General features: G+C 44.8%; 52 protein-coding genes and 1 pseudogene (1 of these 53 running past the window's edge). 39 read left to right on the forward strand and 14 right to left on the reverse strand.

Annotation, left to right across the window (positions count from 1 at the left end; all coding sequences use genetic code 11):
* Positions 1 to 157: 157 nt before the first annotated feature.
* The 11 genes and pseudogenes from QZW47_RS21580 to QZW47_RS21630 all read left to right on the forward strand — a co-directional run bounded on the left by QZW47_RS21580 (position 158) and on the right by QZW47_RS21630 (position 14,643).
* Positions 158 to 970, forward strand: coding sequence for an acyl-CoA desaturase (locus QZW47_RS21580; protein ID WP_293131142.1), 813 nt, complete (start codon positions 158 to 160; stop codon positions 968 to 970).
* A 492-nt stretch (positions 971 to 1,462) separates the two neighbouring features.
* Positions 1,463 to 2,290: a fatty acid desaturase gene (locus QZW47_RS21585; RefSeq protein WP_293131145.1), complete on the forward strand. Its 828-nt coding sequence runs from the start codon at positions 1,463 to 1,465 to the stop codon at positions 2,288 to 2,290.
* Positions 2,291 to 3,347: 1,057 nt separating this feature from the next.
* A pseudogene (locus QZW47_RS21590) lies at positions 3,348 to 4,337 on the forward strand (ABC transporter ATP-binding protein); the annotation flags it as partial.
* Positions 4,338 to 5,994: 1,657 nt separating this feature from the next.
* Positions 5,995 to 6,795 carry an ABC transporter permease gene (locus tag QZW47_RS21595; RefSeq protein ID WP_293131148.1) on the forward strand — a complete coding sequence of 267 codons (801 nt, stop codon included), beginning with the start codon at positions 5,995 to 5,997 and terminating at the stop codon, positions 6,793 to 6,795.
* 117 nt (positions 6,796 to 6,912) lie between these two features.
* Positions 6,913 to 7,815 (forward strand): Rpn family recombination-promoting nuclease/putative transposase, encoded by a 903-nt coding sequence (locus tag QZW47_RS21600; RefSeq protein WP_293131150.1) that lies wholly within the window; start codon positions 6,913 to 6,915, stop codon positions 7,813 to 7,815.
* A 44-nt stretch (positions 7,816 to 7,859) separates the two neighbouring features.
* The gene (locus QZW47_RS21605; protein WP_293131152.1) at positions 7,860 to 10,046 is read left to right on the forward strand and encodes a Gldg family protein; all 2,187 of its coding nucleotides are present in this window, start codon (positions 7,860 to 7,862) and stop codon (positions 10,044 to 10,046) included.
* Between the two features lie 294 nt (positions 10,047 to 10,340).
* Positions 10,341 to 10,982 (forward strand): DUF4340 domain-containing protein, encoded by a 642-nt coding sequence (locus QZW47_RS21610; protein ID WP_293131155.1) that lies wholly within the window; start codon positions 10,341 to 10,343, stop codon positions 10,980 to 10,982.
* A 189-nt stretch (positions 10,983 to 11,171) separates the two neighbouring features.
* Positions 11,172 to 12,302 (forward strand): ABC transporter ATP-binding protein, encoded by a 1,131-nt coding sequence (locus QZW47_RS21615; RefSeq protein WP_293131158.1) that lies wholly within the window; start codon positions 11,172 to 11,174, stop codon positions 12,300 to 12,302.
* Positions 12,253 to 12,435: a hypothetical protein gene (locus QZW47_RS21620; protein WP_293131161.1), complete on the forward strand. Its 183-nt coding sequence runs from the start codon at positions 12,253 to 12,255 to the stop codon at positions 12,433 to 12,435. Before QZW47_RS21615 ends, QZW47_RS21620 begins: the two co-directional genes overlap by 50 nt.
* 16 nt (positions 12,436 to 12,451) lie before the next feature.
* Positions 12,452 to 13,582 carry a spermidine/putrescine ABC transporter substrate-binding protein gene (locus tag QZW47_RS21625; protein ID WP_293131164.1) on the forward strand — a complete coding sequence of 377 codons (1,131 nt, stop codon included), beginning with the start codon at positions 12,452 to 12,454 and terminating at the stop codon, positions 13,580 to 13,582.
* Positions 13,583 to 13,731: 149 nt separating this feature from the next.
* On the forward strand, positions 13,732 to 14,643 hold the full coding sequence (locus QZW47_RS21630) for an ABC transporter permease (protein ID WP_293131167.1): 912 nt from the start codon (positions 13,732 to 13,734) through the stop codon (positions 14,641 to 14,643).
* Between the two features lie 127 nt (positions 14,644 to 14,770).
* Here QZW47_RS21630 and QZW47_RS21635 read toward each other — a convergent pair whose 3' ends face one another.
* Positions 14,771 to 14,926 (reverse strand): hypothetical protein, encoded by a 156-nt coding sequence (locus QZW47_RS21635; RefSeq protein ID WP_293131170.1) that lies wholly within the window; start codon positions 14,924 to 14,926, stop codon positions 14,771 to 14,773.
* Between the two features lie 24 nt (positions 14,927 to 14,950).
* Between QZW47_RS21635 and QZW47_RS21640 the strand changes: the two genes are divergently transcribed.
* Entirely contained in the window at positions 14,951 to 15,796 is an 846-nt protein-coding gene (locus QZW47_RS21640; protein ID WP_293131173.1) for an ABC transporter permease, read from the forward strand.
* Between the two features lie 116 nt (positions 15,797 to 15,912).
* Here the strand turns inward: QZW47_RS21640 and QZW47_RS21645 are convergent, their stop codons facing one another.
* Positions 15,913 to 17,556 (reverse strand): trypsin-like peptidase domain-containing protein, encoded by a 1,644-nt coding sequence (locus QZW47_RS21645; RefSeq protein ID WP_293131176.1) that lies wholly within the window; start codon positions 17,554 to 17,556, stop codon positions 15,913 to 15,915.
* A 309-nt stretch (positions 17,557 to 17,865) separates the two neighbouring features.
* Between QZW47_RS21645 and QZW47_RS21650 the strand changes: the two genes are divergently transcribed.
* Entirely contained in the window at positions 17,866 to 18,318 is a 453-nt protein-coding gene (locus QZW47_RS21650; protein WP_293131179.1) for a DUF2442 domain-containing protein, read from the forward strand.
* Positions 18,319 to 18,813: 495 nt separating this feature from the next.
* On the opposite strand, the gene QZW47_RS21655 is transcribed toward QZW47_RS21650, so the two are convergent.
* Complete coding sequence (locus tag QZW47_RS21655) at positions 18,814 to 19,512, reverse strand: pirin family protein (protein WP_293131182.1); 699 nt, start codon at positions 19,510 to 19,512, stop codon at positions 18,814 to 18,816.
* A 116-nt stretch (positions 19,513 to 19,628) separates the two neighbouring features.
* Between QZW47_RS21655 and QZW47_RS21660 the strand changes: the two genes are divergently transcribed.
* Together QZW47_RS21660 and QZW47_RS21665 are read left to right on the forward strand one after the other, a co-directional pair.
* A complete protein-coding gene (locus QZW47_RS21660; protein WP_293131185.1) occupies positions 19,629 to 19,961 on the forward strand; it encodes a helix-turn-helix domain-containing protein in 333 nt (110 codons plus the stop codon).
* 321 nt (positions 19,962 to 20,282) lie between these two features.
* Positions 20,283 to 20,681 carry a DUF4112 domain-containing protein gene (locus QZW47_RS21665; protein WP_293131188.1) on the forward strand — a complete coding sequence of 133 codons (399 nt, stop codon included), beginning with the start codon at positions 20,283 to 20,285 and terminating at the stop codon, positions 20,679 to 20,681.
* A 363-nt stretch (positions 20,682 to 21,044) separates the two neighbouring features.
* Here QZW47_RS21665 and QZW47_RS21670 read toward each other — a convergent pair whose 3' ends face one another.
* Complete coding sequence (locus QZW47_RS21670) at positions 21,045 to 22,079, reverse strand: low specificity L-threonine aldolase (RefSeq protein ID WP_293131191.1); 1,035 nt, start codon at positions 22,077 to 22,079, stop codon at positions 21,045 to 21,047.
* 79 nt (positions 22,080 to 22,158) lie between these two features.
* Here QZW47_RS21670 and QZW47_RS21675 point away from each other — a divergent pair, with 79 nt between their 5' ends.
* The 8 genes from QZW47_RS21675 (at position 22,159) to ilvA (ending at position 31,002) form a co-directional block, all read left to right on the forward strand.
* Positions 22,159 to 22,371, forward strand: coding sequence for a DUF2997 domain-containing protein (locus QZW47_RS21675; protein WP_293131193.1), 213 nt, complete (start codon positions 22,159 to 22,161; stop codon positions 22,369 to 22,371).
* A gap of 11 nt (positions 22,372 to 22,382) precedes the next feature.
* Entirely contained in the window at positions 22,383 to 23,165 is a 783-nt protein-coding gene (locus QZW47_RS21680; RefSeq protein ID WP_293131196.1) for an XRE family transcriptional regulator, read from the forward strand.
* Between the two features lie 180 nt (positions 23,166 to 23,345).
* Entirely contained in the window at positions 23,346 to 24,944 is a 1,599-nt protein-coding gene (locus QZW47_RS21685) for an Hsp70 family protein (protein ID WP_293131200.1), read from the forward strand.
* A gap of 109 nt (positions 24,945 to 25,053) precedes the next feature.
* On the forward strand, positions 25,054 to 25,980 hold the full coding sequence (locus QZW47_RS21690) for a bifunctional class I SAM-dependent methyltransferase/HIT family protein (protein WP_366930914.1): 927 nt from the start codon (positions 25,054 to 25,056) through the stop codon (positions 25,978 to 25,980).
* A gap of 439 nt (positions 25,981 to 26,419) precedes the next feature.
* Positions 26,420 to 26,989 carry a hypothetical protein gene (locus QZW47_RS21695; protein WP_293131203.1) on the forward strand — a complete coding sequence of 190 codons (570 nt, stop codon included), beginning with the start codon at positions 26,420 to 26,422 and terminating at the stop codon, positions 26,987 to 26,989.
* Between the two features lie 11 nt (positions 26,990 to 27,000).
* Positions 27,001 to 28,320, forward strand: a complete 1,320-nt coding sequence (locus QZW47_RS21700) for a DUF262 domain-containing protein (protein ID WP_293131206.1) — start codon at positions 27,001 to 27,003, stop codon at positions 28,318 to 28,320.
* Between the two features lie 6 nt (positions 28,321 to 28,326).
* Positions 28,327 to 29,388 (forward strand): MAE_28990/MAE_18760 family HEPN-like nuclease, encoded by a 1,062-nt coding sequence (locus QZW47_RS21705; RefSeq protein WP_293131209.1) that lies wholly within the window; start codon positions 28,327 to 28,329, stop codon positions 29,386 to 29,388.
* A gap of 102 nt (positions 29,389 to 29,490) precedes the next feature.
* Positions 29,491 to 31,002, forward strand: a complete 1,512-nt coding sequence (gene ilvA / locus QZW47_RS21710; RefSeq protein WP_293131212.1) for a threonine ammonia-lyase, biosynthetic — start codon at positions 29,491 to 29,493, stop codon at positions 31,000 to 31,002.
* Positions 31,003 to 31,060: 58 nt separating this feature from the next.
* Here ilvA and QZW47_RS21715 read toward each other — a convergent pair whose 3' ends face one another.
* The gene (locus tag QZW47_RS21715; protein WP_293131215.1) at positions 31,061 to 31,912 is read right to left on the reverse strand and encodes an Rpn family recombination-promoting nuclease/putative transposase; all 852 of its coding nucleotides are present in this window, start codon (positions 31,910 to 31,912) and stop codon (positions 31,061 to 31,063) included.
* Positions 31,913 to 32,096: 184 nt separating this feature from the next.
* On the opposite strand from QZW47_RS21715, the gene QZW47_RS21720 reads away from it, so the two are divergent.
* Together QZW47_RS21720 and QZW47_RS21725 are read left to right on the forward strand one after the other, a co-directional pair.
* Entirely contained in the window at positions 32,097 to 32,513 is a 417-nt protein-coding gene (locus tag QZW47_RS21720) for a XisH family protein (protein WP_293131218.1), read from the forward strand.
* Positions 32,501 to 32,836: a XisI protein gene (locus QZW47_RS21725; RefSeq protein WP_293131221.1), complete on the forward strand. Its 336-nt coding sequence runs from the start codon at positions 32,501 to 32,503 to the stop codon at positions 32,834 to 32,836. The genes QZW47_RS21720 and QZW47_RS21725 overlap by 13 nt, the downstream gene beginning before the upstream one ends.
* Positions 32,837 to 32,930: 94 nt before the next feature.
* Here the strand turns inward: QZW47_RS21725 and QZW47_RS21730 are convergent, their stop codons facing one another.
* The 3 genes from QZW47_RS21730 to QZW47_RS21740 all read right to left on the reverse strand — a co-directional run bounded on the left by QZW47_RS21730 (position 32,931) and on the right by QZW47_RS21740 (position 35,041).
* Entirely contained in the window at positions 32,931 to 33,785 is an 855-nt protein-coding gene (locus QZW47_RS21730) for a hypothetical protein (protein ID WP_293131224.1), read from the reverse strand.
* Between the two features lie 293 nt (positions 33,786 to 34,078).
* On the reverse strand, positions 34,079 to 34,435 hold the full coding sequence (locus tag QZW47_RS21735; protein WP_293131227.1) for a hypothetical protein: 357 nt from the start codon (positions 34,433 to 34,435) through the stop codon (positions 34,079 to 34,081).
* A gap of 117 nt (positions 34,436 to 34,552) precedes the next feature.
* On the reverse strand, positions 34,553 to 35,041 hold the full coding sequence (locus QZW47_RS21740; RefSeq protein ID WP_293131230.1) for a DUF6232 family protein: 489 nt from the start codon (positions 35,039 to 35,041) through the stop codon (positions 34,553 to 34,555).
* 217 nt (positions 35,042 to 35,258) lie between these two features.
* Here QZW47_RS21740 and QZW47_RS21745 point away from each other — a divergent pair, with 217 nt between their 5' ends.
* The 4 genes from QZW47_RS21745 to QZW47_RS21760 all read left to right on the forward strand — a co-directional run bounded on the left by QZW47_RS21745 (position 35,259) and on the right by QZW47_RS21760 (position 36,441).
* A complete protein-coding gene (locus QZW47_RS21745; RefSeq protein WP_366930915.1) occupies positions 35,259 to 35,819 on the forward strand; it encodes a hypothetical protein in 561 nt (186 codons plus the stop codon).
* A 108-nt stretch (positions 35,820 to 35,927) separates the two neighbouring features.
* Positions 35,928 to 36,137 carry a hypothetical protein gene (locus QZW47_RS21750; RefSeq protein ID WP_293131233.1) on the forward strand — a complete coding sequence of 70 codons (210 nt, stop codon included), beginning with the start codon at positions 35,928 to 35,930 and terminating at the stop codon, positions 36,135 to 36,137.
* Positions 36,134 to 36,289, forward strand: coding sequence for a hypothetical protein (locus tag QZW47_RS21755; RefSeq protein ID WP_293131236.1), 156 nt, complete (start codon positions 36,134 to 36,136; stop codon positions 36,287 to 36,289). The genes QZW47_RS21750 and QZW47_RS21755 overlap by 4 nt, the downstream gene beginning before the upstream one ends.
* A complete protein-coding gene (locus tag QZW47_RS21760; RefSeq protein WP_293131239.1) occupies positions 36,286 to 36,441 on the forward strand; it encodes a type II toxin-antitoxin system HicB family antitoxin in 156 nt (51 codons plus the stop codon). The genes QZW47_RS21755 and QZW47_RS21760 overlap by 4 nt, the downstream gene beginning before the upstream one ends.
* Before the next feature lie 43 nt (positions 36,442 to 36,484).
* Here QZW47_RS21760 and QZW47_RS21765 read toward each other — a convergent pair whose 3' ends face one another.
* From QZW47_RS21765 to QZW47_RS21775, 3 genes are all read right to left on the reverse strand, one after another.
* Entirely contained in the window at positions 36,485 to 37,003 is a 519-nt protein-coding gene (locus tag QZW47_RS21765; RefSeq protein WP_293131242.1) for a hypothetical protein, read from the reverse strand.
* Positions 37,004 to 37,265: 262 nt separating this feature from the next.
* Positions 37,266 to 37,943 (reverse strand): class I SAM-dependent methyltransferase, encoded by a 678-nt coding sequence (locus QZW47_RS21770; RefSeq protein WP_293131244.1) that lies wholly within the window; start codon positions 37,941 to 37,943, stop codon positions 37,266 to 37,268.
* Positions 37,944 to 38,369: 426 nt separating this feature from the next.
* Positions 38,370 to 38,744 carry a DUF1257 domain-containing protein gene (locus QZW47_RS21775; RefSeq protein WP_293131246.1) on the reverse strand — a complete coding sequence of 125 codons (375 nt, stop codon included), beginning with the start codon at positions 38,742 to 38,744 and terminating at the stop codon, positions 38,370 to 38,372.
* Between the two features lie 333 nt (positions 38,745 to 39,077).
* Between QZW47_RS21775 and QZW47_RS21780 the strand changes: the two genes are divergently transcribed.
* The 3 genes from QZW47_RS21780 (at position 39,078) to QZW47_RS21790 (ending at position 44,871) form a co-directional block, all read left to right on the forward strand.
* Complete coding sequence (locus QZW47_RS21780) at positions 39,078 to 40,268, forward strand: WD40 repeat domain-containing protein (protein ID WP_293131249.1); 1,191 nt, start codon at positions 39,078 to 39,080, stop codon at positions 40,266 to 40,268.
* 573 nt (positions 40,269 to 40,841) lie between these two features.
* The gene (locus QZW47_RS21785; RefSeq protein ID WP_293131252.1) at positions 40,842 to 43,217 is read left to right on the forward strand and encodes a PAS domain S-box protein; all 2,376 of its coding nucleotides are present in this window, start codon (positions 40,842 to 40,844) and stop codon (positions 43,215 to 43,217) included.
* Entirely contained in the window at positions 43,207 to 44,871 is a 1,665-nt protein-coding gene (locus QZW47_RS21790; RefSeq protein ID WP_293131255.1) for an EAL domain-containing protein, read from the forward strand. The genes QZW47_RS21785 and QZW47_RS21790 overlap by 11 nt, the downstream gene beginning before the upstream one ends.
* A gap of 140 nt (positions 44,872 to 45,011) precedes the next feature.
* On the opposite strand, the gene QZW47_RS21795 is transcribed toward QZW47_RS21790, so the two are convergent.
* Positions 45,012 to 46,403, reverse strand: a complete 1,392-nt coding sequence (locus QZW47_RS21795) for a J domain-containing protein (RefSeq protein WP_293131258.1) — start codon at positions 46,401 to 46,403, stop codon at positions 45,012 to 45,014.
* A gap of 177 nt (positions 46,404 to 46,580) precedes the next feature.
* On the opposite strand from QZW47_RS21795, the gene polA reads away from it, so the two are divergent.
* The 6 genes from polA to QZW47_RS21825 all read left to right on the forward strand — a co-directional run bounded on the left by polA (position 46,581) and on the right by QZW47_RS21825 (position 54,780).
* A complete protein-coding gene (gene polA / locus QZW47_RS21800) occupies positions 46,581 to 49,640 on the forward strand; it encodes a DNA polymerase I (RefSeq protein ID WP_293131261.1) in 3,060 nt (1,019 codons plus the stop codon).
* Positions 49,641 to 49,680: 40 nt separating this feature from the next.
* Positions 49,681 to 49,821 (forward strand): hypothetical protein, encoded by a 141-nt coding sequence (locus QZW47_RS21805; RefSeq protein WP_293131264.1) that lies wholly within the window; start codon positions 49,681 to 49,683, stop codon positions 49,819 to 49,821.
* A 30-nt stretch (positions 49,822 to 49,851) separates the two neighbouring features.
* On the forward strand, positions 49,852 to 50,601 hold the full coding sequence (locus tag QZW47_RS21810) for a DUF1698 domain-containing protein (protein WP_293131267.1): 750 nt from the start codon (positions 49,852 to 49,854) through the stop codon (positions 50,599 to 50,601).
* Between the two features lie 66 nt (positions 50,602 to 50,667).
* A complete protein-coding gene (locus QZW47_RS21815; RefSeq protein ID WP_293131270.1) occupies positions 50,668 to 51,240 on the forward strand; it encodes a thermonuclease family protein in 573 nt (190 codons plus the stop codon).
* Positions 51,241 to 52,128: 888 nt separating this feature from the next.
* The gene (locus tag QZW47_RS21820; RefSeq protein ID WP_293131273.1) at positions 52,129 to 52,650 is read left to right on the forward strand and encodes a hypothetical protein; all 522 of its coding nucleotides are present in this window, start codon (positions 52,129 to 52,131) and stop codon (positions 52,648 to 52,650) included.
* A gap of 414 nt (positions 52,651 to 53,064) precedes the next feature.
* Complete coding sequence (locus tag QZW47_RS21825; RefSeq protein ID WP_293131276.1) at positions 53,065 to 54,780, forward strand: HAMP domain-containing sensor histidine kinase; 1,716 nt, start codon at positions 53,065 to 53,067, stop codon at positions 54,778 to 54,780.
* 585 nt (positions 54,781 to 55,365) lie between these two features.
* On the opposite strand, the gene QZW47_RS21830 is transcribed toward QZW47_RS21825, so the two are convergent.
* Together QZW47_RS21830 and QZW47_RS21835 are read right to left on the reverse strand one after the other, a co-directional pair.
* Positions 55,366 to 55,572: a type II toxin-antitoxin system prevent-host-death family antitoxin gene (locus QZW47_RS21830; protein ID WP_293131279.1), complete on the reverse strand. Its 207-nt coding sequence runs from the start codon at positions 55,570 to 55,572 to the stop codon at positions 55,366 to 55,368.
* A 19-nt stretch (positions 55,573 to 55,591) separates the two neighbouring features.
* Positions 55,592 to 55,840, reverse strand: coding sequence for a type II toxin-antitoxin system RelE/ParE family toxin (locus QZW47_RS21835; RefSeq protein ID WP_293131282.1), 249 nt, complete (start codon positions 55,838 to 55,840; stop codon positions 55,592 to 55,594).
* A 196-nt stretch (positions 55,841 to 56,036) separates the two neighbouring features.
* Between QZW47_RS21835 and clpB the strand changes: the two genes are divergently transcribed.
* Positions 56,037 to 57,671, forward strand: partial view of an ATP-dependent chaperone ClpB gene (clpB, locus tag QZW47_RS21840; protein ID WP_293131285.1) — the 5' portion only. It continues 981 nt past the right edge of the window; 1,635 of the gene's 2,616 nt are visible here — the first part of the coding sequence; it begins with the start codon at positions 56,037 to 56,039; its stop codon lies beyond the right edge, outside the window.

Raw genomic sequence — 57,671 nt, forward strand, 5'->3', positions numbered from 1 at the left:
TTGACTGTCGCGTCAATACCAGAAAAAATCTGAAAGAGTGCCTGTTCTGCTTCCTGTAGCCGTGAAACGCTATTCATCTATACCTCGCTCACCACTTGCGTGCGCGCTGTTCATTATGGCGTAGATACGGCCCCTAGTTTGTAAACATAAGATATTCATGACGATTGCAACTTCCAAAAAAACTTCTCCTGATTGGCCTGTCATAGGCTTTATGGCTTTTCTGCACACCGGCGCTTTATTTGCTTTGCTGCCGGGTAATTTTAGCTGGTCTGCGGTAGGTCTAGCAGTATTCCTGCATTGGGTAACAGGTGGTTTAGGAATTACTCTGGGATTTCACCGTCTCGTTACCCACCGCAGTTTTCAAACACCGAAATGGCTAGAGTATTTTCTAGTTATTTGTGGCACTCTGTCCTGTGAAGGTGGGCCCATTGACTGGGTAGGAATGCACCGGTTACACCACATACATTCCGACACCGAAGAAGATCCCCACGATTCTAATCAAGGCTTCTGGTGGAGCCACATGGGTTGGATGATCTCAGATCTGCCGATGAGAGTTCAAATCCCCCGCTTTACAAAAGACATTGGCGACGACCCAGTATACAAGTTTCTCCAAGCATATTTTATACCCATCCAAATTGTCTTCGGTGTGTTGCTTTATTTATTAGGCGGCTGGTCTTTCGTGGTTTGGGGAGTGTTTATGCGGATTGTAGTGGTGTTCCACTGCACTTGGCTGGTTAACAGCGCTACCCACAAATTCGGCTACCGCACCTACGAGTCGGGCGATGGATCGACTAACTGCTGGTGGGTTGCTGTACTCACCTACGGCGAAGGTTGGCACAACAACCACCACGCCTTCCAATACTCCGCTCGCCACGGTTTGCAATGGTGGGAAATCGACATCACCTGGATGACAATTCAACTTCTGCAATCGCTGGGTTTGGCTACCAAAGTGAAATTAGCAGAAAAATAGGACGATCGACAATTAGTCATTGGTTATCGGTCATCTGTTTCGGACTAATGGCTCGTCACCCGCCCCAAAACGGGTACATAGCCACGCCAAGAGTGAAGATCCGAAGATATTAGAGGCTAGTTCAATCTCCCAGATTCCAAGCTGCGAGTAAATCTAAAATCTAAAATCTAAAATCTAAAATCGATTGACCAATGGCTAATCCTGTTTTTGCGCTCGGGAAAAGGTTGGGTTGAAATAAGCTCGAATCATCTTGTGCGATCGACCCAACCAAAACCACAATCAGTTATAATAGATTTGAAAACAAAAAATTTTGTAGGGCAGCCAAAATTTTTATTTTCATTAAACCCTAAATGTTTTTCAATCCTAATCCAAAATCTATAATTCATTCATTTTTGATTGGTTTGAGCAAGCGTGCAGCCAAAAACTTCACGACTCAATCTCAACTTTTATGCGTGAATCCAGGTTAGCATCTCATCAAAAATCAAAAATAGAATGACAATCGCAACGCAAGAAAAACTCCAATACAATTGGAAACACGTTATTAGTTTAGCAGGACTGCACATCGGAGCTTTGTTCGCATTGCTACCGAGTAACTTTAACTGGACAGCAGTTGGTTTAACAGTATTCATGCACTGGATTACCGGCGGCTTGGGAATAACTCTGGGATGGCATCGAATGCTCACCCACCGCAGTTTTCAGACACCAAAATTCGTAGAATACTTTCTAGCATTTTGCGGAGCCCTTGCCTGCCAAGGAGGAATAATTGATTGGGTTGGGTTGCACCGCTTACACCACACCCACTCTGACCAAAATGCGATCGACCCTCACAACGCCCAAAACGGTTTTTGGTGGAGTCACCTCGGCTGGATGCTGTATAAAGGCCCCGCCCATGCTGAAATTGCCCGCTGCACCAAAGACATTGCTAGCGATCCATTTTACCGATTTTTGCAAAACTACTTTCTCCCGATGCAAATCGTCTTTGGCGTGTTGCTTTACTTCGTAGCAGGCTGGTCATTTGTAGTGTGGGTAATTTTTGCCCGCTTAATTTTGGTATATCACTGTACCTGGTTCGTGAACAGCGCCACTCACAAATTTGGCTACCGCACTTACGAAACCGAAGATAGTTCTACTAACTGTTGGTGGGTTGCAGTTTTGACCTACGGCGAAGGCTGGCACAACAACCACCACGCTTATCAATACTCTGCCCGTCACGGCATGAAATGGTGGGAATTTGACTTCACTTGGGTGACAATTCAAGTTTTGCAAGCACTAGGTTTGGCTAGTAAGGTGAAATTACCGCCTTCCCGAGCAGAAATTTAGTCGTTTATTGTAGGGTGCGCTGACAGTCTGAATGTGACGATCGCAGATTAAGCATTTTCCTCATGACGCACCTTACTTACTGACTTATTTTAACGAGACCGGCGCCAAAAACCGAGCTATTAAAACTGAGAACAGTCTTCAATCAGCCCAGAAATTACCAAAATAACCTTAAAAAGCTTGGCTCGTTTGGCATCTGGTGTCCTGGCAATTATTGATTACCTTTTTGCCATTACCATCAGCCTGCCTCATCTATTTTAAACTCAGGTCTAGTTAATTTTTAGTTATATAAATTATTTTTTTCCCGCCTACCTACTTGCTAGAAGAAGCCTCGCACCCAAAGCCCACTCCAGACCAAGCAGCAGTAGGAAGTTCCCTATTAACCAAATTTCAGTAACCATCAACCATACTTTTTTCCTCCTCTCTTGCTTCCCGCCCTTTGCGCCTTCGCGGTTCGCCAAAAAACCTCATCCACAAAATGGTTATTTTGTCAACCCCCGCTTAACAATCCCTTAACGATCCGAAACAAAAATATATTTAGACAAAGCGGTATAAAAAAAATCGGCCTTGCAACAGCCAGCCAAAAAACCTAAAATATAGGGTTGCAAGCTGCATTTTACAAAATTACATACGTCGCCAAGAGTATGAAAATCCATAATATCACGCAAACGACCTAAATTCATCAAATAAATGAGAATGAAATCAACAAGCGAGCGAATGTAACAACCAAATTTACAATGATTGTTTTAAACTTTAAAACGAAACCACTAGCAGAGATTAAATAAAATTATCAAAAGTCCCAAGCAATCTCAAAGTAAGTCGCAGCGAGACAACAGAAGCCCAAAACAGGGTGCCAGTTTCTCTCTTACGATCGACACTTATGATAGATTTGTTTCTTGCCAGACTACACTAGAAGACAAAATCAAATAAAAATTTGCGCCATACATTTCGATCGCCCCCCGTACTGACGGCACTCTGCACATGGTGGAACAGGCGCCCAGCCTGTGTTTGGCGGATCAAATCTCAAAGCTAAAATCTCACATTGCGTGACTTCTGACAAATGATTGAAGTAGAACACTTAAGCAAAACTTACGGTTCGACCGCAGCGATCGCGGACGTGTCTTTTTCGGTCGAATCAGGAGAAATTCTCGGGTTTTTGGGGCCCAACGGCGCCGGCAAAACCACAACCATGCGGATTTTGTCGGGATATTTGCCCGCATCCAGCGGTACCGCCCGCATCGCCGGCTTCGACGTTCACGAAAATTCGATGGCTGTGAGACAGCGCATCGGCTATCTACCGGAAAACCCGCCCCTGTATCCAGAAATGAGCGTAGAAGGGTTTCTGTTTTTTGTGGCGCGGATCAAGCAAGTACCAGCGGGCGATCGCGCGCGACGAGTCACATCCGCGATCGAACGCTGCGGGCTGGCAGACAAACGCAAAGTTTTAATCCGCAAACTTTCCAAAGGATTTAAACAACGAGTCGGTATTGCACAGGCGATCGTCCACGACCCACCAGTAATTATCCTCGACGAACCAACCGTCGGCCTCGACCCGCGACAAATCATCGAAGTCCGCAACCTGATCAAAAGCCTCGGCGGCCAACACACAATCATCCTTTCGACCCACATTCTCCCGGAAGTCAGCATGACTTGCAACCGCGTCACCATCATCAATCGCGGTAACATCGTCGCAGCCGGTACTCCCGAAAATTTGATGGGAGAGTTGGCATCCGGTTCGGGTTACGAAGTCGAAGTCGAAGGCGAGGCGGATTTGCTCAACACTCTGTTGTTGCCTTCTCTGGAAAATGTGCCGGGAGTTCGATCGGTCGAATTAATTCCAAGCCAACAATTTTTAGCCAGCCGCTACCGCCTGCGCGCCTTGTGCGACTCGGAATCAGAACCGGGACGAGAAATTTCCAGCACTATTATCGCTTCTGGGTTCGGACTCTGCGAAATGCGTCGCAATCGAGCTACTTTGGAAGATGTGTTTTTGAAGCTGACGACCACAGCCGAAAAGAAACCGGGAGATGTTTTAATTGAGACCGAGCCTGAGGTGGCTCAAAATCTACTGGCTGCAAATTCCGTAGATGCGATCGCCGATTCTCATCAATCCGAATCGCCAACTCTTGCGGACAACCTGCAAGTTTCAGATAGGCAAGAATCTCCCTATGATTCTCACTCAGCATCGCCGCCAGTTGTAGAAACTGTAGAGTCGATCGAACATTTTGAGCCGCAATCCGAGCCAGTTGCAGAAACTTTAGAGTCGATTTCGCATCATGAGCCGGAATCCGAGCCAGTTGCAGAAATTGTAGAGTCGATTTCGCATCATGAGCCGGAATCCGAGCCCGTTGCAGAAATTGTAGAGTCGATTTCGCATGGCGCGCAGCCGGAATTTGAGCCCGTTGCAGAAACTGTAGAGTCGAGCGAACATCGCGAGCCGGAATTTGAGCCAGTTGCAGAAACTTTAGAGTCGATCGAACATCGCGAGCCGGAATTTGAGCCAGTTGTAGAAATTGTAGAGTCGATCGAACATCGCGAGCCGGAATTTGAGCCAGTTGCAGAAACTGTAGAGTCGATCGAACATCGCGAGCCGGAATCCGAGCCAGTTGCAGAAACTTTAGAGTCGATCGAACATTCTGAGCCGGAATCCGAGCCAGTTGTAGAAACTGTAGAGTCGATTTCGCATGGCGCGCAGCCGGAATTTGAGCCAGTTGTAGAAATTGTAGAGTTGATCGAACATGGCGCGCAGCCGGAATCCGAGCCAGTTGTAGAAACTGTAGAGTCGATTTCGCATGGCGCGCAGCCGGAATTTGAGCCAGTTGTAGAAATTGTAGAGTCGATTTCGCATGGCGCGCAGCCGGAATTTGAGCCAGTTGTAGAAACTGTAGAGTCGATTTCGCATGGCGCGCAGCCGGAATTTGAGCCAGTTGTAGAAACTGTAGAGTCGATTTCGCATGGCGCGCAGCCAGAATCAGAAGCAGCGGAAACGCCAGAGGTAATCAGCGATTTAGAACCTGAACTACAATCAGTTGCAGATTTTCTGGAAGAAGTTGTTGAAAGACAAGAGTCGAGCGAACATTCTCCACCTGAACTGATTGTAGATGCGCCAGAGGCGATCGCACATAGCGACTCAGAACCTGTTACCGTCGAAAATCTGCCAGTTGCTCAAACCGTACCTGAACCGATTTTAGATGCGCCTAGCGACTCAGAACCTGTTACCCTCGAAAATCTACCAGTTGCTAAAACCGTACCGGAACCGATTTTAGATGCGCCTAGGGACTCAGAACCTGTTACCGTCGAAAATCTACAAGTTACTAAAACTGTACCGGAACCGATTTTAGATGCACATAGCGACTCAGAACCTGTTACCCTCGAAAATCTGCAAGTTGATCAGACTGTCCCTGAAACCATTGTAGGTGCGCCTTCGGCGATCGAAGATTCTCAACCAAAATCGCAACCACAAGTAAAAACCGTAGAGTCAAGCGAAGATTCTCCACCCAAATCACAACGTACAGTCAAAAATCGGCAACTCAAGAAAAAGCCAGAACCCAGCAGCGATTCTCAACCAGAACAACCACCTGTTAACAGAAAACGACAAATACCAAGAGAAATACAGCAACAGGAAAACGACGACAGGCCAACAACACAACCAGGCGACTCAGAATCAACCAATTAGCAATGACCAATCACCCATTCCCCATTTCTAAATGTTAGTCATGATTAGTAATATTGTCGCCATTTACCGCAAGGAACTGCAAAGCTATTTTGCATCGCCGTTAGCCTATGCCATCGCCACCGTCTTTTGGCTGATTACCGGATTTTTTTTAATAGCAATTCTGCTCGGCGACGGTGGGTTAATTGCCCAAATAGGTCAGCGAGACCAAGCCGGAATTACCGAGCCTCCCATTGATGTAGCCTACGAATTTCTGCAAATGTTTCTGCGGCTCATGGGTTCTCTTTCACTGTTCGTATTGCCGGCACTCTCAATGGGACTTTATGCAGAAGAACGCAAGCGGGGAACCTTAGAGCTTTTAGCCACATCCCCCTTAACAAACTGGGCAGTTGCTACCGGCAAACTCCTCGGCGTTTTAACATTTTATACCACAATGTTAATGCCCTTGCTATTGTGCGAGGCGATCGCCCTCAGCGCCTCAACCCCACCCGTACCCCCCGCCGTCCTCCTGCTAGGACACGGCGGCCTCATCCTCCTAGCAGCAGCAGTATTGTCCCTGGGAATGTTTATTTCCTCGCTCACAGAAAGCACAATTTTATCAGCCATCCTCACCTTTGCTCTAGTATTATTTCTGTGGGCGATCGATGTCGTCGCCCTCACTATCGGCGGCCCCTTCGGCTCGGCATTAGGACAGCTTTCGCTCTTAACACATTACACCAATCTTGTCAAGGGAGTCTTCGATAGCAGCAGCTTGGTTATGTTTTTCAGTTACATAGTTTTAGGAGTATTTCTCACGGCCCAATCCATCGACGCCTTGCGATATCAGCGTTCTTAAACAGCCAAGGGCTCCGACTCGGGAGACAGAGAGGGGGAGAATTACTAACGCCATATTAGCAATTACTCACTACCCATTACCAATTCATGCGAATCATTCTCTAAAGCACCTCAAACAATGAGATTTATAAATCCTAAAAACGACTTGGCTTTCAAAAAAATCTTCTGTTGTAGCGACAGCAAAGACATCCTGATTAATTTTTTAAACGCCATTCTTTATGAAGCACAGCCAGTCATTCAAGACTTAGAAATAATCGACTCGCAACCGACAAATCAAACTTTGGGAGTCCCAGAAACACGCCTAGATGTCAAAGCCACAATCAACGGCGACAGAATCGCTCTCATTGAAATCCAACTGCTCAACGTGCCTTCTTTCGAGAAAAGAGTTTTGTACAACGCTGCCAAAACCTACAGCCTTCAGTTAACTAGGGAAGAACGCTATGAGAGATTAAAAACAGTAATCTCCTTGAAGATTGCCGATTTTGAAATGTTTGAAAATCAGCGGGAATGCACAACTAGGTTTGTTTTCAAAGAAAAAGATCCAAAAATTGATTGTCCCGATACAGAAATAGAGTTAGTTTTTGTCGAACTCCCTAAATTTCAAAAAGACTTAGCAGCATTAGAAACAACCGCAGACCGATGGATTTACTTCCTCAAAAATACCAGCAATATCGACACAATACCAGAAACACTGAGGGTATTTCCAGAAATTGAAAAAGCTTTTCAAATGGCTAGCCAGGAAAATTTTACTCAGCAACAATTAAACGAATTGCAAAATCAAGAAGACTGGATGCAAGACCAGCAGATTGCCATAGATTTAGCAAGAGAACAGGAAACAAAAACTGCTCACCTGTCGTTAATATTGCGTCAAATAGTGCGACGTTTAGGCACAATAGAACCGGAAACTGAAAACTGCATCCGTCAATTAGGGTTACAGAAATTAGAAGACCTGGAAGAGGCCATCCTGGATTTTAACGAGCAGTCAGATTTAACAGCATGGTTGGAGTCTCAGGCAATATAAAATAACATTTTCGCAGCGAAATTAGGTGACACAATATTTAGATTATGAAAATTAGCAAAACAAATTGGAAGTATATTTTTTGGCTGGGCCCGGTGCTAACAGCAGCGGGGATAACAGCAGCGCAGGTATCTGGAGCATGGGAACCCCTGACAGTGGGTCTAGTTATTGCCGGAATAGTGACGATCGCACTTTGGCTGCTATCTTTGACTTACGAACAAGGCTTTTGGGGGCGGCGTTCCACCCAAGCGAGTACCAACGCCCTGATTGCTACCATCGCCGTCTTAGTCATACTCGGGGTAATTAACTTCATAGCCTTTCGCTATCCCGTCCGCATCGACTTAACCGAAAGCCAACAATTTAGCCTCGCCCCCCAGACTCAACAAATACTGCGGAACCTGCAACAAACAGTCAAAGTTTGGGTGTTTGACCCCATCCAAAATCCCCAAACTAAAGAATTGCTGCAAACTTACAAACGCGAGGGAGGGGAAAAATTTCAATACGAGTTTGTAGACCCGCAATCCCAACCGGGAAAAGCCCGGGAATTTAGCATTACCACCATCGGAGAAGTCTACCTGCAATCCGGTGACAAAAAACAAGTCCTGCAAAAAGGCGGCACTGCTTTTGGTAGCGACCCGAATCAAGGTCTTTCAGAGATCAAACTTACCAATGGCTTAGAAGAAATTCTCAGCACTCGCAATCCTACAGTTTACTTTTTGCAAGGGAAAGGTGCGCGCCCGCTAAAAGAAGGTCAAGGCGGCATCCAGCAAGCTGAAAAAGCTCTGAAAGATAAATACTACAACGCCCAAACGCTGAATTTCACCGAACGGAAAGAAGTTCCGGAAGATGCAGATGCTTTAATCATCCCTGGCCTAGAAAAACCGTTTACCGATACAGAAATTAAAGCACTAAAAGCTTATCTCGATCGCGGCGGCAGTTTATTCTTAATGGTAGACCCGGCAATAAATACCGGATTGGACAAATTTCTGCAAGAATGGGGCGTCAAATTAGACAGCCGTTTGGCTATCGATGCTTCCGGTGCGGGTCAAAGATTCGGCCTGGGCCCGACGGTTCCCACAGTCAGGCGTTACGGCGAACATCCGATTAGTCAAAGTTTCGGTAACGGCATTTCTTTCTACCCGTTTGCGCGTGCTTTGGAAACCTCGCCAATAGTCGGGATAGAGGAAAAACCGCTGCTGTGGACGAGTCAGGAAAGTTGGGCGGAAAGCGATTTGACGACGAAGAAATTGGAGTTCGATCCGAAGACCGATCGACAAGGCCCGTTATTATTAGGTGTGGCTCTGGTGCGATCGGCTTCTGACAGCACTCCCTTAAACCCCTCACCCTTACCATCACCAACAACTTCGCCATCACCAACAACTTCGCCATCACCGACAACTTCTCCATCACCGACAACTTCGCCATCACCAACACCAGTCACGCCATCACCGACAACTTCGCCATCGCCGACAACTTCGCCATCGCCGACAACTTCGCCGAAACCTTCGCCATTACCAACAACCTCGCCGACAACTTCGCCATCGCCGACAACTTCGCCATCACCAACAACTTCGCCGACAACTTCGCCATCGCCGAAACCTTCGCCATCACCAACAACCTCGCCGAAACCAACAACCTCGCCGACAACTTCGCCATCGCCGACAACTTCGCCATCACCAACAACCTCGCCAATAACTTCGCCATCACCAACAACCTCGCCCGTAGCTTCCCCAATTAGCTATTCGGTAATTGTCTCCCAAGAAGCGACGCCTCCTGTATCTCCCGAAAGTTCTCCAACACCAACACCAACAACATCTCCCACAGCATCTCCCGAAAGCTCGCCCACACCAACACCAACCCCAACATCCACAGCATCTCCCGAAAGTTCCCCAACACCAACGCCAACCCCAACATCCACAGCATCTCCCAGTCCAACCACAACTCCTTCTGTTCCTTCAACTCCTAGAAAAACATCGCGCATGGTAGTAATTGGTACATCTCAATTTGTGACTAACGGTTGGTTTGACCAACAACTCAATAGCGATGTGTTTCTCAACTCGGTCAGTTGGTTGAGCAAACCAGACCAACAAAGCTTTTCTATCAGCCCGAAAAAAGCTACTAACCGCCGTATTAACATGACTGTTAACCAAGGATTGTTACTGGTTTTAGGTTGGATAATTTGGCCTTTACTCGGAGTGGGAATTGGCGGTGCTCTTTGGTGGAAGAGACGATAGTTGACTGTTGTCAGTTGTCAGTTGACAGTTGGCTGTTGACAGTTGGCTGTTGACTGTTGGCTGTTGACTGTTGGCTGTTGACTGTTGACTGTTGGCTGTTGACAGTTGGCGGACTAATGACTAATGACTAATGACCAATGACCAATGACTAATGACCAATGACTAATGACCAATGACCAATGACCAATGACTTTTGACCAATGACCAATGACCAATGACCAATGACTTTTGACCAATGACCAATGACTTTTGACCAATGACTAATGACCAATGATTAATGACCAATGACCAGTTATGATGAAATTGCAGAAAAATACATTCATATTGATAGGCGTCGCCCTGAGCATGATTGGGTTAGTTTCTTTGTACGAGATGCAAGTGTCCCCGAAACAGGAAGCGGCTAAGGATGAAAAACATAAAATTTTTACTTTTAAGTCCGATCGCGTACAATTCTTTACAGTGAAAACTCCCGAAATAATCTTGACTTTTGAGCGAGTTTATGCCATAAAAGGAGGTAAGTCTAGCTGGGAAATGAAATTACCGGTGCAAGCACACGCAAATCAGGCATCGGTGGATTTTTTGCTAGATAGGCTGGCAACAGGAAAGAGCGATCGCACGATTAATATTACCGCGGCTAAACTCCCAGAATTTGGTCTAGACCAACCGCAAGCCACAGTCACAGTCAAGCTGGACAACCAGGAAACTCATCGTTTAGTTTTAGGCAAAACAGACATTACCGGTCGCTTCTTGTACGCTAGAGCCAATCCGCCGGAAGCGCCACCTCAAAATTCAGCGGAAACTTTGCCGGTGCTGCTAGTGCCTTTTGACTTTAAAAATGCCGTCCAGCGGCCTTTGTCTGAGTGGAAAAAAGCAGAAGCGCCCAAACCAGAAAAACCGCCAACACCTTCTCCCACGCCAAGTCCTGAGAATGAATAGATGCTGGGTCGATCGAATTTGGTGCAGGACGCAAGACATTCGGTAGGGCTCCGGAGCAACCTGAGATAGAATTTAAAGAACAAATCCTAAAACCGGTTACTTCCTAACATTCCTCGCCTAAAATACAGAAAAGTCTAAAGTTAAACTGTATTCAAGCAGCGTGCATTAACACCCCAGGAAAGGGCGAATATGTTTCAGACAGCACTAAACCAAGGTACGACAGCAACGGATACAGCGCTTGACGTTGAACTCCGCAAGGTCTTTAAGGTATTTAACGGCGAAACCGCAGTCCGCGGAGTTGACCTCAGCATTCGTCAAGGAGAATTTTTTAGCATTCTCGGGCCCAGTGGCTGCGGTAAGACAACCACGCTGCGTTTAATCGCTGGTTTCGAGACTCCCTCGGCGGGCGAATTGATGATTCGTGGTCAGTCGATGACCAATACTCCAGCTTACCGCCGCCCGGTAAATACTGTGTTTCAAAGCTACGCTCTGTTCGGACACATGAATGTCTGGGACAATATCGCTTTTGGATTGCGGATTAAAAAGCTGGGAAAATCGGAAGTTGAAGAACGGGTACGGGAAGCTTTGCAATTGGTGAAAATGGAATCTTTCGCCAATCGGTTTCCGGGTCAAATGTCGGGCGGCCAGCAGCAGCGGGTGGCTTTGGCGAGAGCTCTGGTAAATCGACCGGCGGTTCTGTTGTTGGACGAACCTCTGGGTGCTCTGGATTTGAAGTTGCGGAAGCAGATGCAGTTGGAATTGTCGAATTTGCATCAAGAGTTGGGTTTGACTTTTGTGATGGTGACTCACGATCAAGAAGAGGCGATGAGTCTTTCTAACCGGATTGCGGTGATGCACGAGGGCAGGATCGAGCAAATTGGTTCGCCGGAAGAAATTTATGAGTGTCCGCAGACGGCTTTTGTGGCGGATTTTATTGGGGATACGAATTTGTTTTCTGGTACGGTGGAGTCGATCGACCGATCGACGATCACAGTTCGCACATCAGCCAATCTGAAAATAATCGTTCAGCAGTCGGATATGTGGAGTGGTGTCAACGGTGACTCTGTGGTCGTCAGCGTCCGGCCTGAAAAAGTATATTTGAATCTCTACCAGCCGGAATTGTCGGTGAACTGTTTTGAAGGGCGACTCAAAAATATCATGTACATGGGCACCCACGTTCATTACGTGGTTGAGTTGGCCTCGGGCGATAAAATTACGGTGCGCCAACCAAATACGGGCGGCTCTTTCCCAGATCCGAACACGCCGATTTATGCTTACTGGGGGACTACTGATTGTCTCGCTTTGGGCGATCGAGCATAATTACCAAGGAAGAAGGAAGAAGGAAGAAGGAAGAAGGAAGAAGGAAGAGGGAAGAAGGAAGAAAAATAATTTAACCTTTTTCTGTTACCAATTCCCAATTTCCCAATTCCCCAATCTAAAATCTAAAATCTAAAATCTAAAATCAAACTGTGCCTCCGACAAATCTACCAATTTCCAGGATTTTCCCGGCTAATTCTACACGCCGTCAGTTCCTTAAAAATTCGGCGGCGACAATTTCGGGGTTAGCTCTTTCCAGTTGCGGCTGGCGGCTTGCAGATGTGCAATCTGCTCCTCCTGTCAAAGGTGCTGCTGACCAACTTTTTATCTATACTTGGGCTGGCTATACTGATAAAGCTTTGCTCGATCGCTTTGCTGAAAAAACGGGCATTCGCGTAGTCGCTGACGTATTTAGCTCTAATGAAGAGATGCTGGCGAGAGTTCAAGCCGGCGGCGGCCGCGCCTACAGCATCATTTACCCGTCTGACTACATGGTGGTTCAGATGACGGAACTGGGGCTGTTGACTCCATTAGACCACTCGATTTTAGGCGGACTCGATCGGCTAAAAAAGCAGTTCCAAAACCCTGTCTATGACCCAGGAAACCGCTACAGCGTAGCTTTGGCTTGGGGAACCACAGGCCTAATTTACAACAGCGAACAACTCAAAGAATCTCCTGAAGATTGGAGCTATTTGTGGGAACACAAAAAAGAGTTAGCAAGGCGAATGACGCTGGCCAGTGATGTTCGAGAAGTCATGGGCGCTGCATTGCGGATGCTGGGCTATTCTCTGAATTCTACGAACCCAGAGCAAGTCAAAAAAGCTTACGAAAAGTTGGTAGAGTTAAAACCGTCGATCGCATCTTTTACGACAGACGCTTGGCGGCCGCAAATGCTGACGGGTGATTTGAAACTAGCCATGTGCTACTCTTCTGATGCCAACGAAGTAATTCCAGATAATGACAAATTGCGCTACGTTGTGCCAAGCAGCGGTTCTTCCCTATGGACTGACACTTTAGTAATTCCTAAAGGTGCTCCGAATCCCGAAGCAGCTTATAAATGGATTAACTTTATGTTGCAACCAGATGTTGCTGCTTCTTTAGTAGAGCGGTTGAGTTTTTCAACTCCTTCGGAAGATGCTTTTAGTTTATTGTCGCCGGAAGTTAGAGAAAATCCAATTCTTTTCCCCTCGGAAGCTATTTTGAAAAATTGCGAAGGTGTGGCTCCGGTAGGGAAATTCATCGACGTGTACGATCGCTATTGGACGAAGTTAACCAGTGGCTGAGTCACCTGTAGGGCGGATTTTACTCGCAATTTCTGACTTTTAGTCAATTTTCACATCAACCTGCCCCCATAGTCGATCGCCAATCTATCTGTATTATATCCGCGTTAATCTGCGTTCATCAGCGGTTAAAAACTCAAAAAAATTGATTTATGGCTGTTTCCACCAAAGCTCCCCCTCCGATTCCTCCCAATTCTCCCTCGAAGCCAGAAACTGTTTCCCCGCTGTCAAAGTGGACAGGGCCACTGGCATTGCTCGGCCCTTCTGGCTTGTTCCTGATTTTATTATTAGTAATACCAACTTTGGTGATTTTTCAGCTTAGTTTGGTACCAAATATTAAGCCGGGAGATTTGGTGAATCCTTCGGGAATCGGCAACTACCTGCGAGTGTTTGAGCCGCTGAATTTGCAGGTGATGGGTCGATCGCTCTTTTTTGCCACGGGAACGACTATTCTGTGTTTACTGTTGGGATTTCCCGTCGCTTACTGGATAGCGCTGAATGTCTCGCCCAAGTGGCGGAATTTAACGTTGTTGGGCTTTGTGTTGCCGCTGTGGACTTCTTCGCTGTTGCGATCGTATGCTTGGATTACAATTCTCCGTCCTACGGGCGTTCTCAACTCGCTCCTGGGGCTTTTGGGCATCCCTCCTCTAGAATTGTTAAATCAAAGTTCCGCCGTTCTCATCGGCATGGCTTACAGCTATTTGCCCTATATCGTAACCATTCTCTACGCTTCCTTGGAAAAGCTCGATCGCAGATTGCTAGAAGCGTCTCAGGATTTGGGCGCGAATCCGGTAGAAACTTTCTGGAAAGTCACAGTACCGCAGACAATGCCGGGGATTGCGGCAGGTTCTTTGCTAGTATTTATTAGCTGTTTGGGCGATTTTGTCGATCCCGAATTGCTCGGTGGAGCTTCCAGCATGACGGCGGCTCGTTTAATTTACAATCAGTTTTTGGGGGCAACTCAAAATTGGGGGCTGGGATCGGCTCTGAGTATGGTATTAATTTTTGCAGTGAGTATCGGAATTGCACTTTTACTCAAATATGGCGATCGAAATGCAGTTTAAGAAAGAAGTCATTAGTCATGAGTCATTAGTCATGAGTCATGAGTCATTAGTCATTAGTCATGAGTCATGAGTCATGAGTCATGAGTCATTAGTCATGAGTCATTGATTTGTGGTTGCTAGTTAATGGTTATTGATATAGTTCGCAAATCAACAATAACAAATAACAACTACAAACAATCAATTCCCAGATGCCCTGTTTGGCCAATGCCCAATGCCCAATGCCCAATTCCCAGATGCCCAATGCCCAATGCCCAATGCCCAATGCCCAATGCCCAATTACCAATTACCAATTCCCGATTAACGAGATATGGAAAATACCGCCGACAATCCACAGGAGGAAATACAACCCGATATGTACTTAAAACCTAAATTTAAGATTTCTTGGCAGGCAATATTTACTGTTTCGATGTTTTTTTATATGTACCTGCCCATTTTTGTACTCACCTTTTACAGCTTTAACAAATCGCGTTTTAGCGCTGGCTGGGAAGGATTTACTTTAGATTGGTACGTTAAATTATTTAGCGATACACGGATTTTAATAGCCCTGAGAAACAGTTTAACAGTTGCTGTTTGTGCAGTTGCAATCTCGGCGGTACTCGGCACTTTGATGGCCGTTGGTTTAGCTCGCTACCGCTTTCCCGGCAAAAGTTTATATCAGGGAGTTTCTTACTTACCGATTATTATTCCAGATATTGCCAGCGCGGTGGCGACTCTGGTATTTTTAGCAGCACTGGCTATTCCTCTGAGTTTGTGGACAATTGTGGCCGCCCACGTTGTGTTTTGTCTGGCTTACATCGCCTTGGCTGTTTCTACTAGATTGGCAGATTTAAACCCGTATTTAGAAGAAGCTGCCTTGGATTTGGGTGCAACGCCTGTTGAAGCTTTTATTCAGGTTTTGCTACCTCAATTAATACCTGGAATTGTTTCGGGTTGTTTGCTATCTTTTGTCCTCAGCATGGATGATTTTTTGATTGCGAGTTTTACCGCAGGTAGCGGGACGACAACTCTGCCGATGGAAATTTTTAGCCGGATTCGGACTGGTGTAAAACCGGATATTAATGCTCTCAGCGTGTTGTTGATAGTCGGTTCGGGTGGATTGGCGTTTTTAGCAGAATATTTGCGCGGCAAGGGCGACCAAAAACGATCGCATTAGTCATTAGTCAAGGGCAATTATTTAGAAAAATGCCTTTGAAAGTGCCAAATAAATTAACAGCAAAGACTATTTTTATCCTCATCTGCGCCTTCTACACCCTCTGCGGTTAAAAAATCTTAACTCCTTTTCCAAATCTTAATTTCCCCCAACCAACCAGCACTCACAATCGTCTTAGTATCAGGGCTGATTCCCACAGCAGTAACATAGCCAGAGTGTCCGCTCAAATTACCTCTCAATTCGCCCGATCGCACATCCCACAGTTTCACGCTCTTATCCCAACTCCCAGTAACCAGTATACTGCCATCCCGGCTGATTGCCAGCGACCAAACCCCATCAGTATGTCCGCTCAAACGGCGAATTAACTGCCCGTTTCCGACATTCCACAAGCCGATAGTGGCTTTGCCATTGCCCGAAACTAAAGTTTTGCCATCGGGAGTAAAGGCTAGGGATAAAACAGACAAGTTATTGTCGCTAATCGTGCGAATTGCTGCACCTGTCGCTAGATTCCACAATCTGATTGAAGCATCTTTGCTGCCGCTAGCTAAGGTTTTACTGTTGGGACTGATTGTCAGAGCGCTGACTAATCCAGAGTGCCCGGTTAAAGTCCGCAGCAATTCCCCGGTTTTTGCGTTCCAAATCTTAATTGTTTTGTCCCAACTGCCGCTCGCGACAAATTGACCGTCGGGACTGACGGCAACACTCGAAACAGCACCGGAATGCCCGCTCAAAGTGCGGACAACCGCGCCTGTTTCTAAATTCCAAATTTTTACCGTTTTGTCGTCGCTGCCACTAGCTAACACTTTACCGTCCGCACTCGCAGCCAGGGCATTAACAGCTTCGGCGTGTCCTTGCAGTGTAGTTTTTAATTGCCCGCCGGGAAAATTCCAAACTGAGATTGTGCCGTTGCTGTTTCCTGTAGTAAAATAAGCGGAAGATAGGGTAAGAGAACTGATAAATTCTGAAGGCCCTTTCAGGGTATTTGTGGCTGCAAAGGCGATCGCACTTCCGGGCTTCCGAGGCACATTGTTCGCGGGAGTTTTCGGGTTTCCGGCTGTGGGAGATTGGGGGACTACTGGCAACGAAATAGTCGATCGCCATTTCATGAAAGTATTAATTTCTATTCCCGCCGCCACAATTTTATCAGAATTCTCCTCTAACCTAACAATACCGTTAATTGCGACAACTCGCCCCGCATCGTCGAGTACAGGCCCGCCACTCATCCCCGCTCTCACTAAGTTATTGTAGACCAATGTATAACCGTTCCAAGGAGTTTGGCGGCCGGTAAGTTGACCTTCGGTAGCGATGAAAATCGGTTGTTGCAGCGAACCGCCGGATATCGGCCAGCCAGCCACATAAGCCTTATTTCCGCGAGTGGCGGCGGAATTTGCCAATTCAGCGAGGCGGTAGCTTTCAGGGCTGCTGAAGGGGACGACAGCTAAGTCCACTCCGGGGACTCGGCGCACGAGGCTATATGATACAGAGTGAGCTTTGCCGTCGGGAGTTATAACCTCGTAATCGCCGGCTTTATCGACTACGTGCCAGTTGGTGAGTATATAGTAGGTGCTACCTTGTTTCTCTAAAATTACTCCCGAACCGCCTTTTGGCCCCTGGATGCGGACGGTGATTTGTTTGGCGACGGTTTTAACTGCGTCGGCGGTTAAGGCGAGGGCGATTTGAGGTGATGTGAGTGGGATGAGTGCGATCGAGCTTAGGGCGATCGTAGCACTCAAAATAGCCGGAATTGTTCTGTTGTAGTTCATTATTGTGTCAATTTAACATACCCACCTATCAACGGACGGACAAGTTTTCCGGTTTGTGGCATATTTCCACACCAAATGAATTAGTAGGGTGCGTCAGCTAGAGTTTTTTGTGAATAATTGAGAGTTGAATAACTGACGCACCTTGCAGCCTTGTGGTGCGTCAGTTAGTAGGGTGCGTCAGCTAGAGTTTTTAGTGGATAATTAAGAGTTGAATAACTGACGCACCTTGCAGCTATGTGGTGCGTCAGTTTCTGCGATTTCAAACAAATCTCTCAACTTCGGCTGACGCACCCTACAACTTGACTTATAATGTTATCTAAAAACTGGGACAAAGAGTTAACTGAGGAAAATCTCCGAGATCAAATAGCCCAAGCCAAGCAAGCATGGAAAACCGCTGAGGCTACAGAGCCGCGTGCCGAATCCGTGCAGTACAATCAGTCGGAAGATTTAATTGTTATTAAACTCAAAAACGGTGCTATTTTCTGTTTTCCTCCGCGGCTTGCACAAGGCTTAGAAAGCGCTTCACCAGAACAACTTGCTGATGTTTGGCTACCGCCTTCAGGTAACAGCGTACACTGGGAAAGTCTAGATGTTGATTTTGGCATTCCTGAACTTGTCGCAGGTATTTTTGGGACAAAATATTGGATGGCTGAATTAGGCAGAAAGGGAGGAGAAGCAACTTCCAGCGCTAAATCGGCAGCAGCACGGAAAAATGGCAAGAAAGGGGGACGCCCTAAAAAGAATATTTCCCTTAATTCTTGATGCCAAATAGACATAAATTACTTACAATCAATTAGGTAGGGTGCGTCAGCTAGGTTTTTTTTGCATAATTTAGAGTATAATAACTGACGCACCTTACAGCTAGGTGGTGCGTCAGTTTCTGCGATTTCAAACAAGTCTCTCAACTTCGGACTGACGCACCCTACAACTGTTTAGTTAGTAGGGTGCGTCAGCTAGAGTTTTTAGTGGATAATTGAGAGTTTACAAACTGACGCACCTTACAGCTAGGTGGTGCGTCAGTTTCTGCGATTTCAAACAAGTCTCTCAACTTCGGACTGACGCACCCTACAACTGTTTAGTTAGTAGGGTGCGTCAGCTGATAGAGCAGGTTTCAGTTAGTAGGGTGCGTCAGCTAGAGTTTTTGTGCATAATTGAGAGTTTACAAACTGACGCACCTTGCCGCCTGGTGGTGCGTCAGTTTCTGCAATTTCAAACAAGTCTCTCAACTTCGGACTGACGCACCACCAGGCGATAATCTCATGCTAAATCAAACAGCAAAAATTCCGCATCTTCCGCCGCTTCAATCGCCAATTCAGCCTCATCGCTAACCGCTGCACCGTCACCTTTTTCTAAAGTCAAACCGTTGAGCAAAATAGAGCCGCGAGCAACTTGCACCCAAGCATGACGATTTGGCTGCAAAGCATGAGAAACCCGCGAGCTTTTATCCAAAACCGCCGCATATAAATCGACATCTTGATGCACTTTCACCGCACCATCTCTCGCATCATGCGCCGCCACCAACCGCAGTTGTCCGCGCCTTTCTGCTAGAGGAAACTCCCGCTGTTCGTAACTCGGTGGCAATCCATTTGTATCTGGTAACAGCCAGATTTGTAGCAAATGAACAGGCTCAGTTTGCGAGTGATTGAACTCGCTGTGTTGGATGCCCGTACCTGCACTCATCCGCTGCACTTCGCCTGGTTTGATCGCTGCGCCGGTACCCAAACTGTCTTTATGTTCTAATGCTCCTTCCAGCACGTAGGTAATAATTTCCATATCGATGTGCCCGTGAGTGCCGAAACCTTTGCCGGGGCTAATGACATCCTCGTTGATTACCCGCAAAGAGCGAAAATTCATATAGTTTGAATCGTAGTAATCGGCAAATGAAAATGTGTGGTAACTGTCCAGCCAACTAATCTTTGCGTGTCCTCTTGCTGCACTTTTTCTGACGGTAATCATTTTCTCAATCCTCAGTGAAATTTATCGGGTGTTTCTGAGATACTTCTACTTTAAACCGAGTCAAGCTATTATGGGAAGTACGCACTAAAAAGTGCGGTAGTTACCAAAAGGATACTATGCAAGTTAAAGACGTAAAGGTCGATCGGGCAAATTGCCCAGTAGAGAGAACTTTAGAGGTGATTGGCGGGCGCTGGAAAGTCTTGATTCTCCGGGAGTTGTTTCAAGGAGTGAAGCGTTTTAACGAGCTCCAACGAGCTGTCAACGGCATTACTCAGAAGATGCTGACGCAGCAGTTGCGGGAGATGGAGTCAGACGGGATTGTGCATCGGGAAATTTACCTGCAAGTTCCGCCGAAAGTTGAATATTCGCTAACGCCTTTGGGCGAAAGTCTCAAACCGATTATTGATGCGATGCACGAATGGGGAATTAAGGATATTAACTATAGTTGAGTTTAGTAGACATCTTGCATTCATTCACAAATTATCTGGAAACTATCTGCGTTTATCTGTGTTCATCTGCTTTTCATCTGCGGTTCCTGTATTCATCAAAGATTTATGCAATCTTGTCTAGTGCTGTCTGCTTGCTTGCCAATTCCCAATTACGGATTATATCATGTTTGATAAAAACACGATCGAGTTTGTAGCTAGGACTAAAGTCCTCTGTCATTTAGAAAGGACTAAAGTCATGACTACGAACCTGTTTGTCAGAGGGATGCTTTTTTCTGTCTTCGGACTGATGTCGCTTTTTGTAGTTAGCCTAAGAATAATAATATGAACAAAATAGAGCGTCTTGCCACTCTCAACCGCATCCGCAAACTCAGCCGCCTGATGGATACCGCCATTGGCATCCCCGGTACTAAACTTCGCATTGGTTTAGATCCGATTATCGGTTTAGTTCCAGGTGCTGGTGATATAGTAGATACTGCGTTTTCTGCCTACCTAATTTATTTGGCAACTCAATTCAATATTCCCCGCAAAACTCTAGGCAAAATGATTTATAATATCAGTCTGGAAGCTGTTATCGGTTCAGTGCCTTTAGTTGGAGATATCTTTGATGCTTTTTATAAGTCAAACATGAGAAATCTGGCGCTTTTGGAATCGCATCTAGAAGCAGAGGAACCGGAATTAGCCGCTGTTGCAGAACCTATTCCTGAATCGATTAAACTGTAGGTTCGTAGTGAGGACTTTAGTCCTTAGATTTTTAGAAGGACTGAAGTCCTCACTACGAACCGTTTTAAATATTTGGAATCGCATCTTGAAGCAGAGGAACCGGAATTAGTCGCTGTTGCAGAACCTATTCCTGAATCGATTAAAATGTAGGTTCGTAGTGAGGACTTTAGTCCTTAGATTTTTAGAAGGACTGAAGTCCTCACTACGAACCGTTTTAAATATTTGGAATCGCATCTTGAAGCAGAGGAACCGGAATTAGCCGCTGTTGCAGAACCTATTCCTGAATCGATTAAACTGTAGGTTCGTAGTGAGGACTTTAGTCCTTAGATTTTAGAAGGACTGAAGTCCTCACTACGAACCGTTTTAAATATTATGGGAAAGCTCGCTCTTGCAAAAATCCACGAAAGCGTCAATATCTGCTTCTTTAGTATTAAAGGCTGTTACCAATCTGACAGTAGATTTATCCCACCGATAAAACTGAAAACCCTGATTCAAAGCTGCTGCAATCAATGATTCAGGAATCTGCACAAAAATCTCGTTAGCTTCAACGGGATGGCAAAACTTGACTTTCTCAACTCCGGCCAAACCTTCGGCTAATTTAGCCGCCATATTATTTGCATGAGCCGCATTTGTCAACCACAAATCATTCGTTATATATGCTTCCAACTGCGCCGACAAAAACCGCATCTTTGAGAACAGATGCCCGCTGCGCTTGCGATAAAATGGGAAAGTCTTTGCTAATTCTTGATTGAAAAATACCACAGCTTCCGCAGCCATCGCGCCGTTTTTGGTTGCTCCAAATGAGAGGATATCGACACCTGCGCGCCAAGTGATATCCGCAGGCGCACAGCCCAAGCTAGCAACAGCATTAGCAAAGCGAGCTCCGTCCATGTGCAGGTGCAAATTGTGGCGACGCACAACTTCGGAAATCTCGGCAATTTCGGCTGGATTGTAGACAGTGCCTGCTTCGGTGGCTTGTGTGATGCTGACGGCGGCGGGCTGTACGTGGTGGACGACTCCTGCACCAGCCCGATCGACTATTTCACCTAAATTCTCTGCGTTTATCTTAGCATCATTTCCTGTTACAGTGACTAACTTAGCACCGCCGGTAAAAAACTCGGGTGCGCCGCATTCATCTAGATTAATATGAGATTGGGCGTGACAGTAAACAGCCCCGTAAGGAGGAGTCATCACTGCTAGGGCTAAAGCGTTAGCAGCAGAACCGGTTGCTACAGGAAAAACTGTCACCGATGTCTCGAACAAATCCGAAAATTTAACTTGCAAACGCTGTGTATATTCATCATCTCCATAGGACATAACTGCACCGCAATTAGCCGCTGCAATCGCTGCCATAATTTCCGGCGAAACCCCGGTTGCATTGTCGCTACAAAAATTCATTTGAATAATTGGTAAACAGAATCTATAATATAACTCAACAGTCAAAAGTCAACCGTCAAAAATTAAACCAAGAGGAACTATGGCAGAGTACCGCCAAATAGAATACCGCATCGGCAAAGACGGCAAAATTACCGAAACCGTCCTCAACGCCACCGGTTCGAGTTGTACCGAAACCACGGCCGGAATTGAAACAGCCCTCGGCAAAGTAGAATCTCAAGATTTGTTGCCAGAATACTATCAAGGTGAAGAAATTTTGGCCTCCGAACAAACTCAGACTTTAAAACAAGTTTAGAAAAATTAACAATGTTCTATTTCCTCGGTGCAACAGTTGATGTAACAACAGGGCCTGCCTTCGGTATCACGCTAGCTGTCGGAGGCATTTTTCTAATTTTAGTGTATGCTTATGCTGCATCAGAGGCCGGAGATGCGATCGACTTTAAGTACGATACAATTCTCCGAGAACGCATGAAGCAGCTAGATATCGTCGATTGGCAAGACTTAGGCGAGAAAGCAGGCTTAACTCGCTTCGGGGTGCGCCTAGTGCGGCAGGGAGACGTGGGAAAACTCACCATAGACCAACTGCGGCGGCTGGCAACTGTGCTAAATTTGAATTTCCAGGAATTCGATCGCACTTTAAGCGCACTGCCCCTATCGGCTACAATTACCACCAATCCCAGCGAAATCGAAGAATTGAAACAGCAGTGTTTCCGGCTGCGCGAAGAATTGCAGCAGCAAAAAACTCAACTAACTGCCGATTTTCGCCGCGCTACCTTTGAACAATTGCAAACTTTGTTAACCAACTATCCAGCCGCCCGCAAAATGGCAGAAGCCAAGCCGGATATGCCCGCAAAAAATCTCTCGGCTTTGTTTACGCCCTTAGAAAATCTCTTGTCAAGTTGGAATTTTGAAACAATCGGTTCGGCTTGGGAACAAACAACTTATAATCCGCAGTTGCACCAGCCGGATGTTGAGGATATCACAGAAGGAGAGTTAGTTTATGTTAGATTTGTCGGCTATCGGAATGGAGAGCAAATTCTTACTCCTGCTAAAGTTAGTCGCACTCTTCCAGCAGGCATGAAAAAGTAAATATAAAATCCAATATAGTTCACTTAACGTTTTTTGTCATTGCGCTTCGGGAGAGCAATCGCAGAGACTATGACACTTATCGGTTAAGTCAGGTGCGCGCCGAGCAATTATCTTCTTAAGTGAACCGTATTGATATAAAATCTTCAATTTTCGCCAATAAATCTAAACTCTAAAATTGACATGGTTACAGTTGCAATCGACTTCGGCACCAGCAACACAGTTGTCTGCATTCTCAACCCGGACACTCAAACAGCAGAAACTTTGAGATTGGGCGAGATATCCCGAATTTTCAAAACAAATAAGTCTGGGGAAGATATTCGAGAAATACCTGTAGTTCCGACTTTGGTATTCGTAAAAAATGCAGGTGAGTTGGTATTGGGAGAAAAAGTCCGATCTCAGCGTTTGGGACAATCCCAACCAGACCGTTTTTTCAAAGCTTTTAAACGCGACTTAGCCGCCGACTTTCAGCCTCCCGCCCGCAATCTCGACGGCGAAACCTACACGCCGGAATTAGTGGCAGAACAGTTTATCACAACTATTTGGGAACAATTATATCACCAAAATATCCAACCAAACAAACTAATTTTTACAGTACCAGTCGGAGCATTTGAGCGATATTTGGATTGGTTTCGCGACTTAGCAGAATCTCTGGGAGTTGAGGAAGTTCAGCTAATCGATGAATCTACAGCAGCCGCCCTGGGATATGCTGTAAAACGCCCCGGTTCCTTAGTTTTAGTAGTCGATTTTGGCGGCGGAACTTTAGATTTAAGTTTGGTACGCACTGCGCCTCCTTCCTCTGTCAAACATAGCCAATCTCACAGTCCGAATTTAATGCGCGCCGAAGTGTTGGCAAAATCCGATGCTTATGTCGGTGGCGAAGATATTGATATCTGGATTGTTGAAGATTATTTGCGGCAAATTGGTTCGTCGCGGGCAGAAGTTGGTGGCGTTGGCTGGCAAAATTTATTGGAAATAGCCGAAAAGTTAAAGATTCAAATTTCTCAAGTTAATGAGGCGAAGGAAAGTTGGTTTGATGATGAAAATTTTATGTCTTACGACTTGCAGCTAAACCGAGATAAACTTGAGGAAATTCTGGAATCTCGGCAGTTGTTGGAACAGTTGCGAGAATCTTTAGATGAAGTGTTGAACATTGCGCTGGGTAAAGGTATCGGTAAAGCAGATATCGAACAGGTTTTGCTGGTAGGAGGAACTTCGCTAATCCCGGCTGTTTCTAATTTAGTTGTTTCCTATTTTGGGCGGCAAAAAGTTAAAACTGATAAGCCTTTTGAAGCAGTCGCCCACGGCGCTTTAGCTTTGACAGAATTGGTGACTGTTGACGATTATTTGCGGCACAGCTATGCAATCCGCCTCTGGGAACCTTATGCTAAAGCTTATAGTTATTCGCCGATTTTTAGCAAGGAAATGAAGTATCCTTGTGAAAGTTCCGATGAGTTGACGCTGCAAGTAGCGATTGAAGGACAAAGGGAGATTCGGTTAGATATTGGGGAAGTTGCGGAGGTGTCGCAGGCGGAGGTTAGTTTTAACGAAAAAGGGCAAATGACGAGCAGTTTGCTCAACAAACACAGTGATTTTCGCTCTTTGGAAAGCCACCATCAGCAGGTTTGTGTGGCGCATTTGAATCCGCCTGGGGTGCTGGGAATCGATCGGGTTTCGGTGAGTTTTGAGGTGGATGAGAGGCGGGTGTTGTTGGCTACGGTGCGGGATTTGGTGACTGGTGAGGTGTTGGTGGCCAAAGGGGCGATCGCCAAACTGCAATAATGATACAATTTTTAGATAAGACTCGGCGATTGAAATCGCTGCTACACAAACGAAGTCCGCCTCCGCAGACTGAAGAGTGAAGATAAGATTCGGCGATTGAAATCGCTTCTTGTCAAACAAAGTCCGCCTCCGCGGACTAAATAATATCGATTTAAATCAAGTTTATGCCGCCATGAAGAAGCAACAAAATAAATTCAGCCACCTGACGGCAATCGAAAGAATTTATCTGTCATTTCCGGCTAAGATTTTATTAGAACAAAACCTGCTACAAGGAAAAATATTAGACTTTGGGTGCGGCTTCGGGAATGATGTTAAACTGTTACAGCAAAAAGGTTTTGACATTGCGGGCTACGACTCTTATTATTTTCCAGAATTCCCCGAACAGCAATTCGATACTATTATTTGCTTTTATGTTTTAAATGTCTTGTTTCCAGAAGAGCAAGCGAATGTCCTGATGGAAGTTTCGCATTTGTTGAAACCCGGAGGTAAAGCGTATTTTGCAGTGAGAAGAGATATCAAGAAAGAAGGCTTCCGAGAACATTACGTCCACAAAAAACCTACCTATCAGTGCATTGTCAAACTTCCATTTAAGTCATTTCTGTTAAATGAGTCGTGCGAGATTTATGAGTATGTGCATTACAACTATCAAAGAAATTCTACAAATAATTGCATATTCTGCAATCCGCACCGCAAGCTAACTTTGCTCACCGAGTCAGCCACAGCCTATGCAATGTTTGACGGTTATCCCGCCAGCAAAGGTCATGTTTTAATTATCCCGAAGCGTCACACGGCAAATTATTTTGAATTGCCATTTCGAGAACAATCGGCTTGCTGGTTTATGGCTAACAAAGTACAACAAATGTTAATTAAAGAGTTTCAGCCTGATGGTTTTAATGTCGGAATTAATATTGATAAACAGGCTGGTCAAAGTCGCAGTCACGCTGCTATTCATATTATCCCACGTTACAAGGGTGATGCGACTGGAAATAAAGGCGGTATTAGATATGTGATTCCTCAAGTTCAAAATAAAAGTTAGCAATTTATAAAACAATACGGTTCACTTAAGAAGATAATTGCTCGGCGCGCACCTGACTTAACTGATAAGTGTCATAGTCTCTGCGATTGCTTCGCTAAGAGCTCGCAATGACAAAAAAACGTTAAGTGAACCGTATTGATTTATAAAATACTTTTTTTTACCGCAGAGGCGCAGAGTACGCGGAGGAATAGAGAAGAGAGAGATTGATAATTTTTTTTAACTATTATTATACAGGAATTAGGCGCTGCGAATAAAGAAACCGGGTTTTTATTAATGCTGGGCTGGGACGAATGATTCTCGCAAAAAAACCCGGTTTCTCGATACCCGTGGTAATTTTTGTAAGGATTGTTATATTTGAGTCAAACGGTGAGCAAAATAGAGTTAAAATATATTTGCCAAGTCTCAAACTACACATTAGCAGTAATTTGGTGTTCTGTTTATGTCCAAGCGCAAAAAGCAAGAATGGCTCAAGGAAACTCTAGAGCTTAAAGAAGACCATAATTGGAAGTCCAAGCCCGGAACTCGCATCTTTGTCGCAGGAAGAGGTGCAGTTCGCTTTGATGTCCCCCAAGATTGGCATTTTGAACCTGATACTAAGTCGTTCCGGTTTACGGATAAGAAACCGCCGGATGATGATTGTTGTTTGGAGGTTTCGTTTAATTTGTTACCTCCGGGAAATTGGGGAGAATTTCCGCTAGTGCCACTTTTACAGAAGATAGTAGAAGATGATACCAGAAATCCGATCGACCCTGGAGAAATCATTCAATTGAAGCGGCAAACTGCTCGGATTGTTTGGACTGAATTTAAGTTTATTGACCCTCCAGAACAGCGGGAAGCTTATTCGCGGATTTGTATCGGGCTGGGTTCTAATGTTCAGTGTTTGATTACTTTTGACTACTGGGTTGATGATGCGAAACATTTGACTCCTGTCTGGGATACGGTGATGGAATCGTTGGTTTTAGGTTTGTTTATTAGTGACCCTCGGACGGGTTTCGCACGTCCAGATTAGGTTTTGGGGAAATGCCAAGTATCAGGACTAGATATCGAGAGATCGATCGCTCTTTTTGGCGTTTGAGGGCGATCGCTGGCTTGCTAGATTGGAGTTGCATGGCTAGTCCTGAAAATGCTATCATAATTAACAAGTTGTGCTTAGGGATAATCGAAAAAATGCAGCTAGCACCAGTTGAAGAAAAAATGTGGGAAAGTTTGCCAGAAAACACACCTGATCGAATGTTCGATCGTGATATCCACCTGCGTTATGACTTCAAAGAAACACCAATAGTTACCGAAATTAACCGCGAAAAGCTTCCCCGGTTGCTTGAATATTTAAGAGTGTCTGATTATGTAGAAAGGCGATCGAGCTACCAAAGAAGGGGTTGTTGGACTGAGACGATGAAATCTAGATTGATTGAGTCATTTATCCTCAATATCCCCGTTCCTTCAATAGTTTTATACAAACAAGATTCCCAACATTATGAAGTCTTGGATGGACAGCAACGCATCTGGGCCATTCAAGAGTTTTATAGAAACAAGCTCGAACTGACAGGGCTAGAAATTTTGCCTGAATTTAACGGACATACCTACAAAAAACTCCCTCAAAAAATTAGGGCTACTATCGATCGACGCTCCATATCATCAGTAGCAATTCTTGCCGAACTAACTTCCAATTCTGAAGAAGCTAACTTCCTCAAACAGAAAGTCTTTGAACGTCTGAATACAGGAAGAGTAGAGTTCAGCCAGCAAGAAGTAAGAAACTGTTTGTATGGCGGACTGTTTAATGAACTGTTGCTAAAATTGGCGCGTCATCCTATATTTGCTCAAGCTTGGGGAATTCCGACAGATGATAATAGTGCCGGATTAGAGGAAAATAACCTTTATCAAAAACTGGAAGATGCTGAGTTAGTGCTGCGTTTTTTTGCTCTGAGAAATATCGAGTATTTTCGTCTCAATCTGGAAGATTTTTTAGATTTGTACATGATAAAAAGCTTGAATTTTAATGAGGCAGATATCAATTACTTGGAACAGCTTTTTATCAAAACTATCGAAATAGCTCACCAAATTTACGGACAGCATTTATTCAAACCATTTGACCATCAATTTCAAAATTGGTCTAAAAAGTCCGAGCGAGTATATTATGATGCAATTATGGTTGTTTTGAGTCGGCACTTGCCAGATACAACAAAAATAATTGCTAAAAAAGATCGGATTTTTGAAGAAACAAAAAAGCTATTTAATAAGCCGGAATCTCGTCTTTTGACAGGAGGTGGAACAACCAAGGCAGAAATTCAGAATCGGATCAGCATATTTAACGAAATGCTTTCGCAAGTTATCGGAGAGTAACTTGCTATGTTTGAGGAGATTCTTGAGAAAGCCAGTGTCAAAATTTCAACTGTTCGTGCGATCGTCAAAACGAACGATCGACTTAGAAAAATTGTATTTCAAGATAGTTCCAATATAAAACAGTTGACAGAAAATCCTGAAACTGCGCCATTAATAGAAGAAATACCTAGCAAATGGGAATGGGAAATTTACGATCGTTCTGCTGTGGTAACTAGACTGTATGCTATCTACGAGCGCTTCGTTAAGGATTTAATTTCGGATTGGCTGCGACGTATGCCGGATTTGGTTCCGCGCTATTCAGACTTGGAAGAAAAAATCCAAAATACCCACCGAGAGGGTATAGGACGTTTGTTGATTGACATCAAAAAAAATAGGTTTCAACACCTTTCGGTTGAGAAAGTAGTGCAAGGATTATCCTGTGGGATTACTGATACTGGGAAATACGAATTACTTCCTGATGCTTTCCTATTACATGAGCAAAATTTACGCAAGGAAGTGTTAGAAACAGTCTTGAAAAATGCTGGTATTGATGAGGCATGGAGATGGATAATCAATCACAAAGAAATTAAATATTTTTTAGAGGAGGTTCGTGGTAGTCAAAACACGGCAGAAGGAGAACTCAAACAACTGGTTGACTATCGGAATGAAGCAGCCCACGGATCGACAGACCAGATTTTGGGAACTCAAGAACTATTGGACTTAGGTGATTTTGTGGAGGCTTTATGTAAATCCCTTGCTGATTTAGTCACTTACAATATAATTGTACATCAGAAAAATATAGGCAGGGTAAGTGAGATTGGAAAAATTACTGAGTGGTTCAAAAATCCACAAGCAGGCGTAGCAAAAGTCAAGGAAGTTACATTAACTGTAGGAGAAGATGTTTATCTAGTTTTAGTTAATGATAAATTGTCTTACTGTTACTCTGTCAAAATTGAGAGCATTCAGCTTAATAATATTTCCCATAATTGTGTAGCAATAACCTCGGAAGCAGAAGTAGGGTTAAAGTTCGATCGCGATGCCAGAGTTGATTTGACTATTTATGTAACTACATCCGATCGAGTTGACTGAATCTTTCGTAGCTATGAAGGACGCTCGCCATTCCCCGCAAAATACTAACACAAGTGCCCTACAATAATCCCACCATCCGGCATCAACCCACCTGCTAACGCCATGCTTTGCGATTACCTAGTACAAATCCTCACCGCCCGCGTCTACGATGTTGCTCAAGAATCCCCCCTAGAAGTCGCACCAAATCTATCAGAGCGGCTCAACAATAAACTGCTGCTGAAACGAGAGGATATGCAGTCTGTGTTTTCCTTCAAACTGCGGGGCGCGTACAACAAAATGGCGCAACTGTCGCCGGATTTGCTAGCACAAGGTGCGATCGCAGCTTCCGCCGGTAATCACGCCCAAGGAGTCGCCCTCGCTGCTCGCCAACTGGGAACTCGCGCGATTATCGTCATGCCCGTAACGACGCCGCAGGTGAAGGTAAATGCGGTAATAGCCCGTGGTGGAGAGGTAGTTTTGCATGGGGATACTTACGACGATGCTTACGCTTTTGCGCGCCAATTAGAGGCGGAAAAAGGGATGACTTTTATTCATCCTTTTGACGATCCCCACGTGATTGCGGGACAGGGTACGATCGGCATGGAAATCCTGCGGCAACATCAAAAACCGATTCACGCGATTTTTGTGGCAATTGGTGGCGGTGGATTGATTTCGGGAATTGCAGCCTATGTCAAGCGCTTGCGCCCGGAAATTAAGATTATCGGCGTCGAACCTGTGGATTCCGATGCGATGAATCAATCGCTGAAAGCTGGTAAACGAGTGCGTTTGTCGCAGGTGGGTTTGTTTGCTGATGGCGTGGCGGTGCGGGAAGTTGGCGAGGAAACTTTTCGGCTGTGTCAGGAGTATGTGGACGAGATTATTTTGGTGGATACGGATGATATCTGTGCCGCGATTAAGGATGTTTTTGAGGATACGCGATCGATCTTAGAACCGGCTGGCGCTTTGGCGATCGCAGGTGCGAAGGCTTATGTGGAAAGGGAACAAATCGCAGGAGAAACATTAATTGCGGTGGCTTGCGGCGCGAACATGAATTTCGATCGCCTGCGTTTTGTAGCAGAAAGGGCCGAGTTTGGTGAACGTCGCGAAGCGATTTTTGCAGTGACAATTCCCGAACAGCCGGGAAGTCTCCGCAGGTTTTGCGAATGTTTGGGTAAGCGCAATTTAACTGAATTTAGCTATCGAATTGCGGATGAAACAGCAGCACATATTTTTATCGGCGTGCAAATTCAAAACCGCGCTGATGCAGTGAAGATTGCGGCAAGTTTTGAAGATTGTGGCTTTAAAACCTTGGATTTAACTGATGATGAATTAACGAAATTGCACTTGCGGCACATGGTTGGTGGCCGTTCTATGCTAGCAAATCACGAACTGTTTTATCGCTTTGAATTTCCCGAACGTCCGGGTGCGTTGATGAAGTTTGTGGGTTCGATGAGTCCTAATTGGAATATCAGCGTTTTTCACTATCGGAATAATGGGGCTGATTACGGGCGAATTGTGGTGGGAATTCAAGTACCGCCGGATGAGATGCAGGAATGGCAGGCTTTTCTTGATACGTTGGGCTATCAGTATGGGGATGAGAGTCAGAATCCGGCGTATAAGCTGTTTTTGGCGTAGGTTTTGGGGTGGTTTTTTGGGGAAAGGGCGATCGCAAGTTTGTCAATTTTTCCTGGTTCTAAATTCTAGGCGATCGCAAATTCCTGATTTCTTCGATGCTGAGTCCGGTTGTTTGACTGATGGTTTCGTCATCCAGGCGATCGAGTAACTGCTGTGCGATCGCCAGTTTTTCTTCTTTTCGAGCTTCTTTTCTAGCTTGTTTCTCAGCATAGATTATAACTCCTTGTTGGTCATAAATAAACATTTCTTGCCGTTCGATAGCGTCCAGTTCTTCAGGATTTAAATTAACTTGATTTGCTATATCAAAGGCTTGATGAATCTCTGGAATAATATCCATTGTTGGTGGAACTTGTGTCAGCGTGTTAGCATATTTCATGAAATAAATCCATTTATCCACCAGGGTTTCTAGCTGTGATAATTCCTTGGTAAATTTCGGAAGTTCGATAAACACTAACTCCATGTTATTGTCGGTATATCTCAGATTAGTCGTTTCTTCTTTATAAACAAACCTAGAAATTACCCGATCGCTATTTGTAAACATCTCGAAATCTGTCAGTGTCAGTGCAATCACAGGTTGCAGCATTCCGTAGCCTTGTCCTTTCTGTAATTGAGAAACATAAGTTTTTGCAGCATTGTACAAAACTCTCTTACCAAAAGACTCTACATTTAATACCTGCATTTCAATAATGACTAGAGTACCATCGGCGAGTCGGGCTTTGACATCTAAGTAAGTATCTTTTAAGCCTGAAATCTTGGGCGGTAAATTAGGATTAATAATTTCTAAGTCTTCTATGGTAGGATTGCCATCGTAAATCATGGCGTTGAGAAAGCTGATGAGTATGCCTTTGTTATCTAGGGAACCAAAGATTTTTTTGAAGGCGTAGTCGGTTTTGGGGTTGATGAATGTCATGGTTGGAATCGGGAATAACGATCGCTATTTCGATTGTATCATTAGGGTGTGGAACTTGACGTGCGATCGCCCGTCGGTGCCGAGATTTTTAAGATGAGACCTGTTTTTAGGCTAAGGTTTTTGGGGAGAGGAGGATAAAGTGCGATCGATAGTATAATAAAGTTGACAGTTATAAAAGAGAAAAATGGCAGCACGCGATCGCTTTCATGAAGCAGTTAAGCTTGCCCTTCTGAAGGAAAATTGGGTGATTACCGACGATCCGCTGAGGCTAGAAGCGGGTGGAGCAAAATTTGAGATTGATTTGGGTGCAGAGCGTTTACTGGCGGCAGAACGAGCCGGAGAGAAAATCGCTGTCGAAATCAAAACATTTTTGGGTGATTCGCCGATTACAGATTATCATGCAGCCTTGGGACAGTTTCTGAATTATCGTCTTGCATTAGAACTCAATGAACCAGATCGGAGGCTCTATTTAGCTGTTCCGGTCATAGTCCATGAAGCTTTTTTTCAGCGGGAGTTTTTGCAAATTTCGGTAGAGCGGCATCAAGTTAGTCGTATTGTTTACGATCCAGTAAATGAGGTGATTGTGCAATGGATAAACTAGAGTTGTATCGTCAGTCAATTCAAGCACTATTGACAGAATATGTGACCACTCCTATCTCTAATGGTGCGATCAAATCGCAAACAATTTTTGATACGCAGCAAGATCGTTATCAGGTGATGAATGTTGGGTGGAATGGGCATCGGCGGGTGCATGGGTGCGTGCTGCATTTAGATATTCAGGATGGCAAAATTTGGGTGGAGCAAAATACAACGGAGATGCACGTCGCCCATGAGTTGGTGGCAATGGGTGTGGCGAAGGAGGATATTATCTTGGGCTTTCAAGCGCCTTATATGCGCGAGTACACGGGGTTTGGGGTTGCTTAGTCTACGGGCGATCGCACTTAGTTTTTGTTCGTAAGGGCGATCGGGCTTCGCAGTGATAAACTATTTGCTTTTAGCTTCTGATTAGATCAATACGCTAATTTTCCAGGGTATAAACATAGTCACCATTGTTAGATTTATCAGGCATACTAAATTCGAGTTTGTATCCTGAAGCACCTTTGACATCAATTTTTTCCTTCAATGCTTGACCGCGACTCACATTAATACTCTTTCGTAAATTTCCGTCAACGTAGACTTTAACTAATATACGATTCAATACCGAATCGTCAGGCAAGCCATATGCTATTAAAAGGTTGCCAGAGTTTTGTTGAATTTTACACACAAGCGACTTAGTAACATCTTTGTTAACAAAGAATCTCGACAAAGGTTGTTCGGCTTTATTTGCAACAGAAATTATATCTTTGTATTCGCCATCGGGATAAAAAATAAATGGTTTACACTCAACTTCTAGCTTCACTGAAGGAGGAGAGAATGGAGTGAGTGAAACTTCCGTAGCAGCAGGGGTTGGAACAGAAGTTGGTTGACTAGGAGATGTTTGTGATGTTAATGATGATGTCTTTTTTAACATATATGTCCTTGTCAAAATGGGATCTTTTTTTAGATCAATTACATAACTATTTGTTGTAAATCCCTCTTTTCTTAGCGTGACTTGTACATCTGTCGTGGTAGGTATTTTGATTTTAGCGTAACCATTAGAATCTGTGAATATTGTCCCTGGTGGCCCCTGTGATTTGAATTCAACATTAACATCTAAAAGAGGTTCTTTAGAGTCAGTCTGAACTGTGAGTTCAACTTCTTTCATCTCAGAATCGTTAGAAGACTGATTAGTTTCAAGTCCGAAAACCTTACGAACTTCGGGAGTCGTCACAGATGCTCCAAGAGCTATAATTGAGATTAAAATACCGATGTAAATAGTCCACTTTGAGTTCATAGATTTACTTCCTTATAACTAATTTTTTATCCTGCGTTAAATATACATACATTGGCGCAAACTGCGTTTCCGAATTTTTTGAGAATTAATTTCTGATACAGGAAAGTCATTCTGGGTGATGCAGTGACAACAACATGAAAGCCTAGCTAGCAAAGGGTTTAAGCTGATCGTTTTAAAAAATATAGAGGTTGGCGATCGCTACTTTTTCGGGTTTAGACGATGGAAAGTGAGGCTGGCGGGCGATCGCACTTAGTTTTTGTTCGTAAGGGCGATCGCTCTTTGCATACCAGGAACTATTCTGGTTTTATCCAACCTTTGACGATCGCCTTGCCAACATTGACATACGGATTGGCTAAGAACTCTTCGATCGCAGCTTCACCTCCAGCCTGCAACGCACCAACCGCACGACGCTTGAAACTGGGGGTAGTTTCATCATTAACGTAAATAATTTTGTCATCCTCAGTAGCAGTTGGATTAGTTTCCTCTAACTGTTTGAGAAGTTTTTGAATCTCAGCAGCCGCTTCTGCAAGAGTTTTCTTTTCTTCAGGTACACATTTACCTCTTACTTCATTACCATCTCCTTGAATGAAGGTGCCATCAAAATTACTTTCCTTGAAATTTGCAGAATAATTTACCACTGTTAATACCATCCTTGCTTACTGATGTTTACTTTTATTATGATGTTCTATTCACATCAAAATGAAACCTAGCATTTTTCTAAAATTGTCCTTTGTCAATTTTCACTTTTTTGACTAAATTATTCAATTCTAACGTAGCATTTTATTGTCATTTCCCATGATAAATTGACCTGTAACAGTGCTGTTGGAGATAGATAATTCGTAAATTTTATTCTCTGCTTTTTCAATAAGCTCATATATATTGTTAATTTTTTCTTTAAGATGGGTCTTATCATTTGTCACAAAAAGGGTCTGATGACCAGAATTGAATGTGAGTAACAATCCGTAGTGTTTTGGCTTGGCAAAGTTCCAAATTACGCCTCCAATCGCAGCCAACATTAATACCGAACCTATTCCATTGTTAGCAATACCGACAATTGGCCCGATAATAAAAAGGACAACTATAATAATCCCCCAAGGAATCGCCCCTATCTCTACCTCTCCTTCACTAAAACCTGTAATATTATGAGTTTGGTAGACATCATTTGAAAAACGAACAGTTCTTTTAGTTATTGTAATAACTTTATCCCTCTCTAAAGTGATGTTCTGATTACTTCCCAGGGGATTTGATGTTGCCATTGGGTATACCTGTAAAATGGATGCTTGAAATTTTGTGATGACACCCTTTTAAGCGCTCAAGCGCAAACCTAACCTAAAAGTTAATGTCCCTGATTATCTCTGCTAAAACCTTATTTTTTATACAATATACCAATCTAGGAAAAATAAAAGGCAGAAAAAGTTGGAAAAAGTTGGATCTTTCTAAAATTGGGACGCGAAGCAAAAAAGTTGCAAAAAGGTGGTAAAAGTTGGTTATAGTAACTACAGCCATCTCACCAGCCCACCTATGGACATTCCTCAAACAGTCCAATTTGTCGATGAAGCTGTCCGCACCAAGACAAGCAAACGTCTAAATGACTTGCAGCGCAGAATTATCGCGGGAATACTGAACCGTCAAAAATATGCTGATGTTGCAGAAACCTATGGTTATAGCGACAAGCACGTTAAAAAAGTCAGTCACGAGCTTTTGCAAATGTTATCCGATATCTTTGATGAACAAGTTAAAAAAAGTAATCTTGAATCCGTCTTAGAAAGGCATATACATCAGAATATAACAACTTTGGGTAATAATAATACTTTTAAAGATAGTAACAAAATTAGCTATATTAACAATTGTTCTAATCCCTCCATTCCTACCCCAGATGAAAGTCAGCCCGAAACTCCTGACTTTCATGGCAATAATCAAGCTAATATTGAAAGAATTGGTAAACTACGGCAGTTTGGCTTGAGCGACGAGCAAATTGCAGAGGTGCTAGAACTACCCTTAGATGTGGTTAAGCAGGTGGATTTTGAGGAGTAAGTTTGCGCTATTTGCGAATTTTAGTCGATCGCACTTAATTTTCTTTGTTATAATCATCGAAGGTTGCCCGATCGCAGTAAAATAAAATATCGCCACATATTTTAAGCTATGAACACACAACTCATTGAATCCTTAGTACAAATCATTCAGACACTCTCAAAAGAAGAGCAATTGCTAATAAAAGCAAAATTGTTTAGCAACATCCCCTATCCTTCAATTGTGGAAATAACGCAGTTAGCCCAAAGCGGAGGAGCATTTCAATTCCTGCAAGATGAGCCTGATATTTACACCCTTGAAGATGGAGAACCAATTCAGTGAAGCTAAAAAAAGGAGATATTTCAAGCGTTGTGCGTAATTCCCAGAAACCGGGTTTCTTCCGAGATATTTCGCCACCCAACCCAAATTTCGTGAGAAACCCGGTTTCTGACGCTTTGCCTACTTCTCAGAAACCGAATTGGAGAATCAATTGAAAATCAAAATTATCATCCACGAAGCAGAAGAAGGCGGATATTGGGCAGAAGTTCCTGCTATTCCTGGCTGTGCAACACAGGGAGATACCTTGGAGGAATTGCTGCAAAATCTCTATGAAGCAATTCAAGGTTGTCAAGCGTGTAGATATTGAATCCATCGAGACAGAATTATAGAGATTGCGATATGAACTCCACCTATCCGACAACCAGCAGTTCATTAAACTTATTTTTCAAATCAGACGAGACCGTCAGCGGCTTGTAAACCTCACCCTCATACAGTTTCCAGACATATCCCGAACTGAACGATCGAAAAGCTGGAGGCGAACCAACCGCCTGCCAAATACTATCAGCTAAAACTAATCCAGGAAAAGATAGAGTAGAAGACTCTTCAATCAACTCGCTGTAAGTTCTAAACTCGTCCACTTCTAAACCAACCAAAGCATACCGAAAAGTTGGAGCCGATCGCAAAAACTGATATAGCAAAATACCCAATTCAGTCATCAGATAAGCAGTTTCCGGCGTATTTATGCCAACTTCACTGATACTACTGGGAGAAACTCGGCACCACCAATTATCCTCCATGTCCTGAAAAATTCCGGTGCGACATTGGGATTTGCTGTCGTTTGAGAGAACCCAAGAAACCTTATCGAAATATTGGGAAAACTTTTCGGCGACAGTTTGTTCTGCACCGCATTCAGCAGATAAACTAAACATCCATGCCATTGCTATTTCCTCTTTGACTGTTTCGGATTATTGCACCATTTCCCAATCTTTCTGAGTATTTGCCAGCGCTGCTTCATACTTCTCTAACAACATTGTAGTTCTTGGCAAGATGCTGACATGAGTCGGGCTGTCTTGGACTGCTTCGATTATGTCGATGGTGCGTCGCTCGTTAGATTTTTCGGATATTTTTGGATACTATCGATGGCGACACACCCTACCAATATTGTTGCATTAATTTCTTGAATTGGTATAGTTACTGACAAATCAAGATTAAGGAAAGAGGGATTTTCGTCTGCGGGTGAATCGGTTCCTCTAATTCAACTACTGTCCAGCCAGATTTTGATACTTGTTGAAACCAGGAACTAATTGTGCGAAAATACCACGGCATCGGCGCTTTAAAATCTCCGCCTAAATTGTCGAAATTCTCGGTTTTCCATCCATCAACATAGGGCTGTTGTTGACACGCTGTGCATGGATGAACTGTCTGGATTAACAGATGTCCGTCTGAGATTATTGTTTGGCGTAACGATCGCAATAAATCTCCAATTTCCTCACCGAGTAGCGAAAAATTGCAGACAATCCCATCGTAGGATTGACCAACTATCAACGGATTGGCAATCATCTCATCGTAGCCGATCGCCCGAAAACAACCGCTGCTTTTCTCGATCGCGCGATCGACTAAAGTACCGCAAGCATCTACTCCAACCACCTCTACACCTTGCTTTCCTAACGCCCGCGCCAGCCAACCTTCACCGCATCCGACATCCAACACTCGCCGAAGCTGATAGCGCACAACTGCTTGCACAATAGCCTCATCGGTTGCTGCGCGGCGGCTGGCGACCTCGTTTTGGTCGATCGCCCGCGTCCATGCGTCAGCATTTACTTCCCAACTTTGTCGAATTTGTTGCTCTCGATCGGATTGGATCGTCATTATTTTAGTTTATTGATATCATGTCCGCACGTGCGAAGTGCGATCGATTTGGTTCGTAGTACGTCCTGGCGTCCGCATCATGAAAGCGGACTAAAGTCCGCACTACGAACCTTTTTTGTTATAGTAATCGAGCGGATATGTCATCGATTTGGTTGGTAGTAAGTCCTGGCGTCCGCATCATGAAAGCGGACTAAAGTCCGCACTACGAACCTTTTTTGTTATGCTAATCGAGCGGATATGTCAAAGAAGCTGCGGGTGCATTTCAATGAAGGCAAATATGTTTGTAGGGGCGAAGCATGACCGCAGTCAATATGGGATTATAACTAATAACTTATATGCGGTCATGCTTCGCCCTCTTCAAAAGTTATATGCACCCGAATTTGCCGCCAGTTTAATTTGTCAGCTACTGTTTGCTTTAACCGATCGCTAAACCCATCTACCCACTACAACTCTCACCGTTCCATCCGCCAAAGTTTCCTCTTGTTCAACATTAAAACCCTCTGAATGCACGGCAGCCATCAAACTTTTATGGGCGTATTTTTGACTAATTGAATTAACAAATTCTTGCTGGTTAATTCGAGCGCCCCAAAAATCCGCCACCAATTCATAATCCTCTCCGCTGCGCCGAAAACCCAAATCGTAACCGTTGGATTGCCTAATTACATACTCAGCATTAATTTTGTCGCCGCGATAACCCCGTACCTGCACATTGGACTCTACTTGATAACCCAACTCTTCCAACACTTGATGCAGCAGTTCGCCGTTTTTGATCTGAACCTTGATCGTTGTGAAGTGTGACATATCACTTTCTGATTTTTGTGTGAAACGCTAATTTGATTATAATTGGATAAACACCAACAGTCAATAAGTTATATCGATTCCGGTGGCACTCCTCATAATTGTTGACTGTTGAGCCTCCGTCGAAGGGTTCAGGACACCGCTGTTGACTGTTGAGACTTTGCACATTTGAACAATACTGATGCAACCGGAAACGATATTTTAACTTGTACTTTCCAACGCACTGTTTACGATAACTATGGGGTTTTGCAGGCTAGCATCTGCACGTAAACTCTTAGGCAATCATTCTTTCCCAATTCCCAATTCCCAATTCCCAATTCCCCAATCTAACATCCTATGATTGCTGACAATTCTAACGAACCAAGAGAGTATGATGCCGTCCTCGGCGGTCAAAGTCAAATCCCGATCGCCGCCGCTGTTTTAGGAGGCATCGCCGGAGTCAAGCAGCGCTTGCACAATCCTAGTATCGAGTCGCGGATTGCCGCCGTTAAAGATGCTCCTAAATACGGAGATGCAGGTTTGAAGTTAGCAATTGAGGCGCTGCTCGATCCGGCTCCCGAAGTCCAGCGAGTTGCTTATGCTGTTTTGCGGCAAAGGACAGAATCTTTTGTGCGTCAAGCTTTAACAAAATTCTTACCTTACTCGCTTTTTGAGTGCATCCGTACAGTCAAAACAGGCACAAATGTGGCGATTAGTCCAGCGGGCGATCGCACGGCGAGCTTGCACGGCAAAATAATTAGAATTTGCGATTTAGAAACAGGAGAAATCCTGTATAATGTACAGAAGTATCCCCGCGCTAAAGAATCTTTTGTCCTTTGCCAAGAAAGTGAAGTTTTTGTCAGAAGCAGAAATACTCCAAAACACCGCGCGATCGACATTTGGCAGGGAGGAGAATTGCTGCATACTTCCCTCGGACACGAAGGGGAAATTACTGCAATTGTTATCAGTCCCGACAGTCAAGTTATCGCCACCGGTTCGGCAGATACTACTATCAAAATTTGGAATTCAGAAACGGGAAAGTTGATCTGTACTTTTGGCAATCTTTTAACTTGGAAAGCTCACAAAGCAGGAATTTCCTGTCTTGCTTTTAGCCCGATCGCACAAACTCTCGCTAGCAGCAGTTCTGACGGTACAATTAAACTCTGGAACCTCCGCAGCCGAGAATGCTCCCAAACAATTAAAGGTTATGCCAATTGTCTGGCTTTGAGTCCAGACGGGCAGACTCTGGCTGCTGGCGGCTGGGACAGAAATATTCAACTGCGCCAGCTATCGCATCCAGATAATTCGATTGCGTTAGCAGGGCATTTTAACTCGATAAATGCGATCGCCTTTAGTCCCGATGGGCGCACAGTTGTCAGTGCTAGCGCCGACGGTAATCTCAAATTTTGGCATCCCAGCACCGGCGAACACATTCACACTCTCACTGGGCATCAAAACTCTGTTACTTGTCTTACTTTTAGCAGCGATGGCGAAACTTTAATCAGCGGCAGTTTAGATAAAACTGTCAAAACTTGGGGGATTAATTGAAGGAATCAAAAACAGGAAAGAGGCCGGAAGCAGCAAGAGCCAACAAGGAAAAGTAGGCGTTGCTGAATGCAGGCCAGAAGCGCTCGCACGCCGGAGGTTTGGTGGAATTTTTGATGAATCGTACCATGTTCTTAACGCCGAACCTCCTTCCTAACTGCAAACAGTTTTGATGACCGATAGTTTACCTGATATGAGGCAAGAGTGCGTCCGGGACTGTTTAATAAATTCAAAAGTCCGGATTACCGAGCCGGATCTGCGTGAATCTACAGAAACAATTATAATAAATTTACGGTTCCGCCTTTCGTGCAACCCGAGGATTGCGGACTTTCTTTTTCCATCACTACACATAATTACCGTAAAAGTACGGATTCGCAGACATTGATCGGCTTTTTGTGAATTTTTCAATAGTCCAGAAAATCCGATCGCTCTTCAATTCCTGAATGCTTTAAACTAAATTTAAACTATCCGATCTAACTCTGATCAGTATCCGGGCGAACTGTAATACTTCAATTAAAAAGTTTATGCTTACAAGGATCGGCAGGGCTTAAATATAAATTGCTTCTGAGAGGAACCATGTCACAGTGCAGCCAATCCATCTATTTTTCCTGCAACGCAGCAGAAATGTGCGAAACTGCTGCTGCGTTGCAGCAAACAGCCGATCGACTGACGGTTGAATTAAACAACACCCGCGATCGGCTGTCGGCAGAAATCGATCGCCTAAAACTTGCCAACGAAACCCTGCACGCCGCCCTCAGTTGTTCCCCTATTTTTATATGGGCAATTGATAAAGACGGCAAGTTAACTATGTCAGCAGGTAAAGGATTGGAAAATTTGGGGCTCGCAGCAGGTGCAACTGTCGGGGAGTCGATTTTTGCAGTTTACAGTCAGTCAGATATTTTAGAGAATATTGCCCAGGTACTGGCAGGAAACGATCGCACTTGGAATGCTCCAGAGGGGGATTTTACGCACGAAATTCGATCGACAGCCCTGCGAAACGCAAACGGCGAAGTTGTCGGGGCTGTCGGTGTTTGTACTGATATTACCGAACGCCAAAAGTCGATCGCCACTCTGGAAACAGCAAATCAACAATTACAAGGCAGACTTCAGCAGGAAACCGCAGTTTTGAATGCAGCGCTTATCGACAGCGAAAAAAAGTACCGCAACCTGGTAGAAACGTCCCAAGAGTTAATTTGGTCGATCGACATTCAAGGCATCTTGACTTTTGTCAATTCCGCCGCCAAACGCATCTACGGCTACGAGCCCCTAGAAATGATCGGCCGCCGCTTCACCGAGTTTTTGATTCCAGAACACAAAAATAGACAAATAGAAATATTAGCCCAACTTTTAGAGAAAACTAGCATTCACCCACAAATCTCTAACTCTCCTTACGAAATAGTACACATCCGCAAAGACGGTACAACCGTACACCTGCGCGTCAACAGCATCGTCAACCAAGCGGAAAACGGCGCTATTTTAGGTTTGTGCGGCACCGCAACAGATATTAGCGATCGCAAGCGATCGGAAGAAGCACTGCAAGAAGCTACAGATCAACTTCGAGCCGTCTTGGATGCCGTACCCGGACTAATATCTTGGGTAAGTTCAGATTTGCGGTATATCGGAGTCAACCAACACCTAGCAACCTCGTTCAAACGTTCTCCCGAAAGCTTTGTCGGTCAAGAAATCAACTTTCTCGACAAAGGCTCGACTTTTGGACAACTAATCCGAAACTTTTTTGACAGTTCATCTCAGCAAACATCGCAAGAAATAGACGTAGAAATTAACGGATTTACCCGTAATTATTTAATAGTAGCTCAGAAATACCATCAGGGAACCGCAGCAGTTTCAGTAGGGATAGACATTACCGCTCGCAAAGGCGCCGAAGCTCAAAAAACACAATTAATTGCTTCTTTGCAAGAGTCTGAACTAAAATTTCGCAGCCTTTACGAAGCCACCAGCGACGCAGTAATGCTGCTCGACGAACAACAATTTTTCGACTGCAACCCCGCCACCTTAGCAATATTTGGATGCACCAATCAAGCACAGTTTTACGGCAAAAAACCGAGCGAATTTTCGCCACAAATTCAGCCGAGCGGACAAGACTCGTGCAGTTTAGCAGCACAGAAAATATCCACAGCCATGCGAACCGGTAGCTGTCGCTTTGACTGGGTGCACAAACGTTTAGACGGTTCAGAATTTCCCGCAGAAGTGCTGCTAAATGCCATGGAAATTAACGGACGAAAAGTAATTCAAGCAGTAGTGCGGGACATTACAGATCGCAAGCGCGACGAGGATCGTATCAAAGCATCCCTCGCCGAAAAAGAAGTTTTCCTCAAAGAAATTCACCACCGCGTCAAAAACAACCTTCAAGTTATTTCCAGTTTGCTCAAACTTCAGTCCCGCTACATCCAAGACAGCCGGGTTACTGAAATGTTAAGAGAAAGCCAAAATAGAGTCAGGTCAATGGCTCTAGTTCACGAACAATTGTATCAATCCAAAGACTTGTCAAATATTGACTTTGCTGAATACATCCAAAATCTTGCTCACAATCTATTCCAAGCATATGAGATTTATGCAGAAGGCGTCGAGTTGCAAACAACAATTGCTCCGTACTCTGTAAATATTGATACAGCCGTTCCTTGCGGATTGATCGTCAACGAGCTAGTAACGAATTGCCTAAAATATGCTTTTCCTGAACACAAAAAAGGTAAAATAAAGATAGATTTCACATTGGATAATAACAGGGTTTGCGTGCTGGTCGTAAGCGACAGCGGTATCGGTTTTCCTCAAGACTTAGATTATCGAAATGCCAGAACATTGGGTTTGCGCCTAGTGGGGTCTTTGGTGAAGCAAATTAGGGGAAAAATAGAACTATTAGAAACCGCAGGCACGACTTTTCAAATAACATTTTCGCAACCAACAATTCCTGGAAAAAAAATTAATGCTAGCTAGAAAAATCCTGATAGTTGAAGACGAAAGTATCATTGCCGAAGACATTTCAGATAGTTTAATAGCTTTGGGTTATAGTATAACAGGCATTGTCTATTCTGGAGAAGAAGCGATTCAATCTGCTACTGAATTACGACCAGATTTAATTTTGATGGATGTTAACTTGCAAGGAGAAATAGACGGCATTACAGCAGCAGAAGAAATTCGGGGACTATTTCATATTCCGGTAGTTTATTTGACAGCTTATGCTGATGAAAACACTTTGCGACGGGTCAATGCAACGCAACCATTCGGTTATATTGTCAAACCCTTTGAGGAAAAAAATTTACACACAACTATTCAATTAGCTCTCCACCGACACGAGCACGATAGCTTGACAAATTTGCCCAATCGTTCGCTGTTACGAGAGCAGCTAAGTCTGGTATTAGACAATCAAAAAGAATTCCCAGCAATGATTCCAGTTTTGACTCTGAGCTTAGATAGAATAAACCGGATTAACAGTACCTTGGGCCACGATATCGGCGATTCCGTACTTTGCAAAGTTGCCGAGCGGCTGAGCAACTTCACGGATCAAATTAATATAGTGGCTCGTTTGGAATCTGCCGAATTTGGGATTGCGATCAAACCAGTTGCGGAAAGACAGGATGCTGCCAAGATTGCTCGCAATATTTTAGATATTGTCGCCCAACCTATGATTGTTAAAGGCTCGGAACTCTACGTGACGGCAAGTATCGGCATTTCTTTATCTCCGGAGGACGGCTGCGATGGAGAGGAGCTACTGAAAAATGCTTATAGCGCCATGTGCAATTCTCAGGAGCGAGGAGGCAATAAGTATGAGTTTTATACTGCCAAAACAGCGATTAATTCTATCAACAAATTAACTCAAGAAACTTGCCTCCGCCATGCTTTAAAAAGGTCTGAATTTGAAGTTTACTATGAGCCGCAAATAGAAATCAAAACTGGGAAAATCATTGGTGCTGAAGCTTTGGTGCGCTGGAACCATCCAAAAAGGGGCAGAGTTTCCCCGGCGGAATTTATTCCAATGGCAGAAGAAATGGGTTTGATTGCACCGCTGGGCGAATGGGTGTTAGAGACTGCTTGCAGGCAAACTCAAGCTTGGCAAACAGAGGGTTTGCCTCCGCTGCGGGTAGCCGTCAACTTGTCGGCCCGCCAGTTTGAGAAAAAAAATTTGACGGAGAGAGTTAGCGAGATATTGAAAGAAACTAATCTCGATCCTAAATGCCTGCAATTAGAATTGACGGAAGGTCTGATTTTGCAAGATGAAAAAGCTGCCGCTCGAACTTTTACGGTGTGGAGAGATATGGGGATTCAGATCGCAATTGATGATTTCGGTACGGGATATTCTTCTTTGAGCTATCCGAAACGCTTGCCGTTTGATGCCATCAAAATTGACAAGAGTTTTATTCGCGATATCGCCGACGATCGCCAAAATGCAGCGATTACGGTAGCGATTATTCAAATGGCACACTGCATGAACATGACTGTGATTGCTGAAGGGGTAGAAAATCAGCAGGAATTGGCTTTTTTGTGCGATCGCGACTGCGATGAAATTCAAGGGCATTTTTTCAGTCATGCTTTGCCAAAGCTTGAGTTTGAAGCGCTGCTCAAAAGCGGTAAGTGCTGGAAGTTCAGTTGACAGTTGACAGTTGACAGTTGACAGGTAATGGGTAATGGGTAATGGGTAATGGGTAATGGGTAATGACTAATGACTAATGACTAATGACTAATGACCAATGACCACCCTTCGGCTACGCGAGCGGGTAAAATGACCAATGACTAATGACTAACCAACCAATATCCCAACCACAGCCCGAAACCGGAACTAACGACTAACAAGATAAATGTGTACAGCCCGCGGCCTGTGGCGATCGACCTTTCAGCAGCTACCATCCGCGCCACAACTCCAGCAATAACTCCCATCGCCGCCCAAGCCCCGTAAACAGTCTTAGAGCCGGCGATGGCCAAGGCCCCAGCCAAAGCGCCCGAACCCCCGCCAGCCAAAGCGCCCGCCCACGCCCCCATCCCCAGCCCGATCGCACCTGAGAGCCCGACGGGGCCCCGGGAATTCACCCCTACTTCCGCCGCCAGCCCGCACGTCAAGCCGACAATCCCCCAGCACACCGCCATCACCAAGGCCCTCACCCAATCGCCAGAACCCGTTCCCGCCAGAAATCCTACCACTGTGGTAACTCCCGCCCCCGCCAACACTACAGCCACGGCCAGAGACTCGGCGGCAGAACTGGCGATCGCCCCCAAACCAGCACCAACTAGCGCCCAAGCAGCCCCTGTTACCATTCCTCCCGCTTGAAAACCGACGAGCGACCCCCCCACCGCACCCGCAGAAACCAACGCCGCCAGCCACACTCTAGGCGTCGCCGAACCCTCGGCAAGCAAAATCGCAGCCCACAGCAAATCCGCACCGCAGATTAAAGTCCACATCCACGGCGGGGCTTCAAATTTCGTCAAAATGCAGCCCGTCACAGCGTAACTCGCCACGGCGATTGTCAGCGGCCCCCAAGGTTGGCTTGAATAGTTTTGAGATAGTCGCGGTTTTGAGTATTGAGTCGGAAATTCTTGTTTCCGGTTCAAAGTAAAGTGTGGATACTTGGGAGATGGGCGCGCTTCCCTCGCCACCCTGCGCCCAGATGGCTTTTTCCGGGCCCACCACGGGCGATTTTGAACAGTCAATCGTTTCTTGTGTTTGGAGTTGTTTTGAGTTGAAACTTTTGGGGAGGCGGCTTTTGGGCGGGGTTGACTGCGCTGGGAACCAAGCTTAGCGGCTGATTTTCCCGATCGCCTCCTCAGGGGCTTTTCTAGTGGCTTTTCCGCAGGTGGTGGTGGGGGCGGTTGCTGAACCTCTGGAGCGATCGAACTCGGTTGAGGCTGACTCAGAAACAAAAGCAACTCGTCGTAAGCTTGATTGATTTCTGTTAATCTTTGTTGAGCTTTTTGTTGCAGGCGATCGTTGTGGGCAAACCGATCGGGATGCCACACAAACGCTAAATCCCTGTAAGCGTGCTTAATTTCTTCTAAGGAAGCTCCCAGCTCTATTTCGAGGATTTCGTAGCATCGATTAATGTCACCCATAAGCTGCGATCGGCAGGCGTTGGTAAATGTGCGTGAAGCGAAGCTATCCCGTAGGGAATCGTACTTCTTATCTTCTACCATTCTCGGCCAAGCTGCACATTAAGCCGATCGAGCGATTTGGGATTTGAGATTTTGAGATTTGAGATTTGGGATTGAAGAATTGGGAATCATTTATTCTATAAGGGTTTAGAGCTTTTTTGCGGTTGCGTTCGGTTTTTCAACTGGGATGACAACTGGGTAGAATGGAAAAATAGTTTCGTGCGATCGCAATCTGTGTCAGTGACGGCAAATCAACCTCCTACCTTCATCTTAGTTGACGGCCACTCCCTGGCCTTTCGCTCCTACTTCGCCTTTTCCAAAAGTCGAGACGGAGGCTTGCGAACTACCACGGGCATTCCCACCAGCGTCTGTTATGGGTTTCTCAAGTCGCTGCTGGAAGTTATGGCCGTCCACGATCCCCAGTACATGGCGATCGCCTTTGACCTCGCCACGCCCACTTTTCGCCACGAAGCAGACGAAACCTACAAAGCCGGTCGTCCCGAAACCCCCGAAGATTTCATCCCCGATCTCAAAAACCTGCAAGAACTTCTGGGCTATCTCAATTTACCAGCAGTCACCGCTGGGGGCTACGAAGCCGACGACGTTTTGGGAACTTTGGCTAACAAAGCCAGCGCTGCGGGTTATGCGGTTAAAATCTTGACGGGCGATCGAGATTTGTTTCAATTAGTAGCAACCGAGAAAAACATCAGCGTACTATACTTGAGCACGGATGAACTCAGGCGATCGGGCAAAGGCAAATCCCAAGCATACGGCCCGGAAGAAGTCAAAGCCAAACTCGGCATTTTGCCCCCACAAGTAATAGATTACAAAGCCCTCTGCGGCGACAAATCCGACAACATTCCCGGAGTCAAAGGCATCGGCGACAAAACCGCCCTGCAATTGTTGGAAGCTTACAATACTCTAGATGGGATCTATGCAGCGATCGATGAGATTAAAGGCGCAACTAAGAAAAAGCTAGAAGAAGGCAAAGAAGCCGCCTATCATTCTCAAAAAATGGCGACAATTGTCCAAGAAGTCCCCTTAGAAATCAATTTAGAAGATTGCCAGCTCAAAGGTTTTGATGAAGCAGCATTGATTCCGATGCTGGAAAAGTTGGAATTTAAAACATTTTTAACCAAAGTTAAACAAATTCAAAAGCGGTTCGGTGGCACTCTTATTGACGAATCATCCTCGCTCCCAGGATCTACCTCGACTGAAAATACAGGAAAAGAACCCTTAGAAAAGAGCGGGGAAGATGCCAATTCCCCAATTAATGACTCAGAAAAAAGCGGGCAAGATGCCCACGCCACATCACATCAAACTTCTGAAAATTCAGAAGTAGACGAATTGTGGTTTTGGAGTTCTGCTGACACCAAAGCCGCCCAGCAGGAAAACAAACTGCCAATTAAACCGCGCATCATTCAAACAACCGAACAGTTAACCGAATTAGTTCAACTGCTGCAAACCCATACCGACAAATCCTCACCCGTGGCGTGGGATACCGAAACCACCGCCTTAGAAGCGCGAGACGCCGAATTAGTTGGAATTGGCTGCTGTTGGGGAACCGGAGAACAGGATTTAGCTTACATTCCCACCGGACACAAAACGGGCACAAACTTAGACAAAGCCACAGTTTTAAATGCTTTGCGTCCGATTTTGGAAGGCGAGAATTATCCGAAGGCGCTGCAAAATGCTAAATTCGATCGATCGATCCTGCGCTGTCAAGGCATCAAACTAATCGGAGTCGTGTTTGACACCATGCTAGCCAGTTACGTACTCAACCCAGAAACCAGCCACAGTCTCAGCGAATTGTCAAGGAAATACTTAGGCATTGTCGCCGAAAGTTACAAGGAATTAGTACCGAAAAACAAAACAATTGCTGACATCAGCATTGTCAAAGTAGCTGACTACTGCGGCATGGACGTTCATACTACATTTCAGTTAGTAGGTAAACTTAGAGCAGAATTGGATAAAGCTGATGAAGGTAGCTTTCCCGGAAAATCTTTGCACGAGTTACTACTGAAAGTAGAACAGCCCCTCGAACCAGTTTTAGCAGAAATGGAATACTGCGGTATTCGCATTAATTCAGCTTATCTCAATACCCTTTCCCAAGAGCTAGAAGTAAAATTAGCAAAATTAGAAGAAAATACCTATGAAGCAGCGGGAAGAAAGTTCAATTTAGGTTCGCCGAAACAACTCAGCGAAATCTTGTTAGAAAAAATCCCCGAAGAGTTTCAGAAAAAGTCTCGCAAAACCAAAACAGGATACTCGACAGACGCTGCTGTTTTGGATAAATTGCAAGGAGACCACCCGATTGTAGACGATTTATTGGAACACCGAACCTTATCCAAATTGAAATCAACTTATGTCGATGCTTTGCCGCAGTTGGTGCGTGCCGATACCGGGCGAGTGCATACAGATTTCAACCAAGCTGCAACGGGCACGGGCCGGCTTTCTTCTTCCAATCCCAATTTACAAAATATTCCCATCCGCACCGAGTTTTCGCGGCAAATTCGCAAGGCTTTTTTACCAGAGTCTGGTTGGCTGATGGTGTCGGCTGACTATTCTCAGATTGAATTGCGAATTTTGGCTCATTTGAGTCAAGAACCTGTGTTAATTGAAGCTTACCAAAATAATCGAGACGTGCATACCGTGACGGCTCAACTGCTGTTTGAAAAGGAGGAAGTCACGCCGGATGAACGGCGGTTTGGTAAAACGATTAATTTTGGGGTAATCTATGGTATGGGAGCGATTAAGTTTGGGCGATCGATGGGCAAATCGTCCGCAGATGGTAAAAAGTTTATTGAACGATTTAACCAGCGTTACAGTAAAGTGTTTGAATATTTGGAAAAAGTAAAAAAAGATGCGATCGCCCTAGGCTACGTTTCCACAATCCTAGGCCGCCGCCGCTACCTAAACTTCGAGAGCAAAACATTCAGCGACTTAAAAGGCAGCAACCCCGAAGACATTCACTCCAGCCTACTTAAATCCCTCACCAAAAATGACGCCCAATCTTTGCGGGCCGCCGCCAACGCTCCAATTCAAGGCTCCAGTGCTGATATCATTAAACTTGCCATGATTGAGGTACACAAAATTTTGCCCGACTATCAGGCGCGGCTGCTGCTGCAAGTTCATGACGAATTAATCTTTGAAGTCCCTCCCGATGAATGGGAAGAATTGCAGCCGAAAATTAGAACGGCGATGGAAAATGCCCTGCCACTTAGTGTACCGCTGGTAGTTGACATCCATGCGGGGCAGAATTGGATGGAAACTAAATAGATAGCAGTTACCTCACTTTTTGGAGAAAACAATTAAGATTATGGGCGCAGAAGAATTACCTTCCTGGCAGAATTTAAATCATTTAAAAAAGCGTGCCGCCGATTTACAATTACACTTTTCTCAAGCAGCTCAAAAAATGCAATCCGGGGGAACTCCTTTATCTCAAAATTTGGTTGAATAATTAACTATCTACCGCCAATATTTTGAGGAAATGCGGAGCAAATTCTACAAATTTTTCAGCCCAAAAACAGCCGCAATTCCGGAGAATATTTCTCTACAAGATATGGAAACATTGCTGCTAAAAGCCGAAGTAGCAAAGATTCCCACTTGGCATCACTGTATTGACCTCGGTTGCGGAGTCATCACTCCCGGCGGAGGCAAAACTTCTTCTCCCGAAACCGAACTAAAAATCGGACTTCCTGAAAGTTTAGCAGGAATGACTGTTTTAGATGTTGGTGCTTGGGATGGATTTTACTCTTTTGCCGCAGAAAGGCGCGGGGCTAAGCGCGTTTTGGCGACGGATTCTTTTGTTTGGCGATCCCCCGATATTGGCAAAGCAGGATTTGAACTGGCGCGCACAGTGCTTGAGTCTCAAGTTGAGGATATGGAAATAGATGTGCTGGAACTTTCGCCGGAGAAAGTAGGGGTTTTTGATGTGGTTTTGTTATTGGGAGTGCTTTACCACATGAGACATCCCCTCCTAGCTCTCGATCGCGTTTTCAGTGTCACCGGCAAGCTGTTAATATTAGAAACTCACGTTGATATGCTCGATTGTTCGAGACCAGCCGCAGCCTTTTACTGTGGCGCCGAACTGAACAACGATCCCACGAATTGGTTCGGGCCAAATCCTCTGGCGGTGAAAGGGATGCTCGAAAGTTCAGGATTCCGAGACATCAAACTTGTCAATACTGCTCAGGTTAGCGGTACTTGCGCCCGGATGGTTTTTCACGCTTGGCGTTAGGGATTGACTGAAAGTGTGCCCCATTTATCTGAACACAAAAATGCCAACTAATAAACAGACACAAATATGAACCAAACCAAAATCACCCTTTCTCCTAAAATCACCAGCTTGAGCGCAGTTGTTCTGCTATTCCTACTCTCCGGCTGTCCGCAAAAGCTACCGCCCAACAACTATGCTGTCAAACGAGTCAGCGACGGCGATACCCTTGTCGCCAGCGATGCCGCCGGGAAAGATATCAAAGTACGTTTTGCCTGCATAGATGCACCGGAAATTGCTCACACCAACGCTGAAAAAAATAGCAAAAAAGCAGCAGATAAAAATCAGTTTAAATGGGGAAATCTCGCCGAGGAAAGAATGCAGCAGCTCGTCAAAGAAGGGGGCGGTCGCGTCGTTTTGACAGTCACGGATACTGACCGCTACGGTCGCAAAGTTAGCGAAGTTCGCTTCCCAAACGGCACATTTGCTCAAGAAGTTTTGCTGCGCGAAGGATTAGCAATGGTTTACACTCCGTACTTGAAAAACTGTCCTAGTGCAACAGTTGTGAAACAAGCGGAAGCCGAAGCGAAGAAAAATCGCCGCGGTATTTGGGGAGATTCTAAGTTTGTGCCAGCTTGGAATTTTCGGCACAGCGATAAATGATGGGAACAGTTGACAGTTGACAGTTGACAGAAGAGCCCCGAGCGGAGTCGAGGGGTTGACAGTTGACAGAAGAGCCCCGAGCGAAGTCGAGGGGTTGACAGCTTGCGCTGAGCGACTTGCCCCGAGCGAAGTCGAGGGGAGTCGAAGAGTTGACAGTTGACAGAAGAGCCCCGAGCGAAGTCGAGGGGTTGACAGTTGATAGTTGACAGTTGACAGAAGGAAAAATCAATAAAAGATAACAAGTAAAAAACCACAAAAGAGTAATACCAAACATCAAAAATCAATGCAACAATATTGGTAGGCTGTGGATTCATAGACAGTATCTAACAAGAGATAATAAATTAGCTAGAGCGACGCACCATCACGACAATAATTAAGGAACGTTTACTCAATTAAGAATGTTGTATTAAGGATTTTTAAAAGTTGTATAAGAAGGAAGGAAGAAGCAAGAAGCAAGAAGGCTATTAAGGATTAGCAAGCAGGTAAAAAACAAAAATTAAGTAGAAGTAATAACTAACTATTGCCTGCGGAGAGTTGTTTGTCTAGTATATAGTAGTTCATGGTAGAGATTAGAGGTAGAGGTGCCGCTCCTCATGTCCGCAATCTGTGCAGCTTGGGCGATAGCTGACAGCCTCAAAAAGGGATACAATATCCCGAATTTAGTCACGGACAGCCCCAAATTTTAGACAGCAGTTTCACCTCCAAGATGAATCTGTGGAGTCAATCTAAAATCTAAAATCTAAAATCTAAAATCGACTGACGGCCAATTTTGATGCGAGCTTTTTTTTGAGAAAAGCCAACAAATGTGATAGGCTCCAGATAAATCAATAGACTGCTGACAAAAGCGGTCTATTGCAATCACCCAGAAATTAGTTTGAGGGGACATCAATGAATATCAAACATCTGACTATCTCCGGCATTGCACTGCTGCTGGGTACTGCAATGGTAGGGACTGCTATTGCTCAAGAACTGACGGACGGGCAAAAAACTGTTACTTGTCGCTTAAAAAATGAATTTGAACAGCGTTCGAGCAACGGTCAAAAATTGGTTTTTTGGCCGTTGATAGGCACTGTGCGGAAGCAAGTTTCATCTCCTTTTAGAGCGACGCTGCACCCAGATACTGAGTATACTTTTGTAGCTACTTGCGACGGAAATTGCCAGGATTTAAGCCTAACTCTTAAGGATGCCAGCGGTCAGGAAATCGGTGCGAGTCAAAAGACGGGCGAACTGGTGTCAATCTCTTTTACTCCTCCATCCCAAGGTGAATATCAAATCACTGCCAAGCCAGGAGAATGCACGAAGGCAGAGGGTTGCAGTTTCGGTATGGGCATCTTCGTTCCTGTCTCTGCTAGCATACCTAATGCTTCAAAACTTCCTGCTAAAATAGCACAATTTCAACTTTGCCAGTAGACGAACAGCGATCGTAAGTTGTGAGTTGCTGGTAGAGTTGAGCCTTGAATCACAAATCTCACTCGCAACTTGCAACTTATAACTCGCTACTTATGATATGTTCTTAATTCCTCAAACCCGGGTTTTGACGGTTTGGCTTCTTCGTTGCTTCTTTCCTGCTGCCTTTCGGCTGCGCTGAGCCTACAAGTCAAGGGAAGCGCTGACAGACAAGTCTTGCTTCTTCCTTCTTCCTTCAACATCTGCTACAGTTCGTTAACCATAACTCCTCCAAACTGTCAAGGAGGTTTCGCTGTGGAACCGTGCAAAGACCCCATAACTGCCGAAATCAGGGCAGAAATCAGAACTTTATTTACCCTTAGCCAAGCATCAATTAGAATATAGAGAGTGCCTCTTTGGGTGACGAGTACATTCCCCATGTCTTTAACCTTAGCCTTGAAAAATCAACTGCATAAAACTCCTCAAATAGGGATGAAAAGTCTGTTGGGCCGCTTGGGTATCAGGCAGAAAATCGGCTGCGGATACGCCTTTGTCGTTGGTATTGCCATTTTGGGTGCAGTGGCCGGACGGGGAGCAGAATCCTATCAAAAACAGCAAGTTAGAGAAAAACTGGCGATCGACCGAGATAAAGCCGAAATCCTGACCAATCTCAATAATACTGCCCAGGAAGTCAGAATTCACCAGCTATTGCTGCTGAATCTGACGGCAAAACCGCAAATTTTCGATCGCCAACGATCGGAGTTTCTGACTCGGGTGGCTCAGATGAGCGGGCAGCTAGAACAACTGCAAAGCCAAGCGCCGACTTCAAATTCCGATGCTGCAAAAGATTATCAAGAGATTCAAGAATTCGCCAAAGCCAACAGCAAAACAGTAGAAGCTTACTTCCAAGAAGTCCAGAAACTGCTGGGAAACGCCAAGTTATCTGGTTTGAATCCCAAACAGCAGCAGGTATTCCAGCAGAAATTGAATAATTTCGCCACGGGGAGCAACGCTTTTAAACTCGAACAGTTTTCGCAGGATTCCGCGACGCTGGCGGGCAACTTTCGCGACAAAGCAGAGGAGGCATTTAGAGCCTACGAGAAAGCAGAACAACTCGGAACTATAGTTCTCGGTTGCTCTTTGCTGGTATCTGCGGCGATCGCAGCCATACTTGCAGCATACACCAGCGGGGCGATCGCCCGACCGCTCGAAGCCACCACCGCGATCGCTCAGCGAGTCACAGAAGAATCGAACTTTGACCTGCAAGTACCCGTTACCACCTCCGACGAAGTAGGAATGCTGGCAGTTTCGATCAACGAACTGATCCAAAGAGTAGCCGAATACACGGAAGACTTGCAGGAAGCAAAAATAGCAGCCGAAGCTGCTAACCGCTCGAAAAGTGCATTTCTCGCCAACATGAGCCACGAACTCCGTACCCCCCTCAACGCCATCATCAACTACAGCGAAATGCTGCAAGAAGATGCTCAAGATTCGGGTTCCGAAGACTTTCTCCCCGACTTAGAAAAAATTCAAACCGCAGGCAAACATTTGCTCGACATGATTAGCGATATCCTCGATATTTCTAAAATAGAGGCAGGTCATGTCACGCTTTATTTGGAACACTTCGATGTAGCGACGATGATTGAAGAAGTGATGATTACAGCTCAACCGCTAGTAGAGAAAAAAGGTAATGCTTTAGCACTGCAAGTAAAAGGCGAACTTGGTATGATGTACGCCGACCAACCGAAAGTTAGGCAAATTCTCCTAAATTTGCTCAGTAATGCTGCCAAATTTACCGAAAAAGGCGTGATTACTATCGATATCGAAAAAGTGAAAAATAAACAACCAAAACCCAAGAAAAGAAATAAAAATAATGATTTTAACTCTGGTTCAAACTACATCTCTCAATTTTTAATTTTTCGAGTCAGCGACACTGGAATTGGCATGACAGACGAGCAATTAGAGCAGATATTTAAACCTTTTACTCAAGCTGATGCTTCGACTACTAAAAAGTACGGCGGCACGGGTTTGGGATTGACAATTAGCCAGCGTTTGTGTCAAATTTTGGGCGGCGAAATTAGCGTTGAAAGTGAAAACGGGAAAGGTTCAACTTTTATTGTCAGTCTCCCGGAACGGGTGGTGATGCAGGCTTGACAGTTGACAGTTGACAGTTGACAGTTGTCAGTTGACAGTTGTCATTAGCCGTAGGGTGCGTCGCCATCAACAATCCCTAAAAAAATCAACAATCCCCGAGCGACGCACCGGTGCAAAATTAATCAGCAGTCATTAGTTGTTATACACCAATACGGTTGACAAATAAGTAGGTAGGTGCAAATAAACCAAAGTATGTAACAAAAGGTAAAGGAATCGCAACCGCTGCGATTGCTTCGCTTCACTTCGTTTCGCTCGCAATGACAACTTATGTTTTTTTGCACTCATCTACTTAGGCTTTTTGACGAATTTCCGATCGCGATTTTATAGGCAATACAGGCATTTTTTGCAAGCCAGATTGTTCTTAAGTCAACCGTATTGGTTTATGCCTCAAGGAGTCTATGCTTTATTCATGAGGTTATTTACGTCCTCACCGATGTGGTGGTTGCTGTGTTTTTTCCCAAGTTAGAGTTCTTACATAAATCTTTGATTGATAGATCGATCGCTGATTTAAGGCAGACAAACACAGATAGACGCAGCTCATTCTAAAATAAATATGTTTGCGAATGACTAAAATAATTCTAAGGATTAATTATTGAGCAATCCTAACATTTTTTTCACTTCTGCTAAAGGTATAGAAGGCTGATTTCCATCTTCCTCTTTGGCTGCCCTCAAATCAATCAAGTCTTCTATGTCAGCAATTAATTCTTTGAGTGCTTCAAATTCTTCATAAGGTATCACGGCAAATTCTTTTTTGCCGTTTTTGGTGATAAACTCAGGATGTAATGGAATCATTGATATTTTCTCCAGGCGTTTAAGTGTAAGCATCTTTGCGATGTTTGACGCGGTAGATCACCAAAATATCTTCCTCAATTTCAAATAAAACTCGGTAATCTCCTACCCGCAGGCGATATTCTGGCGTATAGTTTGTTAAACGTTTCACATCCCCCGTCAAATTATTTTGGATCAACTCAATTTTAGTCAGAACTCGGCTTTGTACCTCCGCGGGCAAAGATTGTAAATCTTTGATCGCTTTCGGCTTAAACTCAACTTGGTAATTCATCAAAGTGCCACTTTTAGGCGGGACAGTTTACCTTTTGCCTGCGAGGGACTGCGACAAAGGACGGAAATACCTATCTACAGATACGGGAACACCGATCCGATGGCCCGCCATGAACTCCCTACAATCATAATTATACGGGCAATCAAGGATTTGCCTCTACATTATCGATCGCCTTCAAGTCAGGGAATTAAAGTTTATGCAACCGAATAATCCGAACCAATTTACGGAAAAAGCCTGGGAAGCCCTCGCGCGCACTCCAGAAGTTGTCAAAGCAGCCCAGCAGCAGCAGCTAGAAAGCGAACATTTGATGAAAGCTTTGCTGGAACAAGAATCGGGACTTGCTAGCAGCTTGTTTAACAAGGCGAAAGTGTCTGTCGCTAAATTGCGCGATCGCACTGATGAGTTTATCAGCCGCCAGCCGAAAATCTCTGGCGCCGGTGGCAACGTTTATCTCGGCCGTTCCCTGGATACCTTGCTAGACAGGGCTGAAGCTTATCGTAAAGACTACGGTGATGAATTTATATCGATCGAGCATTTGATTCTAGGTTACGTTAAGGACGATCGCTTCGGCAAAAATCTCTTCCAAGAATTTAAACTAGATGAAGCCAAGCTTAAAGACATCATCGCCCAAGTTCGGGGGAACAACAAAGTGACAGATCAAAATCCAGAAGGCAAATACGAAGCGCTGGAAAAATACGGCCGAGATTTGACAGAAGCCGCGCGTCAAGGCAAACTCGATCCGGTGATCGGACGCGATGACGAAATTCGCCGCACAATTCAAATATTGAGCCGCCGTACCAAGAACAATCCTGTACTGATTGGGGAACCGGGAGTTGGCAAAACTGCGATCGCCGAAGGACTCGCCCAACGAATTATCACCGGAGATGTGCCGCAATCTCTCAAAGACAGACAATTAATTAGCTTGGATATGGGCGCCTTAATTGCCGGTGCCAAATTCCGCGGAGAATTTGAAGAACGCTTGAAAGCCGTCCTCAAAGAAGTTATGGACAGCAACGGTAAAGTCATCCTATTTATAGATGAAATTCACACCGTTGTTGGTGCAGGCGCTAGCCAAGGATCGATGGATGCTGGTAACTTGCTAAAACCGATGTTGGCGAGGGGCGAATTGCGCTGTATCGGGGCTACAACTCTCGACGAATATCGCAAATATCTCGAAAAAGATGCAGCTTTAGAACGTCGCTTCCAACAGGTATTTGTCGATCAGCCGACTGTTGAAGATACTGTCTCGATTCTGCGGGGCTTGAAAGAACGTTACGAAGTTCACCACGGTGTAAAAATCTCCGATAGCGCCCTCGTGGCGGCGGCTACTTTGTCTACTCGATATATTAGCGATCGCTTCCTTCCCGACAAGGCGATCGACTTAGTGGACGAAGCAGCGGCTAAACTTAAAATGGAGATTACCTCGAAACCAGAAGAACTAGACGAAATCGATCGCCGGATTTTGCAGTTAGAAATGGAAAGGCTGTCGCTGCAAAAAGAAAGCAATTCAGCTTCGATCGAACGATTGGAAAGACTGGAAAAAGACTTAGGCAATCTTAAGGGACAGCAAAGCGGTTTAGATGCCCAGTGGCAATCGGAAAAAGGTGTCATCGGCAGTATTCAAAGAATCAAAGAACAGATTGACAAGGTGAATATTGAAATTCAACAAGCTGAATTAAAATATGACCTCAACCGCGCTGCCGAGTTGAAATACGGCACTTCAACTCAATTGAAAAAACAATTGGAAGAAGCAGAAGCTCAACTTTCAGCCAATCAAACCACAGGTAAAACTTTACTGCGGGAAGAAGTCACGGAATCTGACATTGCCGAG

Source organism: Microcoleus sp. bin38.metabat.b11b12b14.051 (assembly GCF_013299165.1).
Lineage (GTDB): Bacteria > Cyanobacteriota > Cyanobacteriia > Cyanobacteriales > Microcoleaceae > Microcoleus.

Bases quoted from the DNA above. Each gene is read 5' to 3' on its own strand.
- QZW47_RS21580 (WP_293131142.1), top strand. From the start codon at position 158: ATGACGATTGCAACTTCCAAAAAAACTTCTCCTGATTGGCCTGTCATA.
- QZW47_RS21585 (WP_293131145.1), top strand. From the start codon at position 1,463: ATGACAATCGCAACGCAAGAAAAACTCCAATACAATTGGAAACACGTT.
- QZW47_RS21595 (WP_293131148.1), top strand. From the start codon at position 5,995: ATGTTAGTCATGATTAGTAATATTGTCGCCATTTACCGCAAGGAACTG.
- QZW47_RS21600 (WP_293131150.1), top strand. From the start codon at position 6,913: ATGAGATTTATAAATCCTAAAAACGACTTGGCTTTCAAAAAAATCTTC.
- QZW47_RS21605 (WP_293131152.1), top strand. From the start codon at position 7,860: ATGAAAATTAGCAAAACAAATTGGAAGTATATTTTTTGGCTGGGCCCG.
- QZW47_RS21610 (WP_293131155.1), top strand. From the start codon at position 10,341: ATGATGAAATTGCAGAAAAATACATTCATATTGATAGGCGTCGCCCTG.
- QZW47_RS21615 (WP_293131158.1), top strand. From the start codon at position 11,172: ATGTTTCAGACAGCACTAAACCAAGGTACGACAGCAACGGATACAGCG.
- QZW47_RS21620 (WP_293131161.1), top strand. From the start codon at position 12,253: ATGCTTACTGGGGGACTACTGATTGTCTCGCTTTGGGCGATCGAGCAT.
- QZW47_RS21630 (WP_293131167.1), top strand. From the start codon at position 13,732: ATGGCTGTTTCCACCAAAGCTCCCCCTCCGATTCCTCCCAATTCTCCC.
- QZW47_RS21640 (WP_293131173.1), top strand. From the start codon at position 14,951: ATGGAAAATACCGCCGACAATCCACAGGAGGAAATACAACCCGATATG.
- QZW47_RS21645 (WP_293131176.1), bottom strand. From the start codon at position 17,556: ATGAACTACAACAGAACAATTCCGGCTATTTTGAGTGCTACGATCGCC.
- QZW47_RS21650 (WP_293131179.1), top strand. From the start codon at position 17,866: ATGTTATCTAAAAACTGGGACAAAGAGTTAACTGAGGAAAATCTCCGA.
- QZW47_RS21655 (WP_293131182.1), bottom strand. From the start codon at position 19,512: ATGATTACCGTCAGAAAAAGTGCAGCAAGAGGACACGCAAAGATTAGT.
- QZW47_RS21660 (WP_293131185.1), top strand. From the start codon at position 19,629: ATGCAAGTTAAAGACGTAAAGGTCGATCGGGCAAATTGCCCAGTAGAG.
- QZW47_RS21665 (WP_293131188.1), top strand. From the start codon at position 20,283: ATGAACAAAATAGAGCGTCTTGCCACTCTCAACCGCATCCGCAAACTC.
- QZW47_RS21670 (WP_293131191.1), bottom strand. From the start codon at position 22,079: ATGAATTTTTGTAGCGACAATGCAACCGGGGTTTCGCCGGAAATTATG.
- QZW47_RS21675 (WP_293131193.1), top strand. From the start codon at position 22,159: ATGGCAGAGTACCGCCAAATAGAATACCGCATCGGCAAAGACGGCAAA.
- QZW47_RS21680 (WP_293131196.1), top strand. From the start codon at position 22,383: ATGTTCTATTTCCTCGGTGCAACAGTTGATGTAACAACAGGGCCTGCC.
- QZW47_RS21685 (WP_293131200.1), top strand. From the start codon at position 23,346: ATGGTTACAGTTGCAATCGACTTCGGCACCAGCAACACAGTTGTCTGC.
- QZW47_RS21695 (WP_293131203.1), top strand. From the start codon at position 26,420: ATGTCCAAGCGCAAAAAGCAAGAATGGCTCAAGGAAACTCTAGAGCTT.
- QZW47_RS21700 (WP_293131206.1), top strand. From the start codon at position 27,001: ATGCCAAGTATCAGGACTAGATATCGAGAGATCGATCGCTCTTTTTGG.
- QZW47_RS21705 (WP_293131209.1), top strand. From the start codon at position 28,327: ATGTTTGAGGAGATTCTTGAGAAAGCCAGTGTCAAAATTTCAACTGTT.
- ilvA (WP_293131212.1), top strand. From the start codon at position 29,491: ATGCTTTGCGATTACCTAGTACAAATCCTCACCGCCCGCGTCTACGAT.
- QZW47_RS21715 (WP_293131215.1), bottom strand. From the start codon at position 31,912: ATGACATTCATCAACCCCAAAACCGACTACGCCTTCAAAAAAATCTTT.
- QZW47_RS21720 (WP_293131218.1), top strand. From the start codon at position 32,097: ATGGCAGCACGCGATCGCTTTCATGAAGCAGTTAAGCTTGCCCTTCTG.
- QZW47_RS21725 (WP_293131221.1), top strand. From the start codon at position 32,501: ATGGATAAACTAGAGTTGTATCGTCAGTCAATTCAAGCACTATTGACA.
- QZW47_RS21730 (WP_293131224.1), bottom strand. From the start codon at position 33,785: ATGAACTCAAAGTGGACTATTTACATCGGTATTTTAATCTCAATTATA.
- QZW47_RS21735 (WP_293131227.1), bottom strand. From the start codon at position 34,435: ATGGTATTAACAGTGGTAAATTATTCTGCAAATTTCAAGGAAAGTAAT.
- QZW47_RS21740 (WP_293131230.1), bottom strand. From the start codon at position 35,041: ATGGCAACATCAAATCCCCTGGGAAGTAATCAGAACATCACTTTAGAG.
- QZW47_RS21750 (WP_293131233.1), top strand. From the start codon at position 35,928: ATGAACACACAACTCATTGAATCCTTAGTACAAATCATTCAGACACTC.
- QZW47_RS21765 (WP_293131242.1), bottom strand. From the start codon at position 37,003: ATGTTTAGTTTATCTGCTGAATGCGGTGCAGAACAAACTGTCGCCGAA.
- QZW47_RS21770 (WP_293131244.1), bottom strand. From the start codon at position 37,943: ATGACGATCCAATCCGATCGAGAGCAACAAATTCGACAAAGTTGGGAA.
- QZW47_RS21775 (WP_293131246.1), bottom strand. From the start codon at position 38,744: ATGTCACACTTCACAACGATCAAGGTTCAGATCAAAAACGGCGAACTG.
- QZW47_RS21780 (WP_293131249.1), top strand. From the start codon at position 39,078: ATGATTGCTGACAATTCTAACGAACCAAGAGAGTATGATGCCGTCCTC.
- QZW47_RS21785 (WP_293131252.1), top strand. From the start codon at position 40,842: ATGTCACAGTGCAGCCAATCCATCTATTTTTCCTGCAACGCAGCAGAA.
- QZW47_RS21790 (WP_293131255.1), top strand. From the start codon at position 43,207: ATGCTAGCTAGAAAAATCCTGATAGTTGAAGACGAAAGTATCATTGCC.
- QZW47_RS21795 (WP_293131258.1), bottom strand. From the start codon at position 46,403: ATGGTAGAAGATAAGAAGTACGATTCCCTACGGGATAGCTTCGCTTCA.
- QZW47_RS21805 (WP_293131264.1), top strand. From the start codon at position 49,681: ATGGGCGCAGAAGAATTACCTTCCTGGCAGAATTTAAATCATTTAAAA.
- QZW47_RS21810 (WP_293131267.1), top strand. From the start codon at position 49,852: ATGCGGAGCAAATTCTACAAATTTTTCAGCCCAAAAACAGCCGCAATT.
- QZW47_RS21815 (WP_293131270.1), top strand. From the start codon at position 50,668: ATGAACCAAACCAAAATCACCCTTTCTCCTAAAATCACCAGCTTGAGC.
- QZW47_RS21820 (WP_293131273.1), top strand. From the start codon at position 52,129: ATGAATATCAAACATCTGACTATCTCCGGCATTGCACTGCTGCTGGGT.
- QZW47_RS21825 (WP_293131276.1), top strand. From the start codon at position 53,065: ATGTCTTTAACCTTAGCCTTGAAAAATCAACTGCATAAAACTCCTCAA.
- QZW47_RS21830 (WP_293131279.1), bottom strand. From the start codon at position 55,572: ATGATTCCATTACATCCTGAGTTTATCACCAAAAACGGCAAAAAAGAA.
- QZW47_RS21835 (WP_293131282.1), bottom strand. From the start codon at position 55,840: ATGAATTACCAAGTTGAGTTTAAGCCGAAAGCGATCAAAGATTTACAA.